Here is a 57671-nt window from a genome sequence, read left to right as displayed (position 1 = left end):
CTAGCCGGACGGTTTTATTATCGGAGAAATTAAGTTTCCCTCGACTTTTATCTCAATGTTGTTAGTGAAGCTCCACCAAAGTAATTGTTAGCGGTTGGTTGGGTGAAAAGGCTTCCTGATTTCGACGGTCTGCGATTTCTACTGTGTCTTGGAATTGCAGCGTTTCATTATTCTTTTCGCATCCCTGTGAAAAACGCCCCGCTGCAAGACATTATATTACCATTTGCTTATTTTACTGATGTCTTTTTTATTGTGTCAGGTCTGTTTCTAGCGAGAAAGCAGAATTACGTCTGGAACAGACGGCAATATCTTGGTTTTGTTGGCAAGCGCCTGGCGCGGATTTATCCGCTGCACGCCATAACCTTTGCCTGCTTTGCCCTTTTGTCAGTCTTGACGGCAGCCGGTGTTCTTCACCCTTCCGCCGAGCCCAATATGAGCCTGTCAGACGGGCTCACACAATTGCTGCTCATTCATGATTGGGGGCTTGGAAAAACGCTCTCTTATAATTACGTCAGCTGGTCTCTGAGCGCACTTTTCCTGATGTATCTCTGCTTTCCCTTGTTTGATATTCTTTGCCGCAGGCTGGGGAGTTTTGTTCTCGTTATTGTTATCCTTGTTGTAGCGGTTGGAGAGTATCTGGCGCAGAAGCTGGGCGCCCCCTCCTTGACACGCATTCAAATGGCCGATGTGGGTGTGCTGCGGGCGCTGCCTTCTTTCCTTTTCGGCATGTGGCTTGCGCGCCGTGCGCATCCGATAATGCCAGTGCTCGCGATTAAGCTGGCGCTTGCCGTTTGTGTGGCGATTTTTCTATTTTATCATCCGCCAGCTGTGGCGGAAGAACCCAACACGCTTGAAGGGCCGTTGCGGCTGGCTTTCCTTTATTGTGGAGTTTATGTGCTCTACATCGCCTCTACCCAGGATGTTTACACCCCCCTGCGACTGCCTGTTCTGGTGCGGCTTTCTCCCTACAGCTTTGGTATTTTCATTCTGCATCCATTGGTCGGATTGATTTTCTTCAACGCTCTTCCGCAACATTGGGGAGACACCACAATCGGTGCTGTGATGCTGATTGCGGGTGGTGTTACAGCCAGCGTTGTTGCGGCTTTTATAGCCTGGCATATTTTTGAAAATCCAATCAATCGCTGGCTCGTTAATCGGATAAACCGATGGCTAAACCGCGAAAGCGATACGGAAAACCTTCTGGGTTCAGGGCAATCAGCGCATTAGAGCGCATCCCGAAAAGTGTGAAACGGTTTTCGGAAAAAGATGCGCGATAAAACAAAAAGTTTAAGAGCCGATCTCATTCAGTCAGATCGAAACGCGCTCTAGCATCTGGAAAAATATGGACGGATGGGTAGGTCTCTTTTAGACATTTGTTTTGGAGCTGATCGTCGGAGTGATTTCAGCTCGGCGTGATTCTGGGAGGAATGATGACTATTGCGGCCGTTTCCGTTGATAAACAGCCCCTGTGGCAACCTGATGCAAACCGTATTGCGACAAGCCCGCTCGAGCACTTTCGCGTGCAGGCCGAGGGGAGGGCGGGACGGAAACTTGCCACTTACACCGATTTGCACCGCTGGTCGGTTGAAGACCGTGCCGCTTTCTGGAGTCTAATCTGGGATTTTTGCAATGTCATTGGTGAGCGCGGGCAAACGGCGCTGGTCGACAATGGTCATATGCGTGAGGCGAAATTCTTTCCCGATGCCAAACTTAATTTTGCAGAAAATCTCCTGCGTCATAACGGTGCGGGAGAGGCGATCATCTTTCGCGGCGAAGACAAGGTTGAGCGCCGCCTGACATGGGACGACCTTCATGCACTGGTCTCAAAGCTTCAGCAGTTGATGCTTGCAGAAGGAGTAAAGCCCGGTGATCGCGTTGCAGGCATGATGCCGAACATGCCTGAGGCTGTCGCTCTAATGCTGGCAGCGTCGTCTATCGGGGCAGTCTGGTCTTCGTGCTCGCCGGATTTTGGCGCGCAGGGTGTGCTGGATCGCTTTGGCCAGATCGAGCCGAAACTGTTTTTTGCCTGCGATGGTTACTGGTATAACGGCAAACGCATTGATGTGAGTGACAAGATCGCCGAAGTGACAGCCAGGCTGCCCAGCAGCAAACGCTCGGTCATCGTTCCCTATTTGGGCGAAGCGGAAGCGGTGGCCAGCAAGGCCCGGAACGGCATTGCGCTTGACGCAGCCCTTGACCCTTTTTCAGCAAAAGCAGTCGAGTTCATGCGGCTGCCATTTGACCACCCGATCTACATTCTCTTTTCGTCGGGTACGACCGGCATTCCAAAATGCATCGTGCATCGTGCTGGCGGCGTGCTGTTGCAGCATCTTAAGGAACACCGTCTTCACGCGGATATTCGCGAAGGCGACCGCTTCTTCTATTTCACCACCTGCGGCTGGATGATGTGGAACTGGCTGGCGTCCGGCATCGCGTCCGGTGCAACGCTGCTGCTTTATGATGGCTCGCCATTTTATCCCGATGGCAATGTTCTGTTCGATTATGCGGCGTCCGAAGACATGACCTATCTCGGCACGTCGGCAAAATTCATTGATGCGGTGCTGAAAGCCGGTCTGCGACCCGGTGAAACCCATGATCTGTCCGCTCTGCGTACCATTTCCTCGACCGGTTCGCCGCTGTCACCTGAAGGTTTTGCTTTTGTCTATGAGGCAATCAAAAAGGATGTGCATCTGGCATCCATCTCAGGCGGAACGGACATCGTTTCCTGTTTCGTGCTGGGCGTGCCGACCGAACCCGTCTGGCAGGGCGAAATTCAGGGCGCTGGCCTTGGCATGGCTGTTGATGTCTGGGACGATAATGGCAAGCCGGTGCGCGGCGAGAAGGGCGAACTGGTTTGCACCAAGGCCTTTCCTTGTATGCCGCTGCAATTCTGGAACGATCCGGAAGGCGCGAAATATCAGGCAGCCTATTTCGAGCGTTTCGACAATATCTGGTGCCATGGCGATTTTGCTGAATGGACCGAGCATGATGGCATTGTCATTCATGGCCGTTCGGATGCCACGCTTAATCCGGGTGGTGTGCGTATCGGGACAGCAGAGATTTACAATCAGGTCGAGCAGATGCCGGAAGTGACGGAAGCACTTTGCATCGGGCAGGATTGGGACAACGATGTGCGCGTGGTGCTCTTTGTGCGGCTTGCTGAAGGCGTTTCGCTTGATGACGCTCTCAAAGCGCGGATCAAAGCCAAAATCCGTACCGGCGCTACACCGCGCCATGTACCTGCAAAGGTCATCGCTGTCAGTGATATTCCGCGTACCAAATCCGGCAAGATTGTCGAACTTGCCGTGCGCGACATCGTGCATGGCCGCGAGGTGAAGAACCGTGAAGCACTGGCAAACCCGCAAGCACTGGAGCTTTATCGCGATATTGCCGAGCTTCAGGAGACTTGATGCGGAATGGTGCGCGAAAGAAAATTTCGTTATAGGGTAATAAATAGCCACAGAACGCCGCGCAAAGCCATTGCCTAATCGGTCTCCACACGACACTCTGAACGGAACATAGCTGTTTTCAAAAACAGCAGCCGGGCAGAACTTGTGGAGGACGAGTATGTTTGCTTCGGGCCAGAATTTGGGGGGCATGAATTTCGGTCTTGGCGAAGAGATCGAAGCCCTTCGTGATACGGTTCGCCGTTTTGCGGAAAGCCGCATTGCGCCGCTTGCCGCCGATATTGATCGCAAGAACGCATTTCCCATGCATCTGTGGCGCGAACTGGGTGATCTCGGCGTGCTGGGCATCACGGCACCAGAAGATTACGGTGGCGCAGGCATGGGCTATCTTGCGCATTGTGTGGCAATGGAAGAAATCAGCCGTGCATCGGCCTCGGTTGGCCTGAGCTATGGCGCGCATTCCAATCTCTGCGTCAATCAGATCAAGCGCAATGGTTCGCCCGAACAACACGCGAAATATCTACCCAAACTTATCTCCGGCGAGCATGTCGGTGCGCTTGCGATGTCCGAACCGGGAGCCGGTTCTGACGTTGTGTCGATGAGGCTGACAGCCGAAAGGCGCGGGGACAGTTATATTCTCAACGGCAACAAGATGTGGATCACCAACGGCCCCGATGCGCATGTGCTTGTTGTCTATGCCAAGACCGATCCGGCAGCGGGTCCGCGTGGTATCAGTGCCTTCATCATTGAGAAAACCTTCAAAGGCTTCTCAACCGCGCAAAAGCTCGACAAGCTCGGTATGCGCGGCTCCAACACCTGCGAACTGGTGTTTGAGGATTGTGAAGTGCCCGCCGAAAACCTGCTGGGGGAAGAAGGCAAGGGCGTCAATGTGCTGATGTCCGGCCTTGATTATGAGCGGGTCGTGCTGGCCGGTGGGCCGCTTGGCATCATGGCGGCCTGTCTCGATGTCGTTGTGCCTTATGTGCATGAGCGCAAGCAGTTCGACCAGCCGATTGGTGAGTTTCAGCTGATGCAGGGTAAGCTTGCCGATATGTATGTGAGCTTCAACGCTTCGCGCGCCTATGTTTATGCGGTGGCAGCGAGCTGTGATCGTGGCGAGACGACGCGCAAGGATGCGGCTGGCTGCATTCTTTATGCAGCGGAAAACGCCACACAAATGGCTTTGCAGGCCATACAGGCGCTGGGCGGTAACGGCTATATCAATGATTATCCGACCGGGCGTCTTTTACGTGACGCAAAGCTTTATGAAATCGGTGCAGGCACGTCGGAAATCCGCCGTATGCTGATCGGACGGGAACTCTTTCAGGAGACCCGCTGATGCCGGTTCTGAAATCTGAAATTTTGACACGCAGCCCCGTCTTTGAAGCCAATCGCAAGGCTATGCTGGCAGCGCTTGATGTGGTGGCAGAGGCATCACGCATGGCCATGGATGGCGGTGGCGAAAAAGCGCGGCAGCGTCATATCGCGCGCGGAAAACTCTTGCCGCGTGATCGTGTTGCGCAGCTCATCGATCCGGGATCACCCTTTTTGGAAGTGGGGCTGACGGCGGCGCATGACATGTATGACAATGCGGCCCCTTCCGCGGGCATGATCACCGGCATTGGCCGGGTATCTGGCCGTGAATGCATGATTGTCTGCAATGATGCAACGGTGAAGGGCGGCACCTATTATCCGATCACGGTGAAAAAGCATCTGCGCGCGCAAGAGATCGCAGGCGAAAACCGCTTGCCTTGCATTTATCTGGTCGATTCCGGTGGCGCGAACCTTCCCAATCAGGATGAGGTTTTTCCCGATCGCGATCATTTCGGGCGTATTTTCTATAATCAGGCGCAGATGTCGGCAGCGGGCATTCCGCAGATTGCAGTCGTCATGGGATCGTGCACGGCAGGCGGCGCTTATGTGCCTGCCATGAGCGATGAGACGGTGATTGTGCGCAATCAGGGCACGATTTTTCTGGCTGGTCCGCCGTTGGTCAAAGCTGCAACCGGCGAAGTGGTAAGCGCTGAAGATCTGGGCGGGGGTGACACGCATACCCGGCTCTCCGGCGTGGCCGATCATCTCGCCCATGACGATGCTCATGCGCTGCAAATCGCTCGCGCCATCGCCGCTAATCTCAACAGTGAAAAACGTGCCTTCATACCAAGAGGCGAGGGTGCTGCCCCGCGTTATGACGCGGAAGAGATTCTCGGAATTGTCTCGGCTGACACCCGCATTCCCTATGATGTGCGCGAGCTGATTGCGCGGTTGGTCGATGGTTCCGAGTTTGATGAGTTCAAGGCACGATTTGGCCCGACGCTGGTCTGCGGTTTTGCCAGTCTTTATGGAATGCCGGTTGGCATTATCGCCAATAATGGCGTTTTGTTTTCCGAAGCTGCTTTAAAGGGGGCGCATTTCATAGAGTTGTGCTGCCAGCGCAATATTCCGCTGATCTTCCTGCAAAATATCACCGGCTTCATGGTTGGTCGCAAATATGAGGCCGAAGGCATCGCCAAGCATGGGGCCAAGCTGGTGACGGCGGTCGCCACCGCCAATGTGCCGAAGATAACCATGCTGATTGGTGCATCTTATGGGGCGGGAAACTATGGCATGGCCGGGCGGGCCTATTCTCCGCGCTTTTTGTGGACGTGGCCGAATAGCCGTATTGCGGTGATGGGCGGCGAACAGGCGGCAGGCGTTCTGGCCACCGTCAAGCGTGACGGGATCGAGCGCAACGGCGGCACATGGTCGGCGCAAGAGGAAGCGGAGTTCAAGCGTCCCACCCTGGACATGTTCGAGCGTCAGAGCCACCCGCTTTATGCATCGGCACGGCTTTGGGATGACGGCATTGTCGATCCGCGCAAGAGCCGCGAAGTGCTCGGTCTATCGCTTTCTGCAACGTTGAATGCGCCGGTCGAGCCGACGCGCTTCGGCATCTTTAGAATGTAAAGAGGGCGGTCAGATGTTTCAAAAAATACTGATTGCCAATCGCGGAGAAATCGCCTGCCGCATTATCCGAACGGCGAACAAATTGGGCATTGCCACTGTCGCGATTTATTCGGATGCAGATGCCAATGCGCTTCATGTCGAAATGGCTGACGAGGCGGTGCGCGTCGGTCCGGCACAATCTGCGCAAAGCTATCTCAATATTGATGCGATCATCAAGGCGGCACTGGATACGGGCGCGGAAGCCATTCATCCGGGCTATGGTTTTCTCTCTGAAAATGCCGACTTTGTGGATGCGGTCGAGGCAGCAGGGCTCACCTTCATTGGCCCTTCGGCCAAAGCCATCCGCGCGATGGGGCTGAAAGATGCCGCCAAGCGCTTGATGGAAAAAGCCCGAGTGCCCGTCGTGCCCGGCTATCATGGCGACAATCAGGACGCCGCCTTTCTCAAAGGCGAGGCGGATCGCATAGGCTATCCTGTGCTGATTAAAGCGCGTGCGGGCGGCGGCGGCAAGGGTATGCGTCGTGTCGACAATCCCACCGATTTTTTAACTGCATTGGACAGTGCGCGACGCGAGGCAGAAGCATCGTTTGGCGATCACGCCGTGCTGATTGAAAAATACATGACCAAGCCGCGCCATATCGAGGTGCAGGTTTTTGGTGATAATTATGGTCATGCGGTGCATTTGTTTGAGCGCGATTGCTCGCTGCAACGCCGCCATCAAAAAGTGATTGAGGAAGCACCCGCCCCCGGCATGACGCCTCAAATGCGCGCTGCCATGGGCGAGGCGGCAGTCAAGGCTGCCCAAGCCATCGGCTATTCCGGCGCAGGCACGGTGGAATTTATCGCCGATGTGTCGGAAGGGCTGCACCCTGACCGCTTCTTTTTCATGGAAATGAACACGCGGCTACAGGTTGAGCATCCGGTGACGGAAGCGATAACCGGCCTTGATCTGGTTGAGTGGCAATTGCGTGTGGCGTCCGGCGAAGCCTTGCCGAAGCAGCAGATTGAGCTTTCCATCAATGGCTGGTCTTTTGAGGCGCGGCTTTATGCCGAGGACCCTGCGCGTGATTTTCTGCCCGCGACCGGCAGGCTTGCGCTGTTTGCAGCGCCTCAAAATGCGCGCGTGGATTCCGGCGTGCGCTCTGGCGATACCATCACGCCGTTTTATGATCCGATGATTGCCAAGATCATCACCCATGGCGCAACGCGCGATGAGGCGTTGACCCGGCTCGAAGGCGCTTTGAACAAGACGCGTATTGCAGGACTTGTCACCAATCGGCAGTTTTTGTCCCAACTTTGCAAGCTTGAAGCCTTTCGTTCTGGCGATGTTGATACAGGGCTGATTGCGCGTGAGGCGTCCACACTTTTCAGAATAGAACAGCCTTCGGATATTGCTTTTGCGCTGGCAGCACTCGGTGCGCTTGATTTGCTGGATGCGCCGCTTAACAATGATCCATGGAGCAGTCTGCGCGGTTTCCGCCTATGGGATGATGCAGCGCGCTCCGTCCTGCTTGATCATCATGGTGAACGCCAGACAATTCATTTTACGATCAAAAGCGGCAGGCTTTTTGGCTTTAGCTTTGGCGATCTGGAAATCCGCTCTCATGAAAATGGTCTGGTGCGCTTTTCAATTCATGGTCACCTTGAACAGGCATCCGTCATGCGCATCGGCGTTGACGTGAGCGTTCAGCTCCATGGACGCGACGCCTTGTTTCATCATGTTGAGATTGTCGGTGCGGAGGAGGAGGTTTCGGGCGAAAGCCGCATTCTCTCGCCGATGCCAGGACTTGTGCGGCTGGTGTGCGTTGCGGAAGGCGAAAGTGTCGCCAAAGGCGACCGGCTTGTGACGATGGAGGCGATGAAGATGGAGCTTTCACTGACTGCGCCGCGAGATGGCAAGGTCGCAACTGTGAACGTCGCGGCTGGCGATCAGGTCGATGAAGGCGCGCTGTTAGTCCAACTGGAGGAAGAGCATGATCCCGAAAAGTGGGAACCGGTTTTCGGACAAGATCATGCTCAAACAAAAAGAGGAGAAGAACATGGCTGAACACGTGGAAATCGTCGAAATGGCAGCGCGTGACGGCCTGCAAAATGAGAAGCGTTTTGTTCCGACAGCCGACAAGATTGCGCTGATTGATCGCCTGTCCGCTTGTGGCTATTCCCGTATCGAAGCAACCAGTTTTGTCAGCCCCAGATGGGTGCCTCAATTGGCCGATGCGCAAGAGGTGATGCGCGGTATCCACCGTGCGGGCAGCGTCCGCTATTCGGTTCTGGTGCCGAATATGAAGGGCTATGCGCTTGCGGTGAGCGCCAATGTTGATGAAATTGCCGTCTTCATCTCTGCCTCCGAGGGCTTTTCCAAAGCCAATATCAATTGCACGATTGCAGAGAGCATTGAGCGGCTGGCACCAGTGATTGGTGCAGCCATCAATGATGGTCTGGCCATTCGCGGTTATGTCAGCTGCGTTGTCGAATGTCCTTATGATGGGCCAACTGCGCCGCAGGCGGTTGCAGAAGTCACCGAGCAACTCTTTTCGCTTGGCTGCCACGAGGTGAGCCTTGGTGACACAATCGGGCGCGGCACGCCTGAAACAGTGAGCGCCATGCTCGATGCCGTGTTGAATATCGCGCCTGCGCACAGTCTTGCCGGTCACTATCACGACACCAATGGCCGTGCGCTTGATAATATCCGGGCCAGTCTGGAAAAGGGGCTTCGGGTGTTTGATGCATCGGTGGGCGGACTGGGGGGATGTCCGTTTGCACCGGGTGCCAAGGGCAATGTCGATACGCTGGCAGTCGCGGACATGCTGCATCGGCTTGGCTTTGAAACCGGCCTTGATATTGAAAAGCTGAGATCGGCAGCGTTGTTTGCGCAAGCGTTCACGCAGGATAAGGCTGCATGAGCGCGTTCGAAACCTTGCAAATTGCGCTTGATGAGCGCGGTGTCGCGACACTGACGTTCAATCGCCCCGAGCAGCACAATGCGCTTTCCGGTCTTATGATCGATGAGCTTTTCAACGCGACGCTGCAACTGGCAGATGATGACGCGGTGCGTCTCGTTATTCTGACCGGCAGCGGCAAAAGCTTTTGCGCAGGTGGCGATCTTGGCTGGATGCAGGAGCAGGTGAACGCGAACCGCTCTCAACGAATAGAAGCGGCGCGCAAACTGGCACTGATGCTCAAAGCCTTGCGCGATCTGCCGAAGCCTCTGATCGGGCGGATCAATGGACAGGTTTTTGGCGGTGGTGTCGGGCTTATCAGCGTTTGCGATGCAGTGATCGGTGTCTGTGATGCGCGTTTCGGGTTGACGGAAACCAAGCTTGGCCTGATCCCGGCAACCATCAGTCCCTATGTGGTTGCGCGGATCGGACAGGCCCATGCACTGAGAACGTTTACCTCGGCACGATTGTTTGATGCAATGGAAGCAAAGCACATTGGATTGCTGCATCACGTGGTCGAAGCAGAGCAACTTGATGCTGCAATAGAGCGGGAAATCAAACCCTATTTTTCGACTGCACCCAATGCGGTCGCAGCGTCCAAACGGCTGGTGCACGCGCTCAGTGCACCGATCGACGAAGCGGTGATCGAAATGACACTCACCCGTCTCGCCGACACATGGGAAACGCCAGAGGCTGCGGAAGGAATCGCGGCCTTTTTTGCAAAGCAAACACCACCATGGAAGAGAGGAGGATAAGCATTTTTTGGGAGGCAGTTTTCGTTGTAGTTGCGGGTACTTGGCCCCTTGCAATCGGAAGCTGGAAATGCATTCTTATTACATCATGAAAGCGTGCTGCCGTTCTGGAGCATGTTTCCGAAAGCGCAGATGCAATTTCGGATAATATTATGGCTCTGGTACCCCAAAAGGGTGATGGTGCGGCGCGTTTTTGGATTGACCCTTTAAGATCGTATGATTGAAATAAAAGGGAGGGCCCGGCAAAGCTGCAGCGCATATGCGCTACGATTTGACCGGCATGGGTTGTCTGGGGCCATCGGGAAAAACGGGGCCTCACCAAAGGAGAAAAAGAATGAACCTCAAGCTTCTTTCCAGCGTAGCCTTTGCCGCTACTCTCGGTTTTGCCAGCGCTGCTTATGCAGATATTACGATTGGCGTTGTCGCACCACTCACAGGTCCGGTTGCCGCCTATGGCGACCAGGTCAAGAAGGGTGCGGAAACCGCTGTTGAAGTCATCAACAAGAATGGTGGTATCAAAGGCGAAAAGATCGTTCTGAAGTTTGCCGACGATGCCGGTGAGCCAAAACAGGGCGTTTCTGCGGCAAACCAGCTTGTTGGTGATGGCATCAAGTTCGTCGTCGGCCCGGTCACGACCGGCGTCGCGATCCCTGTTTCCGACGTTTTTGCGGAAAACGGCGTTCTTATGGTTACGCCAACTGCAACCGGTCCTGATCTGACGTCGCGCGGCTTGGAAAACGTGTTCCGCACCTGCGGTCGCGATGATCAGCAGGCCGATGTCATGGCCGCCTACTTCCTGAAAAACTTCAAGGACAAGAAGGTCGCCATCGTTCACGACAAGGGCGCATATGGTAAGGGTCTCGCAGATTCCTTCAAGGCTGCAATCAACAAGGATGGCATCACCGAAGTTCAATACGATTCCGTCACCCCCGGCGATAAAGATTTCAGTGCTCTGGTATCCAAGCTGAAAGCCGCTGGTACGGAGATCGTTTATTTCGGCGGTTATCATGGTGAAGGCGGCCTTCTGGCCCGTCAGATGCATGATGCAGGTTTGAATGCCCTGATTCTTGGCGGTGAAGGTCTGTCCAACACCGAGTTCTGGGCGATTGGTCAGAAGAATGCTGAAGGCACACTCTTCACCAATGCTGTTGATGCAACGAAGAATCCAGCTTCCAAGGAAGCCGTTGATGCGCTGACAGCCAAGAACATTCCGGTTGAAGCATTCACCATGAACGCTTTTGCCGCTGTTCAGGTGCTTGCAGACGGTATTGAACGCGCTGGTACGACGGAAGATACCGCAGCTGTTGCCGCAGCACTTCGCGATGGCAAGCCAATCGAAACGGTTATTGGTAAGCTGACCTATGGCGAAACGGGTGATCTTTCATCGCCAAGTTTTGACGTTTTCAAATGGGAAGACGGCAAGATCGTTGGTCTTGATTGATCAGCCATTTGCAATTGACGAAAACGCCGGGGATCAAACCCCGGCGTTTTTGTTTTGCGAATAACAGTTGAGGCTTTTTATGAGCTGGGAAAACCAAGCTCTGCTTCGATGGCTTCAAAAGTGTCATCCATGGCGCGGGTCGGGCTGAACGGAAGTGCGAAGTGACCGTAGGCGATCGACATCTGTCCTTCGGCTTTGCGCTCGCCGCCTTTGGCAACCGCAGCAATGTAAAGGGCAGCGGCAAGCCCGGTTCTGTCCGATCCTGCTTTGCAATGAAGAAGCACTGGCTTTTCCGCTTGCTGCATCAAAGCAATGAGCGCGCGTGTTTGCTCTTTGCTGAGTTGTTTGCGCGATGACATCGCATAATCTGCGTGTTGAATTCCAAGCGCCGTAGACGCTGCAACTTCGTCATCGTACCATTTCGAACCCGGCTCTGCGCCACGCAGATTGATAATCGTTTTGATGCCATAAAGCGTCTTCAGCTGTGCAATACGCGATGGATCAGGCTGATTGGAGCGATAGGCTTGCCCTGCGATGATGGTGTGGACATTGCCTTTATACTGAATTGTTACCAAATAGCCACCAAGAAAACTCCCGCCAATCAACATGCTCAGAACAAGTATCCTGACAAAACCAAGCGAAAAAAGCGCATGTTTTTTGAGGGGGTGCATAATTGTTCCTTAGTAGAGGTTTCTAATGTGATATAAATTTACTTTTTTTTACTTGAATTCCCTCTCTTATATAGTACGATTGCGACATAATGTTGAAAAGTGTAATTTTATATTTCGTTGCGTAGTGTTTTCCAAGATTGACACGACTGAGCTTGCCGGAAGAGTGAGAGCGTCCTCCCGGACTGCAATTTCATCTCGAACGGCTGATAATGGTAAGCTTCGGTTAACCATAGTGGTTTAGTTTATTTGTATCAAAATGGGGCATTTAGCGGAGCAGGTTTGATGCAGCGCTATAGATTTGACGACAAAAAAGTTTTGATCGAAGCCATAGTCGAACTTCTTAACAGAGGTGTCGAGCCGGATGAACTTGATCTGGTACTCAGCCGGATTGGTCCGGTGGATCTCGATCTGATGCGGCAGTGTTTGATTGAGGTCTGGAACTATAATCATCCGGAACCTGTACAAACACCGATGGCAGCTTGATCAAAGCGCATCCCGAAAAGGGAGAATGCGTTTTCGGACAGAACACGCGTGAGCGCGCGTTGGGTTTTCGCGTGTTGTGATCGCAAGGAGCTCTGGCAAAGGTTAACACGTGGCCTATGGGCGACCGACGGGCCTATATGCTGGGCATTGCGCTTTCAGGTTATTCTTTTCGGGCTTTTGATGGATTTCTGAAGACTGTCACAATCCTGAAATGCAACAATGCTAAATCTAAATTCGTATCGGGAATTCATTCGGTGATGCGACCACGGATGTAATGGCGCAAACCGAATGAAAGCGGAAGGTCGGGTTCATCCCGGCCTTTTTCGTTTTGCAGCCCGAAGGAAACACTTCACAGCTGCCGGATCTGGAACTAGTCTTGCGCAGCGTTTCGTGAGGAGGCAATCAATGATACGCCATATCGTTCTTATTCGGTTCAGATCGGATGTCGAACCCGCGCAGATAAAAGCCGCTCTTGATCAGGTGGTCGCTTTGCGGGGCAAAATCGACGGCATCGTTGCGATTACAGCGGGTAAAAATAACAGTCCCGAAGCGCTCGAAAAGGGATTTAAGCACGGCTTTGTTGTCGATTTTACCGATGCAGCGGCGCGCGATGCCTATCTTCCTCATCCTGATCACGTGGTCGTTGGCGGAAAGCTTGTCGAACTGGCCGAAAATGGTCTCGATGGTATTCTTGTGTTTGACTATCATTGTTAAAACAGAAGTCCTCCGACCCCCATTTTTCCCAGATCGTCTGAATCAAGCCTCACACCCGCCATCAAGCGATCCAGTATCCAGTCGAGGCTGTTTTCGCGCGCACTGCGTGCGGATCCGGGCGCGACAATAATATATTTCTCCCCAAGCTTTGCCAGAACCAGAAGATTGCCCGGATCAACCGGCATACCAATACGCAAAATCTCGCCACCCGAAGCGAGAATTGCGCGCGCGACAATGTCCGCTTCATCTGCGATGGAAGAGGCGCTGACTATGAGGATGAGATCGCACGCATGCCGGAGTTCACTGATTGCCCGCATGAGCGCATCTTGCGCATGAACCACGCGGTGTTCAGCCCCCACTGATCCGTGATTATGCTCAATGCGCATGGAAATGAGCTTGCGTGTTTTGTCGAGGACTGAATCGCGTATGGACGGCAATTGAGACTGGATAATCCCGACCGTCATGGCCTGGAACGGCCTCACATCCAGAATATTTTGCGGGGCTGCTGGCCAGCGCAGGTTTTCAATCAGCTTTGCTGGTATCGCAAAGGGAATGATTTTAACGCTCGCAACCATCTGGCCACGCTGAACGCGGCAGTCATTGCGCAATGTTGCAACGGAAATACGCGGATCAAGCAGGTTTATGGTGTCAATGGCAGTTGCTTGCGCGTGAAACAGACCGTCATGACGGGCAAACAGATTGATACGCCCTGTAACGGGCTTTCCCGCTTCTATATTCTCTGAAATGAGCAAATTTCCGACGGCAAGCGCTGCTTCATCTTCCCTGATGTCGTCGTCTTCGAGGCGTGCTGCAAAGACATGCGTGATGCCTTGTTTTTGCAAAATATCGAGATGGTCGCGGGTTAAAACGGTGCCTTTACGAAAGCTGTGTGCACCTGACGTGATTGCATAGGCAAGCATTGCCCCTTCAGTTTGTTCAATCGGCCAGTTCCCAAATATCATGTGTTTTCCGTCAAAGCATTTCCAGCAAAAGTGCGCAGCGGTTTTGCGTAGGATAATGCGTAGCGCAAAAGATCATTTCCAGCAAAAGTGCGCAGCGGTTTTGCGTGGGATAATGCGTGAGTAAAAGATCATTTCCAGCAAAAGTGCGCAGCGGTTTTGCGTAGGATAATGCGTAGCGCAAAAGATCATTTCCAGCAAAACTGCGCAGCGTGCAGGCCGTAAAGTGCGACCAGAGGATCCTTTGTGATCCCGCTATGATGCTTTGGCTCCTGTGTAAAACAAAAAGAATGCGCGCTCTGGCGATGATAATGGTCGGGGATACTTCCAGATCATGGGCCTGCAAGTTGAATTGGTATTATTAAAAGCGATTCGCGAATCGATTTGCGTTGAGTGAATGGCAAAATTTATGGAGTTATTTTAAAATTTGTGTTATTGACAATATTGTCAACTGTTAAATGTTGTTATAATTAAGTTGCATTATATAAAATAATCTACATTAGTATTGTTTAATCTTCATGAATTCTTTTGTGTGGTATCTTTGTTTAAGGTTCAGTTACGGTCAGTTTAACGCTGGGTATCGTCTTGAATTTTTTGATTTTAACTTGTAGAGAGCCGCCGACGGGAATTGGGTTTGTCCAGTTTGATTCCGGATGGGTCGATTATGACTCACAAAGCATATGCAGCCGCGACATTTCGATCCAGTACATTTTCAGTCTGGCGCGTGACAAACAGCTTTATTCGTTATAACGGTACCTTTGAAATTTTCAGAACTTACCGAAATCTAGGAAATGACGAATGCACCAGAGCTGAAGTTCTGTGTGCAGGATGGAAAGACAAATGAAACACGGCACCCCCCGGACGATCATTTCGTTCGCCGTCTTGGCCCTCACGGCGTTCCTCGCCGGCTGCGAGAACCAGGTTCTGCTCTCTCCGAAAGGAGAGATCGGTTTGGCGGAACGCGATCTCATCTATTTTGCGACTGGCCTTATGCTGCTGGTCGTGCTTCCGGTCATTGGCATGACGCTCTATTTCGCCTGGAAGTACCGCTCCACCAACGAAAAGGCAGAGTATCTGCCGGACTGGCATCATTCCAACAAGATTGAAGCGGCTGTCTGGCTTATTCCTGTCGTTATTATCGTTTTGCTTGGCACTGTGACATGGATCTCAACGCATAAGCTTGACCCTTACCGTCCGCTTGTCTCAGACGTGAAGCCGGTCAATGTTGAAGTTGTCGCGCTGGACTGGAAATGGCTGTTCATTTACCCGGATCTGGGTGTTGCATCGGTCAATGAAATGGCGATGCCGGTTGATGTTCCTGTGAACTTCAAGCTGACATCCAGCAGCATTATGAATTCCTTCTTTATTCCGCAGCTTGGCAGCCAGGTTTACACCATGCCGAGCATGCAGACGCAGCTGCACCTGATTGCAAATCATGAGGGCGTGTTTGACGGCATTTCTGCTAATTATAGCGGTCAGGGCTTTGCCCAGATGCGCTTTAAGGCGCACTCGCTTGATCAGGCCGGTTTTGACAAGTGGGTTGCCGATGCCAAGGCGTCCGGTCAGGAACTGACGCGTGAGCGTTATGCTTCGCTGGTTCAGCCAAGCGAGAAGGCTCCGGTTCAGTTCTTTGCCTATAATGACAAAGCGCTGTTTCATAATATTGTGAACCGCTGCTGGGATGGCAAATCGGTTTGTCTTGATGATCTGATGCATCAGGAACAGATGGTGCGTGAAGCCCGTGCAGATTTGCGCAAGTCTTCGCCCGTCGATTTCAGCCAGTGGGCAAATGACATTCTTTGTCTGACTCAGCCGCAGCGTATGACGCAGCTTGAAAACTGATTTGCCGATGTAGCTGGCCCCGGGCATTTCATCCGGGGCTTGAGCTGCTGATCGCACTCCAATCGAAGTAAGAATAGAAATGTTCGGAAAACTTACGCTCGAAGCGATTCCCTATCACGAGCCTATCATCATGGTCACACTGACCGCGATAGCTGGTGGGGCGCTCGCTATTCTCGCAGCCATTACCTACTATAAGAAGTGGGGCGTTCTGTGGAGCGACTGGCTGACCTCTGTCGATCACAAACGTATCGGCATTATGTACATTATTCTGGCTTTCGTGATGCTGTTCCGCGGCTTCTCGGACGCTGTTATGATGCGCGCGCAGCAGGCAATCGCCTCCGGCGCCAATGAAGGCTTCCTGCCGCCGCACCACTATGATCAGATCTTCACCGCGCATGGCGTGATCATGATCTTCTTCGTCGCGATGCCTTTCATTGTTGGCCTGATGAACTTTGCCGTACCGCTTCAGATCGGTGCGCGCGACGTGGCTTTCCCATACCTCAACTCGTTGAGCTTCTGGCTCACGGTTGCCGGTGCCATCCTCGTTAACATTTCGCTTGGTATCGGCGAATTCGCAAAGACCGGCTGGCTGGCTTATCCGCCGCTTTCAGGTCTTGAGTTCAGCCCGGATGTCGGGGTGGATTATTATATCTGGGCCTTGCAGATTTCCGGTATGGGGACGCTGCTTTCGGGCGTGAACCTCATCACCACCATCATCAAGATGCGTGCGCCGGGCATGGGTATGATGCAGGTTCCGGTTTTCACCTGGACCGCACTCTGCTCCAACGTTCTGATCGTGGCTGCGTTCCCGATCCTGACTGTGACGCTGGCACTGCTGTCGCTTGACCGTTATCTGGATTTCCACTTCTTCACCAATGATGCTGGTGGCAATCCGATGATGTATGTGAACCTGATTTGGATCTGGGGTCACCCGGAAGTCTATATTCTGGTTCTGCCGTGCTTCGGCGTTTTCTCCGAAATCATTGCCACTTTCTCCGGCAAGCGCCTGTTTGGCTATGCGTCGATGGTTTATGCGACCGTTGCCATTACCATTCTGTCGTTCCTCGTCTGGGTGCATCACTTCTTCACCATGGGTGGCGGTGCAAGCGTCAATGCCTTCTTCGGCGTTGCGACCATGATCATCTCGATCCCGACAGGTGCAAAAGTCTTCAACTGGCTTTTCACCATGTATAAGGGGCGTCTGCGCATCGAAACGCCGGTCATGTGGACGCTCGGTTTCATGTGTACCTTTGTTGTTGGTGGTATGACGGGCGTTCTGCTTGCTGTTCCGCCTGCAGATTTCGTGCTGCACAACTCCGTGTTCCTGATCGCCCACTTCCATAACGTGATTATCTCGGGCGTTCTGTTTGGCTGCTTTGCCGGTCTCATCTACTGGTGGCCAAAGGCGTTTGGCTTCAAGCTGCATGAAGGTCTCGGCAAGAAGGCGTTCTGGTGCTGGCTGGTTGGCTTCATCATGGCCTTTATGCCGCTCTACGTGCTCGGCCTGATGGGCATGACACGCCGTCTGAACCATACGGAAAACCCAGCCTGGCATATCTATCTGATCATTGCAGCAGTTGGCGTTGCGATTATTCTTTGCGGTATTGTCTTCCAGGTTCTCCAGATCATGATCTCCATTCGTGATCGTGAAAAGCTGCGCGTCGTCAATGGCGATTCATGGGGCAACGGACGTACGCTCGAATGGTCGATTTCGTCACCTCCACCATTCTACAACTTTGCTGAAGTTGCGCATGTGCGTGATCACGACAGCTGGTGGGATATGAAGCAGAACGGTTATGTGCGCCGCACTGAAAACTTCGCCCGCATTCATATGCCGAAAAACACAGGCACGGGCTTCATCATTGGTATGCTCTGCATTCCTCTGGGCTTTGCGCTGGTGTGGCACATCTGGTGGCTCGCAATTGCTGCAGCTGTTGGTGTTCTGGCTGTCGCCATTGCCCACTCTTTCAACAATGACAGGGACTATTATGTCTCGGCCGATGAAGTACAGCGCGTCGAAGACGCCTATACGCGGCAACTGAATGCTCAGGAGGTCTGATCCATGAGCGCTACCGTTCATACGGCTGCACCATTTACGGGCGGCAACGAGCATCCGGCTCACGAAGATCATCATGATGCAGGGTCGACCACACTGGTCGGCTTCTGGATCTACCTGATGAGTGACTGCGTTCTCTTCTCGGGCCTTTTTGCAACCTACGCCGTTCTGGCGCATCAGTTCGCGGGCGGCCCGACTGGCCGTGAACTGTTCGATCTGCAGTTTGTTCTGACAGAAACGATGATCCTGCTGGCGTCTTCGCTGACTTATGGTCTGGCGACGCTCTCCATGTTCAGGAACAATCGTGCAGGCGTGCTCTTCTGGCTGGGCGTGACTTTTCTGCTCGGCTTCGCGTTTCTTGCGATGGAAATCTATGAATTCCATCACCTGATCGTTGAAGGTGCAGGTCCAAGCCGCAGCGCATTCCTTTCGGCCTTCTTTGCGCTGGTTGGAACCCACGGTCTGCATATTACCTCGGGCCTCATCTGGATTCTGGTGCTTTCCGCCCAGCTTCTGCGCGATGGCCTGACTGAAAAGAACCGGACGCGCGTGATGTGCTTGAGCCTCTTCTGGCACTTCCTGGACATCATCTGGATTGGCGTCTTTACCCTTGTCTATCTGCTGGGTGTATTGTGATGAGCTCTGGACACGAAACACACGATCAAGCCGCGCATGGCAGCCTGAAGTCGTACCTGATTGGTCTGACACTGGCGATCATCCTCACCATCGTTCCGTTTATGCTGGCAATGAATGGCTACTTCACGCCGGCAACGACCGCAGCGATTGTTATCGGAATGGCCGCCGTTCAGATCGTGGTGCATCTGGTTTACTTCCTGCACCTTGATCCGAAGTCAGAAAATGGCTGGAACATTCTGGCGCTCATTTTCACGGCCATCATTCTGGCGATTGTGCTGGCTGGCTCCATCTGGGTCATGCATCACCTCGATACCAATATGATGCCGATGTATATGACGCCGGGCGATGTGCGTAATCTGCCGTAAGTGAATTTCAGGAGGCTGGCTCGTGCTGGCCTTCTGTCTCCTCTTAACCAGGTCTGACGGCCCGGTTTTGCGGCTTTTTTCCTCCCTCTCCCCCTTAAAAAGCCGCATGGCGCCCCGGTCTTTGCCGGGGCGCTTTTGGTTTGTTTGAGGCAGTTCCCGAAAAAGGGAAGCTGGCTTTCGCAACAGCACGGATGCGAAGGTGAAGACAGAGCATTTCCAGCAAAAGTGCGCAGCGGTTTTGCGGGGGATAATGCGTGACGGAAAACAGACAGGACGTTTCTAACGGATGGCCTTAAAAGGAAATGGGCGCGATGTGCCCTTTAAAGCAAATAATGAATGTATAAAATTTTAGTAAACTTATTATTATACTGTAATATTCATCGTTCTTTGCATTCAAATAGACGTTATAGTTTGCTAAATATTGGTCACTATTGCTTTTGTCCATAATTTGGGCTATATGATACACAATGGTTTTCTTTGTATTGCATTTCTACAGTTGCATATTTGGAGAATTATCGATGTTTCTATTTAAGAAACGACTTAATAAAAAGCTTGTTCGCGCATTCATTTTTTCGTCTGTACTCTTTGTTCCTGCCGTGGCTTTTGCTGTGCCTGCGACCGTGACTGCGACTGTAAATGTCCGCAGTGGGCCGGGCGTCAATTACGGGCGGCTTGCCGCATTACCGGTTGGCCTCCGGGTGGATGCGGGCCCATGTCGAGGACGCTGGTGTCAGGTAAACAGCGGTGGTTATCGTGGCTGGGTTTCAGCGCGTTTCATAAGCTTTGGCGGCTATGTGAGGGGGCCAGTCTATCCGAACCGGGCCTATCTTAACCCTGTCGATCCTTATAGCGCCTATCCATCGGGATATTATCCTTCCGGTTCAAGCACCACTGTCATCATTGGCGGTGGCGGCTGGGGACCGGGTTACGGCTGGGATCGCGGTTGGACCTCGGGATGGCCTCCCTATTGGGGATGGCGCGGAGGTCACGGCGCATATCCGGGTTGGCGTCATGGCTGGGGACCGAGATACGATCCTTATGCCGGCTCTCACCGGGGATGGAATCCCGCCTGGGGTGTTGGTCCTGCCAGAGGTCCGCACTGGTCAGGGCGAACTGCCCCTTACCGGATTGGGACAGGTGTTCGCCCTCAATTCGGCAATATGCGCCCATATCACTCCGGGCGCTGAACCGGCATAACTTATTTCATATCAGGTCATTCTCCTCCTCCCCTGACCATGACCTGAGACGCGGCCTGCCGGATTCCCTCCCTCCGGCGGGCCGCATTCATTTTATAATGTTAAAACGCGCCATTAACTCTCCATTGACTCAATCTATTCACAATAGGGGATAAATGACTTCGGGCTTTGCAAGGAGGTTTGTGATTCTCGTCTGAGCCCGAAATGTCATACCGCATCTGGGTTGAAGCTTGGTCTTCCCACCACTCTATGCTAATCCCTGAATCGTCCTGGGATTGTGGGGGAGGACGAAGCGCTACCGAGGCGGTCGTCAAGGAGCGCGCATCCCGAAAAGTGTAAAACAGTTTTCGGATAATATGCGCATGAAACGAATGTTTAGAGTGTTGATCTGATACAATCAGATTGAAATACGCTCTGGAACCCGGACAGTAACGTGTATGACTAGGCGTAACAGGACGATACAGGGAAGAAGTCTCATTGTACTCGCATTGGCGGTGCAATTTGCTTCAATGACCGTTTCGCCCGCTTTGGCATTCGAAATCTTTGGTATACGCCTCTGGGGTAAGGACAAGAGCGTCGACCCTGATATTATTGATCCCAAAAGCTATTCGGTTGAGGTCAACGCTGTTGGTAATCGCAAGAATGCCGATGGCAGCGATGCTGATCTTAAATCCGTTATAGAAGGGGCCTCCGGCCTTGTTTCCGACGAACAGACGCCTGCATCGGGTTCTGCGGGCCTTCTGGCGAAAGCACGGGGCGATTATCGCCGTATTCTGGCAGCACTCTATGGTGAAGGTCGTTACGGCGGCACGATTTCCATCAAGGTTGATGGCCGTGAAGCCAATGATATTCCAGTCGATACCGATATTCCAAACAATGCGAAGATCGATATTTCGGTTGATCCGGGTCCGCAGTTTTTGTTCTCGCGCACGGCCATATCCAATATCGCACCGCCGCCTGCAGACAAAAGGGAACAGGTGGAATCGGTCGAAAAGGCCGGTTTTGCTCCTGGTCAGGTCGCCCGTTCAGGCACCATCCTGAAAGCCGAGCGGCTGGCGGTCGAGGCATGGCGTCAGCAGGGCTATGCCAAAGCCAGGATCACCAAAGAAGACATTGTTGCCGATCATGATGGCAATAGGGTTGCTGCCGATATCGGGCTTGATCCGGGCAGAAAGGCTTATTACGGCCCCGTCAGCGTGGTTGGTACTGCGCGCATGTACCCGCAATTTGTCGCCTGGATGACCGGATTGAAGCCGGGTGAGCAATACAGCCCCAAAGACATCGAAGATGCAAAAAAGCGCCTTGGTCGCATGGAAGTCTTCCGCTCGATGAATTTTGAAGAAGCCGAAAAGATTGGGCCGGATGGCAGCCTGCCAATGACGCTCAATGTTCAGGAGCGCAAGCCACGCCGCTTTGGTTTTGGTGCCGAGTTTTCCACGCTCGACGGCTTTGGTGTCACCGGTTACTGGATGCACCGCAACCTGTTCGGGCGCGGCGAGCGCTTGCGTTTCGATGCCAAGGTCAGTGGTGTCGGCGGTTCACAGGACAATTCCTTCGATCCGTCCAATTACACCTATACGCTTGGAACGAGCTTCGCAAAGCCCGGCGTTTACACGCCTGACACGGATTTCGTTGCCGCCCTTGATGCCAAGCGCGAAGTGCTTGATGCCTATACGGAAACGTCGATCAATGCGAAGACCGGCTTCACGCAGATTTTCAGTGATGAGCTTTCCGGCGCGCTTTATGCCAAGGCAAGCCATGGGCGCTTCGATGACGATTATTTCGGAAAACGCGAATTTACGACAGGTGGTCTTGAAGGCAATCTTCTTTACGATGGCCGGAACAACAAGCCCGATCCAAGCTCGGGTGTTTATCTGGAAGGCAACATTCAGCCCTTCTATGAGTTCCAGCGTGGCAATTTTGCGACCCGCTTCACGGCGGAAGGACGCGCTTATTACGGCTTTGGTGCCACAGACCGCGTTATTCTCGCTGGCCGCGTGAAACTTGGCTCTGTCGTTGGCGCCGGTATTGCGGATATCCCACCCAATCAGTTGTTCCTTGCAGGTGGTGGCGGCTCAGTCCGCGGCTATTCCTATCGCAGTATCGGTGTTCAAACAGCGACTGGCGACACGATTGGCGGGCGCTCGCTGGTTGAGGCATCGGGTGAAGTGCGTACGCGTGTCACCGATTCAATTGGTGTCGTGGGCTTTGTCGATGCAGGCTATGTCGGCGAACAGTCCTATCCGGATTTTTCAGAACAAATGCGCATAGGCACGGGCCTTGGCCTGCGTTACCTGACAGGGCTTGGGCCGATCCGTCTCGATGTTGCTCTTCCGCTTAACCGCCGCTCGGGCGATCCGAGCTATGCATTTTATGTGGGCATAGGACAGGCGTTTTGACCAGATTTCTAGCACTCTTGGCCTTCATTCTCTTCGCCATTCCAGCGCTCGCACAGCAGCCGCAGCAGGAAGAGGAGAAGTCTTATTTCATTTCTTTTGTGGAGAGCAAACTTTCCGCGCCCAACCGTCGTATCCAGTTTTCGGGTCTGAGCGGACTTTTGTCGTCTGAGGCAAGTGTCGGGCAGATCACGATTGCTGACCGCGAAGGCGTTTGGCTGCGCATTGAAAATGCAAAGCTCAACTGGAGCCGCACGGCGCTTTTTACCGGCCGTTTGAGCATTCAGTCGCTGGTGGCTGAACGCATTGATTTCATTCGCAAGCCGTTGCCGGACAACAGTCTTCCATCGCCGGAATCATCGACTTTCAGCCTGCCGGAACTGCCGCTGTCGATCAATATTGATAGTCTTGATGTCGCTCATCTGTATTTTGGTCAGGAGATTTTCGGGCTGCAATCGGAAGTGTCGCTGAATGGAAGTCTGTCGCTGGCGGATGGCTCGCTGAATTCCACGTTCGATATCAAGCGTTTGGATGGTCCGGGTGGCAATTTTGCCTTGCGCGCAGCCTATGCCAATGCCGATCAGAAACTTGATCTTGATCTGAAAGTGAGCGAGCCTGCCAATGGTATCGTTGCCAATCTGCTCAATATTGAGGGATATCCGCCTGTCGATCTGACGCTGACGGGCAATGGTACGCTTGATGATCTCAAGATTGATCTGGCCCTTGATACCAATGGCAGCCGCACGCTGACGGGTGGCTTTACACTGGTGCGCCGCGCTGATGGACGTGTCTTTGCCACACAGATCAATGGCCCGATTTCTGTTCTTGTCCCGCCTGCTTTCCGTGATTTCTTTGGTGCCGATACGGCATTGACTGCAAATGGGCTTCTGAAAGATGGCGGCGGGTTCCGTCTTGATGATCTTGCACTCAATACGGCTGCGATGAAGATCAAGGCTTCTGCTGAATCCGACACGAGCGGCTTTTTGAACAAGCTGCGTGTGGATGCAGATATTCGCGATGACAGCAAAGGTGAAGTTTTGCTGCCGGTCAAAGGTGCGCAAACCACGATCAACAATGCGACGCTGCAAATCGCCTACGGTGATCGTCCGACCAATGATTGGACGGGTAAGCTTGCGGTTTCCGGGTTTAAAAATGCCTCTGTTTCGGCTTCCAGCATCGCCCTTGATATGGGGGGGGGGGCTGAAAATCTGAATGATGCAACGAACCGCCATATCACATTTAACGTTGATGGCGGTGTAAGCGGCATCAACGCGCCCGATCGGAAAATCGCCGAAGCTTTGGGTGATAAAATTGATGTCCTGATCAATGGTGGCTGGCGTTCCGGTTCCCCGGTACAACTTGAAAAGGCTGGTATTGAGGGCAATGGCCTGAGCCTTGAGCTAAACGGCAACATCGATGATTTCATCTTCAACGGCGATATTCTTGCAAAAATTGCAAGCCTCGCTCCTTATGCGGAACTGGCCGGGCGCGATCTTGCGGGCAGCATCGATGTGAAGGCCTCCGGTAAGGTTAGCCCCATCAGTGGTGCTTTTGATCTCAATCTCGATGGCACGGCGCAAAATATGCGCACCGGTACGCAAGCTGTCGATAATATTCTTGATGGCGAAGTCCGCATGAGCGGCGGAATTGCCCGCAGTGCGGCAGGCTTTGCTGCACGCGATTTCCGCATTGGAAATGCGCTAAGCGAAATCACCGCCAACGGCTCTTTTGCATCTGATAAGGCAGATTTCGATTTCGGTGTCATGCTGTCCGATATGAAGCTTCTGTCTGACAAAGCCTCAGGCCGCATGACGATCAAAGGCAGCGCGCGCGGCGATGACAAGCTGATCGCACTGGCGCTGCGCGCCGACGCACCACAGGGAACACTTGCTGATCGCAAGCTCGCCGACGGCGCGCTCGATTTCAATGCGTTGCTGGATGGCAATGCCACAACAGGCGCATCGCTTTCAGGCAAGCTTGCAGGCAGCGCACTTCTCAATGGCCAGAAGATCGATCTTGGCACGCTCATCGATATCGTCAATGACGAGAAGCGCCTGACCAATCTCGTGTTCAATGCAGGCGGCACACATGTTTCCGGTGACGTGACGCAGAATGCCAAAGGTTTGCTTGCGGGCCAACTCATGGTTGATGCGCCTGATATTTCAACCGCAGCTGCACTTTTCCTTGCTGATGCGACGGGTTCCGCCAATGCCGACATCACGCTTGATGCCAATGGTGAACGCCAGAATGCAACTGTCAACGCCAAGGCCAATGGTCTGAAAATCAACGGAAATCATATCGCATCTGCAGATATTGCCGCAAGCGCGCAGGATCTGTTCGGCGTGCCGGTTGTCGATGGAACGGCCAGCGCACGCGATATTCTGGTTGGCACTTTTGGAATCGACAGTTTTGATGCCAAGGCCAATGCAACAGGGACAAAGACTGATTTTACCGCGAGCACCAAGCTCAAGATTGGCACTTTGGCCAATGCATCCGGTTCGCTTGAGCCAAAAGATGGCGGTTTTGAACTGGGGCTTGCTTCAGCTGACGTGAAACAGGGTTCGCTTTCAGCCGTGCTTGCTGCACCCGCAACCATTGCCATGAAAGGCAGCGATATTTCTTTCGGCGATATCATCGTCAATACCGGCGATGGACAGGTCAAGGTGAATGGTGCGATTGGAGAAAGCCTTGATCTTTCGGTTGCACTGAAAAATCTGCCGCTGGCGCTGGCCAATACTTTCAAACCCGAACTTGGTCTTGGCGGTATCGTTAACGGTACGGCGCGCGTTACCGGTACGCGCGAGAATCCGAATGCCACTTTTGATATTTCTGCGCGTGGTGTGAGCGCAGCGCAGCTTAAAGATCAGGGTATTGCGCCGCTTGATGCGGATGCAAAGGGCAGTTCTGACAGCAATCGTTTGAATGTCGATGCGCATGTAAGCGGCGGCGGCGGTATTGATGTCACCGCTAAGGGCGGCGTCCCGCTTGGCAAAGGCGAGCTTGCAGTTGATGTCAACCTGACCAATCTTCCTTTGGCAGCACTCAACGGCGCGGTAAAAGGACAGGACCTTGCAGGCAATGTCACCGGCACGGCACGGCTCACAGGACCGCTGACCAATCCGGCAGCCCAGTTTAATCTGCGTGGTACAGGCCTGGCTGCAAAGCCGTTGCGTGACAACGGACTTGCGCCGTTAAGCTTGCAGGCTGCGGGTAATTACGCGGCCATGGCGGTTGATATTTCTTCTTTGAACGTGGATGGTCCGCAGGGTCTCAACATCACAGCCAAAGGCAAGGTGCCGTTTTCGGGGCAGGGGCTTGGCGTAGATGTTTCGGGCAATGTTCCGCTGGCGCTCGCCAACCGTTTCCTTGCTGATCGCGGTTCGCAGGTGAGTGGTACACTTTCGCTGACAGCCAATGTTTCAGGTGGCTTTGACAGACCGCAACTGCGCGGTATGTTCTCGACATCGGGTGCGCAGTTTATCGATCCAGAAACCAATGTCCGATTGAACGCCATCAATGTGATGGGGGCGATGGAGGGTGAGACAATCACGCTCCGTCAGGTCAATGCGACCTTTGGCAGTGGAGGTAAGATTTCCGCAAGCGGTACGATTTCGACAAATGCGAGCGCAAATTTCCCGGCCGATATCGACATCAAGCTTGATCGTGCGCGGTATGCTGACGGCAAGCTCGTCGTTGCCACTGTGAGTGGTGGCATTTCGATCACCGGGCCATTGATGCGTGATCCACTGATTGCTGGCCGTATCGATGTTGAACGTGCAGAAATAACTGTGCCAGAAAATCTGGGCGGTGGCGCGGCCTATGTCCCTGTACGCCATATCAACACACCGGCAAATGTTCTTAAAACGCTGGAGCGTGCCAAGGTTGAGACACGTCGTGGCAGCGTGCCGACACCAACGTCCCGTCCGACGGTTCCGCGTCTTGATGTGCTTGTCAACGCACCCAACCAGATATTTGTCCGGGGCCGGGGTTTGGATACGGAACTTGGCGGTCGCGTTCGTTTGACCGGTCCAGTGACAAACATCCAGCCTGTTGGCTCGTTTGATCTTATTCGTGGCCGCATCGGAATTCTCGGCCAGCGCATTACCTTTGATGAAGGTCATGTCACGCTGGTCGGTGATCTTAATCCTCAGCTCAATTTCGTTGCCCGCAGTGAAGGGGATGACATTACGGCAATTGTGACGGTGACGGGTACGGTTGATAATCTGAACATCGCATTCTCCTCCTCGCCGGAATTGCCGCAGGATGAAGTGCTGGCGCATCTGATATTCAAGCGTTCGATTGGTGAGTTGTCAGCCTTCCAGATCGCCCAGCTTGCGGCTGCGGCTGCCGAGCTTGCGGGTGGTTCGAATAATTCGCTCATGAGCAAGCTGCGTCAGGGCACGGGGCTTGATGACATTGATGTTGTCACCGACAGCAAGGGGCAGACTGCGGTCCGTGCAGGTCGTTATATTCGCGATAATATTTATCTGGGTGTCGAAGCGGGTTCTGCTGGCACGACCAAAGGAACGGTTAATCTGGACATCTCCCGCAATCTCAAGGTCAAGGGTGCTTTGGGATCGGAGGGTGACTCCAGCGCCGGTATTTTCTACGAAAAAGATTATTGATCGAAAATGCGATCAAAGGCCGGGCATATCCCCCGGCCTTTTTTCTACCCACTGTTGCGCCCCCGGTTTTTTCTTAACGTTTGCGCGAGGTGTTTAACGCTTCCTCAACCATAAAGACGCAAATTGTTCCCAGCGTAAGAAGGTATTTTGCCGTATTTTGAGTTGGGCGAATTGTATGTCGAAACTGACTGAAAGATTAAGCCGCCGTCATTTTCTGATGGGCACTGGTGCTGCGATGCTGGGCGGTGTTGCAGGCTGTTCGCAAAGCATGGATATGTCTGCATTCCAGATGAATGTCGATCCAATGTCGACGGGTGGCATCACGCCGATGCGTCCGCAGATCAGCATTGATAAGAATATTACCACGCCGGATGTGATGTATGCTTCGGTGCAGGAAGGGCCTTATGCGCTTCCGGCAATTCCCTATCAGAAAGTACCGAAAGAGTTCCGCCGGCAGATCGTACCCGATCCGACAGGCGAAGCGCCGGGAACGATCGTTGTCGTTACCAAAGATCACTTTCTTTACTATGTCTTGCCCGGTGGCGAAGCGCTGCGATATGGCGTTGGCATCGGCAAGGCAGGCTTTGAATGGCAGGGCCGCGCCAATGTTCAGTATAAGAAGCAATGGCCGCGCTGGACGCCGCCGCCTGAAATGATTCAGCGCCGACCGGACCTTGAGAAATACCGCAATGGTCAGGAGCCGGGTCCACAAAACCCGCTTGGGGCGCGTGCGCTTTATATCTTCCAGAATGGTCGTGATACGGGTTACCGCATCCATGGCTCGCCGGAATGGTGGTCTATTGGCCAGTCTATGTCCTCAGGCTGCATCCGCCTGATGAACCAGGACATTATTGATCTTTATAACCGTGTTCAGGGAAAAGCGCCGATCATCGTGAGCTGATCGCAATAGGTTTGAAGCAAAAAACAGAGCGCGTGCATATCAACAATGCACGCGCTCTCATGTTCGACCGGACGGACTGGAGGCGTTTCGCCCGGTTGATCGGTCTTCTGTTTACTCGTAATGAACAGGCTTAGACGCACTGTCGGCAAAGGCGACAAGGCGGGAAAGTTCAAACTTCATGCTATCCACCGATGCATGGCGTTTTGCAGGCGCAGTGATATCCTGTGCCATCTGTGTCGATACCGCTGGCACCGCAAAGGCTGCTGTGGTGAGCGCAATGGCTGCAACAAAGCCGAGGCGTCGTTCGGTTCTGGCTTGCATGTTGGGTCTCCTCGTGCCGCTTTGCGCGGCCTAAATCAAAAAAATCCTACGCAGCGTTTTTCACATCAGTGAAAGGTCGCGCGCCGGGTTATGCTCAAAGCACTGTCGATGGCATGGATGGGTATTGGCAGCAAAGTCTGTCCGAAATCCGCCAATGTGTCGGCAAAATTGCGCGCGGCGTCTGCCACATCATTGCACCGTCGTTTGCAGGCAATGGCCTCAAGACAGGTATCGAGCAACAAGCCATCCTGATTTTGAATGCCGGAGATAAGACCGAGTGTCAGGCACTCTTCCCGGCAAACATGGTGCGAATCGAATGGAAAGGCGCGCAGTGGGCAGCTGGCGCAATGGCGCAACACGCGGATAAACTGCGAAAGTTCGCCCACAGCCCGTTTTGCTTCTGACGCGCCAAGCACTTCCGCATAAAGACCCCAGGTCATTTCCCATGGAATGATTGAGCCGGTTTCAAACCCCGCAGTCCAGCGGCGGTAGCCCTCAAGCACCAGCTTTTCCGGCAGGCGGTCATAATAGCCCACGCTGTTGGTGCCATTGAGTTCGGAGATACGCATATTCATTTGCGCCTCCGTTCAGAGGTATAAACAGCCAAACCGTCTCGCTGCTTATGATTTGCGAGGCGTTCTGTTTCCCCTCGCACATTGCAGTATCCGGTCGGCAAAAGATGAAGTTGCCACGGCAATCCATCTACATTTGCGAACCGGCATTCACTGACACCGATCATCGGGTCCTCCAATCGAACGGGTTCAAGGCCCAAACATCAAAGGCTGCACAAAATAACTCAACTGCATAAAAGCTGTAAATTGATCTGGAGTCAATTACTCATCTTTTATAAAAGTGAATTATTTCAATAGTGTAGAATTATTCTAGACTATTGAACTCATGTTTATAGCAATAGCCGAAGAACGCAATCGCTACAATTGGGTAGCGGTTGCGGCAAACGGGCGCATAAGTCGTCTATGTACCCGTCTTTTCTATTCAGAGCGTGTCGCGCTTAATCCTGCCCGATACGCACGCTCTATCTTCTTGTTTTGACGCATGTCGTTCTCTGATCGTAGCGGGAATGGAAATCAGTCCGGTAGACTGATTTCCCCGCAAAGGCGGTTCCCACTTTTTCGCGACATGCTTTAGTGGTTTGAATGGTCGTCAGACTTACCGCTTTGCGCAGTTACCGGAAACTCCACATCGACCTTCCCGGCTTTTGCGAATTCAAGCGTCGCGGAAACCTTGTCGCCTTCCTTGTAAGGATGCTCGGGCTGAATGAACATCAGGTGATAGCCGCCCGATTTCAGCGCAACGCTCTCGCCTGCGGGAATATCCAACCCGTTCTTGAGCGGGCGCATTTTCATGACCTGATTCTCCATGGTCATTTCATGGATTTCAACGCGCTTGACGCCGGTCGTTGTAACGCCGACCAGCGTGTCAGCCTCTTTGCCGTCATTTTTGATGGTGAGGAAACCACCGGCAACTTTCGCGCCGGGAACCATGGCACGGATAGAAGGTCCACTGATGCTGATATCACCCACCTTGATTGCAGCCATGGCATGATCGCCATGATCTGCATGTGTGCTGCTGCTCGCATTGCCGTGCATATCATGTCCGGCATGTTCGTCGGCACTTGCTGCGGCCAACACGCGAAGCTGTGGCGCTGGATGCTTGAGATCATGCGGGTTCTGACCATCCTTAGCAATGTCTGTCCAGGCCACGGAATCATCCGTTCCGCAGAATTGCGTCACAGGGAAGGAAAGCGTTGTATCCTTGTCGAATTTGGCAAGCTGGCCGACAACCACGAATTCGTCATAGAAGTCGCTTGGCAGTTCGCCTTCGCTCCATGTCACCTGTTTAAGGCCTGAGGTCACATCCTTGCCATGGACCTTGTAGCTTTGGGCATAGTCGCCTTTGGCTGTTTCGATCTTCCAGCCAGCCTTCGGCTGTGGCTGTGCGGAAACAAATCCTTCGGGAAGCTCCACTTTGACAGCAGTGGTCGCTTTGCCATCACAACCATGCGGGATGCGGATAATCGCCTTGTAGCGGCTGCCAGCCATCGCTTCGCTCTGATCAAGCGAGGAATGGGCATTGACGATTCCCGCGGAAGCGCAAAGGGCAAAAAGCGAAATGGCGGATGTAAAAAGACGAGTGTTTTTCATTGTTTCAAACCTGAATAATCATATGTCGGGATGCAGCGCATTGAAACGCTTGCAAGCGAAGATGAATCTCAGGCGAAGGGTGGCGCTTGTGGTGGCGCGGACGGTGGATAGATGGTCTGCTTTAAAATGGGTTCTGATGGAAGAATAACTTCTGCCGCTGCAATGTTGGGTGCGGCCCCGGTCGATGCAGCAGGCAAGGGGCAAAGGAGTGCTGACGAAATGCGGCAGGCATCACAAATATTGCTGTTGTGCAGATGCTGGTCCTGATCATGACTTTCTTGATCGACTGCATGGTCGGTGATGCAAAGCACCGGATAGCTGCCATCGGGCAGAACATATTGCGCAAGCAGCAATGGTTCGGGCGCAGCGAATATCACCGGCTTGTGTCCGAAAGCGACGAGCAACAACGCCAATACGCTCAAAATGCGTATTGCCAATGTTGCCCGGAACTGGACTGCGCGCATGTTCAACCCAAAATTCTCCCTCAGGATCGACTTTATCTATTCCGAAGCGGCTGTCTTTGCCAAGCGTCAAATAGAAGCTTGTTGATTAGGATGCACTCAGGTGAGCGGTCAGTTTATGCGCTCTACGCGCCGCATTGTCCTTATTGATACCGTCCACCGCGTTGAATGACTTCAATCTTATAGCCATCCGGATCTTCAACAAAGAAGAAGCGCGCAACCGGCACATCACCGTTCTTGAAATCGACCAGCTTGCCGACCTTGAAGCCGAGTTCTGCGAAACGGACATGTTCCGCATCAAGATCATCGACCACGAAAGCGACATGGCCATAGCCATCGCCGAGATTATAGGCTTCAGTGCGCCCCTTATTAACGGTCAGCTCAACTTCGAAATCGGCTTCGCCATTGCGCAGATAGACCAGTGTGAAGCTTTCGAAATCGATGCGCTCGGCGATTTTCAGGCCAAAGGCCTGATCGTAGAAGGAAACTGAGCGCGCTTCATCAAGAACGCGTATCATTGTGTGGATGGCTTTGGCCATTATGTCACCTGCCTGGCTTAAAACTCTTTGTTCACATCTATTGGCCTTTTGGCTGAAACTGGATTATCTCAAGATATGCAAAGCGAGCAAGCGGAGAGCTTGCCGCAGACGAGGTTGGAAGAATGTCAGGCGTAACGCGTGAACAGGTTCTGGAGCGGCTGAAGGCTGTGACAGGGCCAGATTTCGAAAGCGATGTGGTGTCGCTTGGTCTGGTGTCGGATATTTTTATTGCCGACGGCAAAGTCTTTTTCTCGATAACGGTTCCGGCGGATCGCGCAAATGCGCTTGAGCCGATGCGGCTGGCTGCGGAAAAGACAGTCAAGGAAATTCCAGGTGTGTCCGGTGCGCTGGTCACGCTGACGGCTGAAAAGAAGGGCGGGCGTACGAGTGATGATGCACCGCCGCAGCCCAAACCGCAGGCTCGCTCTGCACCAGTTCAGAATCGTCAGCCGCCGCAACCGCGTCCGGCTACAAAGCCCGGTATTCCCGGAGTTGGTGCCATCATTGCCGTCGCATCCGGCAAGGGTGGGGTGGGCAAATCCACCACGGCTGTCAATCTGGCGCTCGGCATGGCCGCAAATGGCTTGAAAGTCGGCATTCTCGATGCCGATATTTACGGCCCATCCATGCCGCGCCTGCTTGGCCTTTCCGGTCGCCCGGAAACAATCGAAGGCCGGACGCTCAAGCCGATGGAAAACTACGGCATCAAAGTGATGTCGATGGGCTTCATGGTGGATGAAGAAACCCCGATGATCTGGCGCGGCCCTATGGTCATGTCGGCGCTGACACAGATGCTGCGCGAAGTGGCATGGGGCAATCTTGACGTTCTGGTCGTCGATATGCCCCCGGGTACGGGTGATGCGCAGCTCACCATGGCGCAACAGGTGCCGCTGGCGGGTGCCGTTGTTGTTTCAACGCCGCAGGATCTGGCGCTGATCGATGCGCGCAAGGGGCTTGCCATGTTCCGCAAGGTGGATGTGCCACTTTTGGGTATTGTCGAGAACATGAGCTATTTCATCGCGCCCGATACCGGCAAACGCTACGACATTTTCGGTCACGGCGGCGCACGCAAGGAAGCCGAACGTCTTAATGTGCCGTTCCTTGGTGAAGTGCCGCTGCACATGGATGTGCGCGCGCATTCGGATAACGGCACACCGATTACGGTGGTGGAACCTGACAGCGAGCACGCGAAAATTTATCGCGATATAGCAGCCAAGGTTTGGGCGAATATGAAAACCGGTGAGGGCGCTGGCAAGTCCGCTCCGGCAATTGTTTTTGAATAAAACGAAAGGGCCGCGCAACGCGGCCCTTTTATTATTTACGTAATCACCGAAGGCTCAGTCCGTCCGCTGCGCCTTTTCACCTCAGCGATCTGTTCTGCTGCATCGATCAGTGTCGCGAGCGTCTCCTGCGTATCGAGATTATGCTTGGCTGCATCTGCTTCATAGCGTTCGATATAGACGCGGATTGTGGCGCCCGATGTGCCGGTGCCTGAAAGACGCAGCACCACGCGCGCGCCGCCTTCAAAATAAATGCGGATGCCCTGATGCTCGCTTACCGAATGATCGATCGGATCGTGATAGGCAAAATCATCGGCCTTTTCGATCTTAAGGCCATTGACGCTTGTGCCCGGCAGGCTTGCAAGCTTGCCACGCAAATCAGCAACCAGCTTCTTTGCAATGTCGGAATCCACCGCTTCATAATCGTGACGGGTGTAATAGTTGCGGCCAAAACGCGCCCAATGTTCCTCCACAATGGCTTTCACACTTTCCTTGCGCACGGCAAGAATGTTGAGCCAGAGCAGAACCGCCCAAAGCCCGTCTTTTTCGCGCACATGGTCTGAGCCGGTGCCGGAGCTTTCCTCACCACAGATCGTGACCTTGCCATGATCGAGCAGATTGCCGAAGAATTTCCAGCCCGTCGGGGTTTCATACATGCCAATGCCAAGCTTCTCCGCAACGCGATCAGCGGCAGCACTCGTTGGCATGGAGCGGGCAATGCCCTTGATGCCGTTTTTATAGCCGGGTGCCAGATGCGCATTGGCTGCAAGCATGGCAAGCGAATCGGATGGGGTCACAAAAATACCGCGCCCGATGATGAGATTGCGGTCGCCGTCGCCGTCTGATGCGGCACCGAAATCGGGTGCATTGTCTGACATCAGAAGATCGTAGAGCTCTTTGGCATAAACGAGATTAGGGTCCGGGTGATGGCCGCCAAAATCTGGCAGCGGCACGAAATTCATCACGCTGCCTTCCGGCGCACCGAGACGATGTTCAAAGATCTCCTTGGCGTAAGGGCCGGTAACGGCATGCATCGCGTCGAACTTCAGCGCAAAGCCGCCTTTGATCATCGTGCGGATCGCGTCAAAGTCGAACAGGCTTTCCATCAGTTCGGCGTAATCAGCGACGGGGTCAAAGACCACGATCTCTGTTTCGCCAACCTTAAAGGCTCCAATCGTGTTGAGATCGATATCGGCTGCATCGGTGATCTTGTATTGATCGATCACTTTTGAGCGCGCAAAGATCGCTTCAGTGATCTTTTCCGGTGCCGGGCCGCCATTGCCGATATTGTATTTGATGCCAAAATCTTCGGTCGGACCACCGGGATTGTGGCTTGCAGAAAGAATGAGGCCACCAAAAGCCTTGTATTTGCGGATCATGTTGGAAGCGGCAGGCGTCGAAAGAATGCCACCCTGCCCAACCATGATACGGCCAAAGCCATTGGCGGCTGCGATCTTGATAACTTTCTGGATCACTTCGCGATTATAAAAGCGTCCATCGCCGCCGACCACGAGGGTCTTGCCCGTAAACCCTTCCAGCACATCGAAAACCGACTGGATGAAGTTTTCGGCATAATTGGGCTGCTGGAAAACCGGCACTTTCTTGCGCAGGCCCGATGTGCCGGGCTGCTGATCCTGAAAGGGCGTGGTGGCAATTGTCTTGACGGTCATATTTTTCCCGTTCGATTAAAATAGTCTTGGTGGGTGCAAGTGATCAGTCTTTGCGGTCATAGCAAGACAAGATAGATCAAACTTATTGTTTGAAAATAACAAACTGTGTGTTTCTTCTCTAAACACACGCTCATTTTTCAATTCAGGTGCCTCATATGAAGCCTTGCCCAGCCGAAAGCCTGCCTGCGCAAATTCTCTCGAAGCTTTCCGAAACAGATGGCCGCCTGATTGTTGCAATTGCTGGACCTCCGGGAGCTGGCAAGTCGACGCTCTCCGGCTATCTGCGCGATGCGATCAATAAAGGTGAGGCGGGGCCGGCTGTCGTTGTGCCAATGGATGGCTTTCATCTGGACAATGCTATCCTGGATGAACGCGGGCTTCGCAAGCGGAAAGGCGCACCGCAGACTTTCGATTGTGCAGGCTTTGCAGCACTTTTGGCGCGACTGAAAAACGCGCAGGAAGACGTTGTTATCCCGGTTTTCGACCGCACGCTTGATCTTGCCCGCGCTGGCGGAGCAATTGTGCATGCCGATCACCGGATTCTGCTGGTTGAGGGCAATTATCTGCTGCTTGATCAACAACCATGGACGCGTCTTGCATCGTTCTTCGATATGTCGATCTTTCTGGATGTGCCTTTTGCCGCGCTGGAACGCCGCCTTATTCAGCGCTGGCTTGATTATGGGCATAGCCACGATGCAGCACGCGAACGCGCACTTTCCAACGATATTCCCAATGCAGAACTTGTGATCTCATCCTCACGCAATGCAAATTATGTTGTTACAACGGCATAAGACATGACGGAAAATTGCATGCGAAAGCCTTGCGGCAAATGCCTGCTGGCTGCATGATATTCAACATCAGTCATATTCTCACGGGATAAGCCTTTTATGATAAATTATGTGTTCGCCCCCGCACCACAGCCATTTGTGCCTGTGAAGGGAACAGAAGCACGCTTTCCCGTGCACCGCATCTATTGTGTTGGTCAGAACTATGCCGATCACGCCATTGAAATGGGCGGCGATCCTACACGCAATCCGCCTTTTTTCTTCCAGAAGAACCCGGATAATCTGGTTATCAATGGCGGTGATTTCCCCTATCCGCCAAAGACTGAAGACGTGCATCACGAGATTGAACTCGTTGTCGCGCTCAAGACGGGCGGCAAGGATATTGCTGTCGAAACGGCGCTCGACCATGTCTATGGCTATGCAGTCGGTATCGACATGACGCGGCGTGATTTACAGGCTGTCGCCAAGAAGGCGGGCCGTCCGTGGGAAGTGGCAAAGGCGTTTGAACATTCGGCCCCTTGCTCGGCTATCGTGCCCGTGTCGGAAGTCGGTCACCTGGATTCGGCCGCAATTACGCTGAAAATCAATGGCGAAACGCGCCAGTCCGGTGATCTTAACCAGATGATCTGGAAGGTGCCGGAAACCATTGCCTATCTGTCATCGCTTTTCGTGCTGCAATCGGGTGATCTGATTTATACCGGCACGCCCGCAGGTGTTGGCGCTGTAAAGCGCGGAGACATACTGCAAGGAACCGTGAGCGGCATCGGTTCGCTTGCCGTAACAGTTGTCTGATCAAGGAGGAACGATGAGCACCTATCTCCCCATGGACGTGCATGACGCGCTTGAACGTTTCATCAATGAGACGCATCCGGGTATCAATCAGAGTGAGGCTATCATTCTCATTTTGAGGAACGCACTTGTGCAGCAGGGCTATCTTGCCGCGGCGTCAGAACATGGTACACCACCGGAAGAATTGAACGCCACGAACGACGATTGAATATGAACAAGAACCCACCCGAGGGAGCTGGCTCCAATGTCGCTCTCGGTCGCCGCCTTCTGCTTCTGACGATTCTCGCGATTTTGCTGACATGCGGACTCATATGGATGAGTATTTATCTGTTTGATCCACATGGTGGCCTCGGCTTGGATGATCTTGGGATTTTGGCGCGTGATTTCAATGCGATAGATACAATGCTGCCACGTATTCTTTGAGGTTCGAAATCGCTGTGTTACGCGTTGAAATATTCATTTTGGCGTTGTTGCAACTTTGAGGGCTTCCGTTCTGTGTCTTTTGCGTGATACATGACGGTTATCGATTGAAAGAATATTGTCTGAACCGGGCCGCAAAACGGACCCGCTCAAGCCAAGAGGGTCTTATGGCATTCGAGGACATCAAAGCGGAAATCGCCCTGCTGTTTGAGCAGATGGTCAACCAGCCGCAGGACGTTCATGAGATTCGGGAAACTGTTCGCGAGAAGCTCAACGCGTTGAAAGCGACTGGTATGCCTTTGCCGGAAGATCTTGTTGAACTCGAAAAACGCATTGAACAAGATTTCGATTCATAGGATCGGTCAATCATGCATTTTCAGGCTTTCTCCAAACCATTTTCGTCTACGGTCCTTAAAGGGGTTCTTCTCCTTGGTTGCGCTGCCGCTTTGAGCGCATGCAACACAACGAGCGATGGCAAGTCTGGAAAAACGGCGCTGGTCTCACCGGCAGAAAATTCGGCCAAAGTTGCTGCCGCGCCTGCTCAGGGTGCTGTCACTGTCGCCGATGCCAATGCGACACCCGGCACGCAGACTGTCGCATCGCTTGAAAATCCGGTGCTCCCATCTGTTGTGCCAATTCCCGGTATTCGCGGGCAGTCAGAGCCGATGATGGCCTTTGCTGGCGCGCAGGCAGCAGCCTCGCCTGCATCTCTTGCCACCAATATGGCATTTGAAACGCCGGACCATGCACCCGAAGGCCTCGACGATCTGATCACCAAATATTCGGTTGCCTATGATGTGCCGGAGCGTCTGGTGCGTCGTGTGGTGCATCGCGAAAGCCGCTTTAACCCCGGAGCGCGCAATGGCCCTTACTGGGGCTTGATGCAGATCAGCCATCCAACGGCGCGGGGCATGGGCTACAAGGGCAACCCCAAGGGGCTTCTTGATGCCGAAACGAACCTGAAATATGCCGTCCGTTATCTCTCCGGCGCTTATAAGGTTGCAGGCGGTGATGAAAGTCAGGCTGTGCGCTATTATGCACGTGGCTATTATTATGATGCCAAGCGCAAGGGATTGTTGCAGGAAACAGGTCTCGACGGCAGTTGGAAGCGTGGTGGTCCAACGCGCGAAGCAGCAATCGTCTCTGCTGAAACAGAAACGCTGCCAGACGGCGCTTCAGCGCCGCTTCCCGGCGTCGCACCAGTTCAGGCGTCTTATACCCCTTCTGTGCAATAACCGCATTCTGCAACTGTCATCTTGATGCTGCAATGCGATGGCAGTTTGCTGTCTTGAGCGCGCACTCCGAAAACTGTTTCACACTTTTTGGGCAAATGTGCGTCTCACATGAAAAGACATGAGTGCGTGTGATGAATGTAAAGCTGCCTTATCCAATCAACTGGAAATATGACCGGGCCGAGTTGTGGGTCGATGGTATCATTCATGTGCTGGGCGTCGCACTGGCGCTTGCCGGCGCCATTGCCATGTTGCTCTATTTTCTGCCCAACATGTCAGCAGCCACTTCCATTTCTTCAGGTGTCTATCTGGCAAGCCTTCTGGCAGCGCTTGGTATTTCGGCAGTCTATAATATCTGGCCGGCCTCGCCGACAAAATGGTTTTTGCGCCGTTTCGATCATTCGGCGATTTATCTGCTGATTGCCGGAACTTACACGCCTTTCGCGATCCATATGGGCGATCGTGCTTGGCCTTTGCTTCTCTTTGTCTGGGGCGTGGCTTTCATTGGCATCATGCTCAAACTCTTTATGCCCGGACGCTTTGATCGCCTGTCGATCCTGCTTTATCTCGCGCTCGGCTGGAGTGGTGTCATGGTCTATGACACCATGGTGCAGTCATTGCCACCAGCTGTCTTCTGGCTGATCGCAGCGGGTGGCATGGTTTATTCACTGGGTGTGATCTTTCACGTCTGGGAGCGTTTGCGCTTTCAAAATGCCATCTGGCACGCTTTTGTCGTGGTCGGCGCTGCACTGCATTATTGTGCGGTTTTTGTTGTTGGAACCTGAAACTGACGAAATGCACGGCATCAGATTGAGTTTATGGCGTGCCGAAAATGGTGTTTTGCGAGAACCGGAGCGGAGTGTACTTTAAGGTACATGCGCACCGGAAGCGCAGCAAGGCGCCATTTGCAGACCGCCAGAAGCTCAATCTTAGTGAAAGTCGCGTGAGTTCGGCATCACCTTCACATTGCGCGGATGACGCGCTGTGGTTTCTGAAGGTGTCATGAGCCTTTGTGATTCCCGTCCACTCATTTCAATCAGTGTGGCAGAGCGATCTTCCAGCTTTGATGCAACCAGATGCACCACACCTTCCGGGCTGCGCTGAACCTGCCCGTCAATCAGAATAAGCCGAGCGCCCATCACTTCGCGACGAAACGCCTTCATGATCTTCGGCCAGATGACGATATTGGCAATGCCCGTTTCATCCTCAATCGTCAGGAACACCACGCCCTTGGCACTGCCGGGGCGCTGGCGCACAGTGACAACACCGGCCACTTTCATGCGTCCCCCCTGTTTGCCTTCCTGTATGGCGCGGCAGGTGGACACGCCTTGAGCTGCAAGCCCTTCACGCAGATATTGCACGGGATGCCCTTTAAGCGAGAGCCGGGTCGTTTCATAATCGGCAATCACATGCTCGGAAGCGGCCATCTCGGGGAGTTTTGTGCGCGGTTCTTCTGCGAGTTCGCTTGTTTCAGCGGCACGAAACAGCGGCAGCGTTTCATCATTGGGCAGGCGGCGCACGGCCCAAAGCGCGGCACGACGATCAATGTTAAGTGAGCCAAAAGCATCGGCATCGGCCAGAAGCGTGAAACTGCGCCGGTCAAGCCGCAGGCGGCGATGCATATCCTCAATACTGCGATAAGGCTCGTGCTGACCTGCATGAAGAAGGTCGGCATTGCGTTCGGAAAACCCGTCGATCTGGCGAAAGCCGAGCCGCAGCGCTGGTTGTTTGCCGGGCCGGTTTTCCAGAATATTATCCCACTGGCTGAAATTCACATCGATTGGCAACACAATCACGCCATGCTCGCGCGCATCGCGCACGATCTGCGCGGGGGCGTAAAAGCCCATGGGTTGCGAATTGAGAAGTGCTGCTGCGAATACGTCTGGATGGTGGCATTTGATCCATGCGGAAATATAGACCAGATGCGCGAAGCTTGCCGCATGGCTTTCCGGAAAACCATATTCGCCAAAGCCCTTGATCTGGTTGAAACAATTTTCGGCAAATGTGCGATCGTAGCCACGGTTGACCATGCCATCGATCATTTTTTCCTGCATGGTGTGGATGGTCCCAACCTTGCGGAAAGTCGCCATGGCGCGGCGCAGAAGATTGGCCTCATCGGGCGTGAATTTAGCGGCCTCAATGGCAATCCGCATGGCCTGCTCCTGAAACAGCGGCACGCCTTTGGTCTTCTCCAGAATTTTTCTGAGTTCGTCTGGCTCACCATGTTCGGGGGAGGGCGAGGGGTAAGTGACGTTCTCCTGCCCGCTTCGCCGTCTCAAATAAGGATGCACCATGTCGCCTTGAATGGGGCCGGGGCGCACAATGGCGACCTGAATGACAAGGTCATAGAATATACGTGGTTTCAGGCGCGGCAGCATGTTCATCTGCGCGCGGCTTTCCACCTGAAACACGCCAAGCGAATCGCCCTTGCAGAGCATGTCATAGACGATTTTATCCTCGCGTTCCAAATTGGCGAGCGTCAGCTTTTCGCCGCCATAAAGATGCGGCTTATGGGTGTGAATGAGGTCGAAAGCTTTGCGGATGCAGGTGAGCATACCGAGCGACAGCACGTCCACCTTCATCAATCCCACTTCATCAATATCGTCTTTGTCCCATTCGATAAAATAGCGCTTGTCCATCGCTGCCGGGCCAATGGGCACCGTTTCGTCAAGCCGGTCGCGCGTCAGGACAAAACCGCCGACATGTTGCGAAAGGTGGCGTGGAAAGCCGATCAGTTCCAGTGCCAGTTCGACCGCACGCCGGATGATGGGATTGTCAGGATCAAGCCCCGCCTGGCGGATATGCTGCTTGTCGATGCCGCCACCTGATATGCCCCAGACTGTGTTGGCAAGTGCTGCCGTCACGTCTTCCGTCAGGCCCAGTGCCTTGCCGACATCGCGGATCGCACTGCGCGAGCGATAGCTGATGACGGTCGCGACAATCGCCGCACGATCGGTGGTGTAGCGATTGTAGATATACTGCATCACTTCTTCGCGCCGCTCGTGCTCGAAATCGACGTCGATATCCGGGGGCTCCTTGCGTTCGACCGAAAGGAAGCGTTCGAACAGGAGATCCACTTGCGTTGGATCAACGCCGGTCACACCAAGGCAAAAACAGACAGCCGAATTGGCTGCCGAACCGCGTCCCTGACATAGGATATTCTTCGATTTGGCAAACTGCACAATGTCATAGACGGTGAGAAAGTAAGCCGCATATTGCAGCTGTTCAATCAGCGCCAGCTCCTTGTTGATTAGCGTCTGAACTTTGGCTGGAATCGTATCTGCACCATAATGCCCGGCAGCACCCGCCCATGTGAGATCATGCAGATGCTGCTGCGGTGTCTTGCCGGGCGGTACTGGCTCATCAGGATAATCATATTTCAATTCATCAAGCCTGAATGTGATGGGAGCCACAAAATCGACTGTCGCTTTGATTGCTGTTGCGTAATTGCGGAACAGACGCAGCATTTCATGCGATGGTTTGAGGTGGCGCTCGGCATTTTTTTCAAGCAGCCGCCCGGCTGCAAAAACCGTTGTGTGATGCCGCGTTGCTGTCAGCACATCCTGCAACGCGCGGCGATCAGGGTGGTGATAAAGCACGTCATTGGTGGCAAGCAGCGGCACATTTGCTGCCGCTGCAAAACCTGCGATGCGTTCGGCACGGCGCCCGTCATGGCCTTGATGGGGCATGGTCAGCGCCAGCCAGACAGAGCCGGGAGCCGCCTGTGCGATCTCCGTCAGACGCGCGGCAAAATCCGGCTCGTCTTCGTCGGGCGCAAAGACGGCAATCTGAAACTGCCGCGCGCGGAACAGCAGATCGCCCCATTCGAGATGACATTCGCCCTTGGTGGAAGCGCGATGTTTTCCTGTTGTCAGCAGGCGGCACAATTGCCCATAGGCCGCGCGATCACGCGGATAGACAACCATATCGGGTGTGCCATCAGTAAAGGAAAGGCGACAGCCGATGAACAGGCGGAAGTCGCATGTGTCGCGAATCTCTTTCCACGCCGCGTGGGCGCGAACCACACCGGCCAGCGTGTTGCGGTCGGCAATGCCGATGCCGGACAGCCCAAGCGCGTGAGCCTCCATCACCAGTTCCTGCGGATGCGATGCACCACTCAAGAAAGAAAAGTTGCTGGCGACTGCCATTTCAAAATAGCGGGGCATCACGCAAACAACCCATGCAAAAACCAGCGGGGATGGTTGGAGCCATCATAAAGCCCCTCGCGAAAAATCCAGAAACGCTGGCCGTTATCATCCTCCACGCGGTAGTAGTCGCGCAGCTGCGGCACATCATGGCCGATTGCGAGCCACCATTCCGGCTCGATTCGTTCTGGTCCTTCGGCAAGCCGCACATGATGACGCACGCGCCGCCACAGGAAAAACGAGGGTGGGCTGTCGGGCACTTCCGCAATACTCTCGATTGGCTGCGGCGGATGAAACAGTTTTATTGGTCGCGCTGGCGGATCATCGGGAAGTGTCGGACCAATGTCATAATCGGCCTCGCTTTTGCGGTTTTGCAGGGCAGAACGCAGGCCAAAAGCACGTTCGGGAATATGCGTATTGCGCGAAAAGGAAACCAGCACGCGCTCCTGCCCCAGCCGTGCCGAAAGCCGGTCGATCAACTGGCTGAAACCTGCTTCATCTTCTTCATGCTGATCAAGCCCTGTCTGGCGTTGGGCAATGGCTCCGCTGCGAAGTGCTGCGAGACGGATCATGTCGAAGCCAAAACCGGCATCAAGCGGATCGGTCAGCGCATTGAGCCGCTCCCGTGCGAGCCTGAGAAATACCCGATCTTCACGCAAAGGCTGGCCGGTTTCGATACGGATATGGCGCACCTCGCCATCGACCCGAAAGAAGGAAGCTTCGATCAGAAGCGCCCCTTTGCCTTCGGTTTCAAGCAGCGCAAACAGCTCCTGCGCCAATTCCTGCAAGAGGCGTTCGACCAGTTCCATGGCGCTCACCGGTTCAGGCAGGCGGCGTTCGGCCATGTTGAGCGGTACGATGCGCAAGGGCGAAATTGGTGCGCGCTCCTGTCGAGCCAGCCGGTCAAGCTTGGTGGCAAGGTCGGCTCCAAAACGCGCGGTGAGTGCTGCGCGGGGCAGTGCCATGACATCGCCGATACGCTTTAGCCCGGCCCGTTTGAGACCTGTTTCCGCAGCCTCCGTGAGTTCAAGAGACGAGAGCGGCAGGCGCGGCAATAGCTTGTCGGCATCAGATTTGCTGAAAACACCGCCTTTTGTTCCGCGTGCAAGCAACCGTGCGGCAAAGCTGTTATCGGCAACGGCTGCCTGTATGTTCAGGCCCGTCCGTTCAATCCGCATGACAGCGTCCTCACGCATGGCGGCAAGCCCGCCAAAGAGATGCGCACAGCCGGTGATGTCGAGCATCAGACCATGCGGCGCATCAAAAGCTATAAGCGGTGTGTAACGCTCGCACCAATGGGCAAGACGCTTAAGCAGTGCGCAATCACGCTCCGGTGCGGCTGTTGCCACTTCCAGCCCTTCCACCCGCGCCCGTGCATCGGTCAGCGCCATGCCAGGGAAAAGGCCGAGCGTGGCTGCTTTGGCGTCCACCGCCATCAGGCGCAAGGCATTGGCCATGCGCTCGCTCACAACAAGCGGCCGTTGCTGTTTGCCATCATGCAGAGCGGCGCGGCGCAGCCGGTCGGTCGGCAGGAACGGAAACCACAGGGCGAGGAAAACGCGTTCTGTCATCCCTTTCGCTTGCTCCAAATTCAAGGTTTTCATTGTTCCATTCCATGATCCACTGTCCGCAGGAGCCGTGCCGGTTGCGCTCAAGCACGGCGGAAAAGACAGGCATACCGGGTGCATTCGCGCCGCTGGAGCGAGATGGCGCAGGTGCCACCCGCCAGCGGCTGACAGCAGCACTTTGCACGCCTGTGCGGTGGCTTCTGAGCAGGATGACCGGCAGATGCGCGGTTTCTGTTGCCAGAAGCAGGCGACGTGAAGCAGTCAGATCGAGACATTTCGGTTGCCCCGTCACCGCGGCGACGACGCCGGAGATGAGGTTTGAAGCCTTGCCGCTTGCCTCTTCAAGCGCATCATTGGTTGCTTTCAAAACATCCTGTGCGCTGGGGCAGCGCACGATCAGAAGCCGGGACGGATCGATGCCGAATGCATGAAGGCCCGGTGGATAAAGTCCACCATATTCGCTTGATGCCCTTTCTTCCTCAATCCAGATAATTGCCCGTTTTGAACGGGAGGCACGCAAAGCCAGCGCCAGCGCAAAGCCGGTTGCGGCCATATGTGCACCGGGATTTTCAGCAAAAACCTCATGCAGTGCATCGCCTCTCAGACCATGCGGAAAGGCGGCATCGGCCCCGGCAAGGCCGAGCGTAAAAGTGCCTGCACGCCCACTGCCTGCTCCTGTTTCTTGTGCAAAATTTCCTTGCGGATTGTTGCCTTCGATGGCCGTAACCATGCGCCGCAACGCCGCGATGTCGATGCCGCTCACGTCAAAAACCCCATCAATTGTTCATGTTATGTTCTAGTATTGAATCGTCAAAGCCAAGAGTCAAGCGCAAGAAACAGTTGCCCTCTGCGATTTAAAAGTTGTATATGAATCGTATATGTTTCGTATATCGCTTTTCATCCCGGAACACATGAAATGGTTTCGGGTAAGACGTACGCTAAAACAACAGCTTGGAGCGCTGATCTGATAAAATCAGATCAGAATGGCTCTAACAGAGGACGCCATGGGTATCGTAAAAATCGGGGATGAACTGCATGAAGAGCTGCGTAAGGCAAGCGATGTCATGTGCCGTTCGATCAATGCGCAGGCCGAATACTGGATGAAAATCGGTATGCTCGCACAGGCAAATCCGGAAATGTCGTTTAATGAAATTGTACAGATGCAGTTGCGCGCCGCCCGGGTTGAGCTTCCTGTTCTGTCGGTGCAGCTGTCATGATCAAGACAGCTGCTGAACTGGAAAAAATGGCGGCTTCGGGTGCGCTGCTGGCTTCCGTTTTTACCCTTCTGGATCGCACGGCGCTTGCCGGTATGACCACGATGCAGGTCAATGATCTGGTTGAGGATTATATTACGCGCGCGCTCAAGGCGCGACCGGCCAGCAAGGGCCAATATGATTTTCCTTATGTGCTCAATGCCTCGAAAAATGAGGTTGTTTGCCACGGCATGCCTTCGGAGAGCGAAATCATCGAAAATGGCGAAATTATCAATTTCGACATTACGCTGGAGAAGGACGGCTATATCGCTGATTCCAGCAAAACCTATATGGTTGGTGACGTCGCTCCGTTCGCTTCGCGTCTGGTGCGCGTGAGCTATGAGGCACTGTGGAAGGGCATCGCCGCCGTGCGCCCCGGCGCCACGCTGGGCGATATCGGTTATGCGATTGAGCGGCATGCCAAGCGCCATAATTACAGCGTGGTGCGTGACTATTGTGGCCATGGCATTGGTCGCGAAATGCATGAGGAGCCGCAGGTTCTGCATTTCGGCAAGCCCGGAACAGGCCTGCGTCTGCGCGAAGGCATGGTGTTCACCATTGAACCAATGCTCAATCAGGGCACAGCCAAGGTAAAGACCGAAAAAGACGGCTGGACGGTCGTGACGCGGGATGGAAAATTATCGGCACAGTTCGAGCATACGGTGGCGGTCACGCCGAATGGCGTGCGGGTACTGACCTTACGTCCGGACGAAGACAAGATGCTGTTAAAGCATGTCTCGCAAAAGCCGGTGACGATTTTGGGATAAGACGCATGTAAAATGCGTATTCTGAATAAAAAACGCCCTCCGGTTGAGAGGGCGTTTTTTGTCTTTAGGATTGGGCTTAGCGACGATCGCGGGCAGCGAGCGTACGCAGACGAAGCGCGTTGAGCTTGATGAAGCCAGCTGCGTCTTTCTGGTCATACGCGCCCTGATCGTCTTCAAATGTCACGAGCTTGTCGGAATAGAGCGACTTTTCGCTTTCACGACCAGTTACGATCACATTGCCCTTATAGAGCTTGAGTGTGACTTCACCTTCGACATGACGCTGGCTGAGGTCGATAGCGGCCTGCAACATTTCGCGTTCCGGCGAGAACCAGAAGCCATAATAAATGAGTTCTGCATAGCGTGGCATCAGCTCATCCTTGAGGTGCGCTGCACCACGGTCGAGCGTGATCGATTCGATGGCGCGGTGTGCAGCCAAAAGGATCGTGCCGCCCGGCGTTTCATAAACGCCGCGGGACTTCATGCCGACGAAGCGGTTTTCAACGAGGTCAAGGCGACCAATGCCGTTGTCGCGGCCATAATCATTAAGCTTGGCAAGCAACGTCGCAGGCGACAGACGTTCGCCATTGATCGAAACCGCATCACCCTTTTCAAAGCCAATCTTGATGATGGTTGGCGTATCCGGGGCGGTTTCGGGCGAAATCGTCCGCATATGCACATATTCAGGTGCTTCAATCGCCGGGTCTTCCAGAACCTTACCTTCGGATGAGGAATGCAGCAGGTTTGCGTCAACGGAGAATGGCGCTTCGCCCATCTTGTCCTTGGCAACAGGAATCTGGTGCTGTTCGGCAAATTCGAGCAGATGCGTGCGGCTCTTGAACGACCAGTCGCGCCATGGGGCGATGATCTTGATGTCCGGGTTCAGCGCATAAGCGGAAAGCTCAAAACGAACCTGATCGTTGCCCTTGCCGGTTGCACCGTGTGCAATGGCGTCTGCGCCGGTTTTCTTGGCAATATCAATGAGGTGCTTGGAGATCAACGGACGGGCTATCGAGGTGCCGAGCAGATAGACGCCTTCATAGACGGCATTGGCGCGGAACATCGGGAAGACAAAATCGCGCACGAACTCTTCACGCACGTCCTCAACGAAGATTTCCTTGATGCCCAGCATTTCCGCCTTTTTGCGTGCTGGTTCAAGTTCTTCGCCCTGGCCGAGATCGGCGGTAAAGGTGACGACTTCTGCATTAAGCTCAGTCTGCAACCATTTCAGGATGATCGAGGTGTCGAGGCCGCCCGAATAGGCGAGAACGACTTTTTTAACGTCTTTCAGCTTGCTCATAGTTCACTTCCGTCTGATGCGATGAAGGCTTGTTGCAAGTCTTTTATCAGTTGCTAAGCCGCGTGCAACCCGGATGACATTTTCTTATAAAAAAGCATCAAAAATTCCGATGGCGTGATGGCCATATTCGCGTTAGCTTGCCGCGAATTCCCGGAGTCTCTGCTCATGTCTTTCCTGACAAATCTGACCTTCATTCCCGAATGGACCATCTTCGTCCAATTTGTGATCGCCACCGCAATTTTATCCATCACGCCCGGCCCGGACATGACGCTTTTTGTTGGTCGAGCTCTGTCAGAGGGAAAAGCTGCAGGCTTTGCCTGTCTGGCGGGTGCCAGCACAGGCATTATCATTCATACAAGCATGGTGGCTCTGGGCCTGTCGGCGCTGATCATAGCATCGCCCGCCGCCTTCACTGTGTTGAAAGCCGTTGGTGCGCTCTATCTGGTGTGGCTGGCTGTTCAGGCAATCCGCAAGGGGTCGGCATTTTCACCGGAAAAGAATGGCGGCAAGAAGCACACATTGTTTCAGAACTGGGCAACGGGACTGGGCATCAATCTGCTCAATCCGAAGATCATTCTCTTCAACATGACCTTTCTGCCGCAGTTTGTTTCCGCGCATGACCCGCACGCCATGGGAAAACTGTTTTTTCTTGGCCTGTCGTTTATTCCGCTGGCGCTGCCTTTCACCATTCCGATGATTGTGGCAGCTGATAAATTCTCCGGTCTTCTCAAGAAGAATCCAACGGTTACGCGGATTGTAGACTGGCTTTTTGCGGGTGTTTTTTCGGCCTTTGCGCTCAAAATTCTGACAGCGCAGGCCAAGTAGGATTACTTCGCCGGGCGGGCTAAAAATCGTCCGGCATTACGACCGGCAATCAGCCAGTAGACAAAACCACCGACGACGCCTGAACAAGCGAAAGCGCCTGTCAGAAGCGCGATACTTGCGGCAATCTGCTGATCCGTGATTGCGAAAAGCGAACCTGTTCCCATCGCCAGCAACCCGATCACAAGGCCGCCGATACAATAAGGCAGCGATGATTTCCACCCGCGCGCTTCGGCTATCACAATCAGCACCAGTGCCGGGAAAAAGCTGAAGCCGCCTGCCATGAATGCCAGAACAGGTCCGCCGACGAGAACGGCTGCATAAAAGCCCGTCATATCCCAGCTGTCACGAATTTCCGTAAAAATATCCTGAAAAAACGGGTCTGACATGGCATAGCCGAGTACATCGACCTGGCTATAAAGAATGGCCGCCAGAAAAAATCCTGCGGCCAGAACAGCGACACAATAGCCGAAAACAATGACAACAAACCGTGTGATGTAATCGAAAGTGTCGGTCAAACGCGTTGATCTCCGTTAATTACTCACCGTGTCCGGCGATCATCATGGCTTCAAGCGCCAGCCGTTCGGTTTTGCGCATACGCTCTGATTCCGACTTCAGCTGACCACAGGCCGCCAGAATATCGCGACCGCGTGGTGTTCGGATCGGCGACGCGTAGCCCGCCGCATTCACATAATCGGCGAAGCGTTCGATATGTTCCCAATCCGAGCACTGGTAGTTGGTGCCGGGCCATGGGTTAAACGGGATCAGATTGATCTTGGCCGGAATGCCCTTGAGAAGCTTAACCAGCAGCTTGGCATCTTCCATGCTGTCATTGATGTCTTTGAGCATCACATATTCAAATGTAATGCGTTTTGCATTCGACAGGCCCGGATATTCGCGGCAAGCCTTGAGCAACTGCTCCAGCGGATATTTCTTGTTGATCGGCACCAGCAGGTCGCGCAACTCGTCGCGCACGGCATGGAGCGAAATTGCCAGCATCACGCCGATTTCTTCGCCGGTACGATAGATTTCCGGCACAACGCCGGAGGTCGAAAGCGTGATACGACGCTTGGAAAGGGCAAGGCCATCGCCATCTGACGCAATCAGCAGAGCCTTTTTCACTTCTTCAAAATTATAAAGCGGCTCGCCCATGCCCATCATGACGATATTGGTAACCTTGCGGCCTTCCGCAGGCACGATGGCACCATCGGGTGTGTCGGTCTCCGGGAAATCACCCAAACGATCACGCGCGGTCAGAAGCTGCGCCAGAATTTCTTCTGATGTCAGATTGCGCACCAGCTTCTGCGTGCCGGTATGGCAGAAGGAACAGGTTAGCGTGCACCCAACCTGTGAAGAAATGCAAAGCGTGCCGCGGCCTTCTTCCGGGATATAAACACATTCGATTTCGACAGGACGCCCGGCACCGCGTGGCGGAAAACGGAACAGCCACTTGCGCGTTCCGTCCTGCGAGATTTGCTCTTCAACCACTTCCGGGCGCGCAATGGTGAAATGCTGCGCCAGCAGCGCGCGCAGATCCTTGGAAATATTGCGCATATCGGCAAAGTCGGAAACGCCGCGCACGTAAAGCCAGTGCCAAAGCTGCGCAATGCGCATCTTCACCTGCTTTGGCAACACGCCAATCTTGATCAGTGCATCAGCCATTTCCTCACGCGACATGCCAATGAGCGAAGGCTTCTGTTCCATATTTGCGCGCACATGGCGGGCAAGCTGGTCGCGCGTATCATCAATGGTCAGGTCGAACGAAATGGACATATGTTTTCAACTGTTGAGGACGCCGCATAAAGCGCGCCGGTAAACACGATCTGTTGCATGGATATATGGGCTCGTTCATCTGAAATGCGAGCCTGTTGCGCGCGCTCATAGCACACAATATTCGATCCGTCATCCCGCAGTGTTTCGTGGGAGATATGCAGCGACGCGATATCGGATGATAAAAAGAAAAGCCGGAGCTTCGGCCCCGGCTTTTAAATCTGCTTGGACTGATTGGCTTATTTGCACTTCTGAATGGCTGCGAGTGCTGCCGAAATGCCTTTGAGCGAATAAGTATAACTGGTTTTGGTGCCGCGCTTGGACTGCGCCTGAACCTTCATGTCAGAACCGCCGCGCATGGCTGCGACCAGCTGTGGCTCTTCCGCGGCATTTTCCATCCAGCCGGATTTGCCGTTGACGAACATGTTGAAGCTGCGATTGCCGACAGTAACCACAACCTTGGCGTTGGTATTGAGATCATAACCGGCCATGAACTGAGGTTCAAAGCTGATGTTCTGGCCCGGTTTCTGGCTCACGAGAAAGAAATTATCACCGTGATCGACATTGGCTGGGGCCTTTTGTGTCGGCACGGACAGGACATAGCAAACCTTGCCATTGCCCGACTGGTAGCTATATGCGCCCCAGGCGTCGAACTGTTTAATCTGGGTCGGTGTCTGGGCCAGCGCTGCGCCAGCCATTGCAATCGTGAACACCGAAGCCGCGACGATCGATTTTCCAAGCATGGTTTTTTACCGGTTCTCTTTCGTTTGCTTCCAAGTCGAATATCGGGATGTCGTCGTTCAACACGCCGCCCCGCTTAGTGACCCTTAATGTGCCTTAATCTGGGTTACCAAACGGTGAAGTTTTGAAAGAAAACTTGAACGAGTGCACCAGGCTTTGAACCTTAGTCCCCACGATCCCGCTGCTCACTTCATCCAAAAGAAAGCGGCAAGAGTTTGTCGGCAGCAATCTATCCCATTGTATGGATGTGTAAATCCGTAACAAAGCTGTGAATGAGATCGGTCAGCTTCCGGTGATATCAGCTTCGTCGCGCATGGCTTCGCGCGCTGCAATACGGTGCGCAGGCGTTATATGCGTGCGCACGGCTGTGAGTGCTGCCATCAGCACCGCAACGTCATCGGTAAAGCCAATGCCAACCAGCATATCGGGAATAATATCGAAAGGCAGTACGAAATAGGCAAGAGCGGCCATCAACGTCATGCGCACACGCGTTGGCGTTTTTTCATCAAGCGCGCAATAATAAGCCGCCACGACTTCATCCATAAAAGGAACCATGCGACCGGCACGGCGTGCGGTTTTCCAGAAACCTTTTTTCACCCGTTCGCTGCGCCTTTGGTTCTGGCGATCATCACCGGGTTCAAGGATTTCATCGATCCTGGTGCTATCCATAGTCAATCAAACTCCTGTCATCCGCATCAGCCTGTGACTCCAACAAAATGGGGGTGCTGGGACGTCTTTTCAAGTTTTCGTGGTCTTCAGCCTGCAAGAACCGTCAGCTACACCAAACCTCCCAAATCACCAGAATATAGAGTCCTTCCCGTTGAGGGGCGTCCTACGATCTGGCTGAATGGAGATTTTTATGCACTTTACCGGCTATGGCGAAAATTTTGTACGTAGTGACCGGTCAACCCAGTTTTACCGTGGACATCAACTGGCTTTGGCGCAGGACATTGGCGATCAGATCACTGTCGATGTGAAAGACGGCGTTTGCTATGACATGACTGCCTATATGCGTTTTCTTCTGGGCGCCGGGATATCGCAGCATACATTGCGCGGCACATCCGGTCAGAACTGGATTCCTTTACTGAATTTCAAAGCGGGCGAATTGTGGAACGGTTATTCAGCGCTTCCCTATGGCCGGGCAATTGGATTTTACGACGTGAAAGCCGGCCACATTTTTCATTCCGCCATTTCTGTGGGGGATACCTTCATTCGAAGTATCAATGGCGGAGCGCTCGGTCAGGACTGGAGTGATCGTGTCGATCTGACGAAGGCTCTGCCTTATAATTTGAGAAACCGAGACGGAAGCTTCAATTATCAGAAAAAGATAATTATCGTTTATATTTCAAAGATTTGATAGGATTAAGCGATTGCATTCATCATGCGTGCTAACTGGGTGTCCAACTCTGTGATGCCGTTTTCGCTATGCGTTGAAAGCGTGACATCGACACGATTATAGACATTGAACCATTCGGGGTGATGGTCAAGCTTTTCAGCATAAAGTGCTGCCCGGCTCATAAAGCCGAACGCTGCGTTAAAATCCTTGAATTGAAAACTTTTGCTGATCGCTTCACGGTCATCGACCTTCTGCCAGCCCTCAAGCTTGGCAAGTTCCTGTTTCAGTTCATCTTCATTGAGCCGGTTGCGTGTCATTGCCTTTTGCCTATGTTGTTGGCTATTCAGCTCTAACTTATCATAGCCGTGAGAGTTCCGTGACCCAATCAGCCCCAACCAGTATTTTGTTTGTCTGCGCAGGCAATATCTGCCGTTCGCCGCTTGCGGAAGGTGTGATGCGCGAAGTTCTGGCTGAGCGCCGCATTGATCATGTGTTGATCGATTCCGCAGGAACCAATGGCTACCATACTGGCGAAGAGCCGGATGATCGCTCGATCCGTGTTGCAGCCGGTTATGGCCTCGATATTTCTGAGCAGCGCTGCCGTCAGCTCATTGCAAGCGACTTTACGCGGTTCGATCTCATTCTGGGTATGGATCGCTACAATATGCGCATGATCGCACAGCGAAAGCCTGTAAGCGCAAGCGCTCGTATCGGGTTGTTCACCGAAATTGCGCAAGGAAAAGCAGTTGAAATCCCCGACCCTTATTATGGCAATATCGGGGATTTCGAACATGTTTACCGGATGGTTCTGGCCTCATCAAAGGCGCTGGCTGACCAGTTCTGGCGCGATGCGGGTACCAAAGGCCAGGCTTCCTCGACAACATAAGGTCCACCGCCGACAGAATCACGTGACGACATCAGCACGAAGCGCCCCACCTTGAACGGCATTGTCGAGAAGTTGCCGCGCGATGAGAGGTAATGCACGACATCCTCAATGCGCGGGTTTCTCAACCGTGCCAAAGTCACATGCGGTGTGAATTTTCGCGGATCAGCAGGAATGCGAAGCCGTTGGCAGATGCGTTCGATTTCGCCCTGAAGTGCGTTGAGTTCAGGCGAGGGAGATACGCCGGCATAGATGCTGTGCGGCTTCTTGGAGCCGAAAGCATCGACACCTGACAGGCTGAGCATGAATTCAGGGCGCCGCACGCGATCGAGTGCATTGGCAACCTCATCGGCCACATGGCCTTCCACATCTCCAATAAAACGCAGGGTTATGTGGTAGTTTTCGACATCAATCCAGCGTGCGCCGGGGAGGCCGCCTCGTAATAACGAGAGCGAAAGCGCGGCGTCGCGCGGGATTTCGAGGGCAGTAAAGAGACGCGGCATAAAGCATCCTCCTCGAACCGTTCTGCACCAGAGCGTCGTGTGGCAAAAACCACGGAAGGACGCTCTGCGTTTAGAGTGCCTATGCATCAATCATCAGGAAAACGAATCTTCTTTACGAACCGATGCAACTTGCAGCGAATCATTCTTCGCCGTTTTGAGCAAGCTGTTTATGCTTCCGGTCTGTGTCAGCCGCCCGATGTCCCCGTCTTTTGTTTGGCTTTGAGGGTTTTCTCGATCACTGGCATGAAATGGCTGACCATTGTTTCAACGCCCTTTTCATTTGGGTGCATGCCATCTTCGAGCAGCAGATCCTTCTGGGTAGTGACACCATCAAGGAAGAACGGATAAAGTGGTACGCCATATTTCTGCGCGAGCTTTGGATAGATCGGGTTGAATTTGTCGGCATAATCCTTGCCCATATTGGGCGGAGCCATCATGCCCGCGAGAATGACTGAAATACCGCGTGCCTTCAGACGCGAAAGCATTTCATCAAGATTTTTCTCTGTAATGTCCGGCGAAATACCGCGCAGCGCATCATTGGCACCCAGTTCCAGAATAACCAGATCGGTGCCATCGGGAATCGACCAGTCGATGCGCGCAAGCCCACCGGTTGTGGTGTCGCCCGAAACGCCTGCATTCTCGATACTGACTTCATAGCCCTTGTCGTCGAGTGCTTTTTCAAGCTGCTGCGGGAAGGCCGCATTGGACGGCAAAAGGTAGCCAGCCATCAAACTGTCGCCAAAACCGACAATCTTGACCTGTTCAAGCTGTTCGGTTGGCAATGCGTCTTCGAGGCCAGTTGGCTCTTCCTGAGCGCGTGCTCCTGTCGCAAGAAAAGATGCGGTCAGAGCAAAAATCGATAACCAAACCGTGATCGAGTGTTTGAAACGCATTGTTAGCGACCCATATCTAGCAAAGTGGGCAATCCGCCCGGATGATTCCTTCTCGCGCAAAACAAGTTCAATTTTGTGACGCGCTTTGACCCTGAATATGCATATAGGAAGAAAAACGCGTGACGGAACAGGTAGCATCTTCAATTTCTGGCCCGATTATTGAACTTGAGAACGTTCATTTGACCCTCGGGCACGCTGCCTCGTCTGTGCATGTCCTCAAAGGCGTCTCGCTTTCCATTATGCAGGGCCGCTCTGTCGGTATTGTTGGGCCATCGGGTTCGGGCAAATCAACCCTGCTGATGGTGCTGGCGGGGCTCGAGCATGTCGATCAGGGCAGCGTGAAAATCGCAGGCGAGACGATTAGTCAGATGTCCGAAGATCAGGCCGCGGCTTTTCGCGGTGCCAATATCGGTATTGTCTTCCAGTCGTTCCATCTGATTCCCAATATGACGGCGCTTGAAAATGTCGCTGTTCCTCTTGAACTTGCCGGACGTAAAGATGCGTTTGAGGTTGCCGAACGCGAGCTTCGCGCTGTGGGGCTTGGCGAGCGCCTGACACATTATCCGTCGGAACTGTCGGGTGGTGAGCAGCAGCGCGTCGCCATTGCGCGTGCGCTTGCGCCAAGCCCGAAAATCCTCATTGCCGATGAACCAACCGGCAATCTCGACACGGCTACTGGTCGCCAGATTACCGATCTTCTGTTTTCAAAGCAGCGTGAAAACGGCCTGACCATGGTGCTGGTAACACATGATCCATCGCTTGCTGCGCGCTGTGATCAGGAGATCCCGGTGCGTTCAGGCCGTATCGAAGAGCCTGCCCGAAAAGAGCCTGCGCTTGAAGAAGCGGTGGCAGGCGCATGAGTTTTTTAAAATCGTTTTCTCTCGCTCTGCGCTTCGCTTTGCGTGAAATGCGTGGTGGGTTATCCGGCTTCTATATCTTTCTCGCCTGTATCGCTTTGGGTGTTGCAGCCATTGGTGGCGTAAACTCAGTTGCGCGCTCGGTCAGTACCGGTATTGCAGCCGAAGGCCAGACTATACTTGGCGGCGATGTCAGTTTTGCGCTCAATCAGCGTGAGGCCAGCCCCGATGAACGTGCCTTTATCGAGCAGCAGGGACGCTTTGCCGAAAGCGCCACCATGCGCTCCATGGCGCGTTTGCCCGATGGGTCGGATCAGTCGCTCGTGGAAGTGAAGGCCGTGGACGCTGCTTATCCGCTCTATGGTGAGTTGAAAACACAGCCGCAGCTTTCGCTTAACGATATGACCAAAGAGCAGGACGGCGTTTACGGCGCGGCTGTCAGTCAGGATTTTCTCAATCGCATGGGCGTGTCGCTCGGCACGAAGGTGCTGCTCGGGTCTGAAACTTTTGAGCTGCGTGCGCTGATTGAAACCGAACCTGATCTTCTGTCATCGGGTTTTAATTTCGCGCCGCGTTTTCTCGTCTCGATAGACGGCTTACGTGCATCTGGCTTGATACAACCCGGAAGTCTTGTCGATCATATCTATAAGGTCGCATTGCCGGGTAGTGCATCTGATTCAGCAATCACGCAGTTGCGTGAACGCGCAACGAAGGACTTCCCCGATGCTGGCTGGAATATCCGCTCACGCAACAACGCAGCCCCCGCACTGACTGCCAATATTGAGCGCTTTTCGCAATTCCTCACGCTGGTCGGCCTGACGGCGCTGATTGTTGGCGGTGTTGGTGTTGCCAATGCCGTTCGCGCTTATCTCGACGGCAAGCGCGGGGTGATTGCGACTTTCAAATCATTGGGCGCGCCTGCACGCTTTGCGGTGCTGGTCTATCTTGTACAGATCATGGTGATCGGCCTGATTGGCATTGCCTTTGGACTGCTGCTGGCGGCCATTATGCCGTTTGCGGCTGCCGCAGCCCTTGCCAATTATCTGCCCGTTGCGGGTGGTGGCGGCTTTTTCCCTGATGCTTTGGCACTGGCGGCAGTGTTTGGCCTTATCACAACGCTGGCCTTTGCGATCATTCCGCTGGGGCGTGCACGCAACATCCCCGCCACTGCATTGTTTCGCGAGCAGGGTTTTGAGCAGCGCGGACTTCCGCCATTGCTTTATCTGGCTCTGGCTGTCCTGCTGATTGCGGCACTGGCCGGACTTGCGCTTTATGTGGCCTATGATCGGCGGATCGCAGGCGTTTTCATTGTTGCGGCGATTGCGGCTTTTGGTGTGCTGCGGCTTGTGGCAGACGGCATCCGCTGGCTGGCGCGCCGTGCGCCGCGTGTGCGTTCAACAGCTGTGCGTCTGGCAATTGGCAATATCTACCGCCCCGGCGCGCTGACGCCTTCGGTGGTTTTGTCGCTCGGTCTTGGCCTGACGCTGATGGTGGCTATTGCGCTTATTGATGGCAATCTGCGGCGTCAGATAACGGAGAATATTCCCGCACAAGCGCCGGACTTCTTCTTCGTTGATATTCAGAACAATGACATCGGTGATTTCACCAAACTTGTCAGCGGCATCGTGCCGGATGGCAAGCTCACTGCCGGGCCGATGCTGCGTGGTCGTATCGTTGCTTTCAACGGCACCAATGTGCGCGACATGACCATTCCGCCTGAGGCCGCATGGGTGTTGCGTGGAGACCGTGGCATTACTTTTGCGGACAAAGTTCCCGAAAATTCGACGCTGAGCGAAGGCGAGTGGTGGCCTGCTGACTATAAGGGCGAGCCTCTGGTCTCGTTTGCAGAGCGCGAGGGCAAAGAGCTGGGGCTCAAGATCGGCGATGTGGTCACCGTTAATGTGCTTGGCCGCAATATCAATGCCAAGATTGCAAGCTTCCGGCAGTTGCAATGGGAAACGCTGGCGATGAATTTCGTCATGGTTTTCTCGCCCAACACGTTTGCCGGTGCGCCTGCAACGTGGCTTGCAACGCTGACGATCCCAGAGAATCAGAAGAACTTGGCGCCGGATGTTTTGCGACAGGTCACAAAGACATGGCCGGCGGTAACAACCGTCAGCGTCACCGATGCGCTTGATGTGGCAAATGACCTGATCAGTCAGCTTGCAACGGCGATCCGAGCGGCAGCCTCTATTGCGCTTGCGGCATCGGTTTTGGTGCTGGGCGGCGCTTTGGCTGCTGGCAACCGTGCCCGTGTTCACGATGCGGTGGTGCTAAAAACGCTGGGTGCCACACGCGGCACGCTGATTACGGCTTATATCGTTGAATATATGCTGCTTGGTCTTGCAACCGCCGTGTTTGCGCTGGTCGCGGGCAGCGTTGCGGGTTGGTACGTCGTGGTTGAAGTTATGAAGCTTAAAGCGCAGTTCCTGCCGGATGTGGCTTTGATGACGATTGCCATCGCTCTTGTGCTGACTGTCGGATTCGGACTTGCCGGAACATGGCGTGTTCTGGGTCAGAAGCCTGCGAACGTGCTCCGAAACTTATGAAGCATTTGTAATGTTGTTGCATAAAATCGCGTAAGGTCTTGGATCTTATTGAAAATGCGGTCCATTTTAAAATGCTCTTATTATGATTTTTTACAGGGAGTACTTGTAGGATAGCTGCAAAATCCCCATAATAAGCGAAGGCATGCTGGGGTCCCGCCAGCGGCGCCTTGTGGCATCTTAAGCTTGAAGTATGCCCTGACACCGGACGGGACAAGGCAAGAGGAATTAAGTCATGGCTGACTATCGCAATATTCAGGCGCAGAGGCCCGTCGGCGGCGCACGCGTCGGTGCTGACATCG

Annotated in this window: 53 protein-coding genes and 1 pseudogene (1 of these 54 only partly in view); 34 read left to right on the top strand and 20 right to left on the bottom strand. The window is 53.8% G+C overall.

Annotation, left to right across the window (positions count from 1 at the left end):
• Positions 1–102 precede the first annotated feature (102 nt).
• The 8 genes and pseudogenes from VBH83_RS00775 (at position 103) to VBH83_RS00740 (ending at position 11485) form a co-directional block, all read left to right on the top strand.
• Entirely contained in the window at positions 103–1227 is a 1125-nt protein-coding gene (locus VBH83_RS00775; RefSeq protein ID WP_265982620.1) for an acyltransferase, read from the top strand.
• A 203-nt stretch (positions 1228–1430) separates the two neighbouring features.
• Positions 1431–3410 carry an acetoacetate--CoA ligase gene (locus tag VBH83_RS00770; RefSeq protein WP_396996098.1) on the top strand — a complete coding sequence of 660 codons (1980 nt, stop codon included), beginning with the start codon at positions 1431–1433 and terminating at the stop codon, positions 3408–3410.
• Positions 3411–3567: 157 nt separating this feature from the next.
• Entirely contained in the window at positions 3568–4746 is a 1179-nt protein-coding gene (locus VBH83_RS00765; protein WP_265982622.1) for an isovaleryl-CoA dehydrogenase, read from the top strand.
• On the top strand, positions 4746–6353 hold the full coding sequence (locus tag VBH83_RS00760) for a carboxyl transferase domain-containing protein (protein ID WP_265982623.1): 1608 nt from the start codon (positions 4746–4748) through the stop codon (positions 6351–6353). Before VBH83_RS00765 ends, VBH83_RS00760 begins: the two co-directional genes overlap by 1 nt.
• Positions 6310–8328: pseudogene (locus tag VBH83_RS00755) on the top strand (acetyl/propionyl/methylcrotonyl-CoA carboxylase subunit alpha); the annotation flags it as partial. The gene VBH83_RS00760 and the pseudogene VBH83_RS00755, both read left to right, overlap by 44 nt.
• Positions 8329–8392: 64 nt before the next feature.
• Positions 8393–9256 carry a hydroxymethylglutaryl-CoA lyase gene (locus VBH83_RS00750; RefSeq protein ID WP_265982624.1) on the top strand — a complete coding sequence of 288 codons (864 nt, stop codon included), beginning with the start codon at positions 8393–8395 and terminating at the stop codon, positions 9254–9256.
• Positions 9253–10047 (top strand): crotonase/enoyl-CoA hydratase family protein, encoded by a 795-nt coding sequence (locus VBH83_RS00745; protein ID WP_396995946.1) that lies wholly within the window; start codon positions 9253–9255, stop codon positions 10045–10047. Before VBH83_RS00750 ends, VBH83_RS00745 begins: the two co-directional genes overlap by 4 nt.
• 331 nt (positions 10048–10378) lie before the next feature.
• The gene (locus VBH83_RS00740) at positions 10379–11485 is read left to right on the top strand and encodes a branched-chain amino acid ABC transporter substrate-binding protein (RefSeq protein WP_265982626.1); all 1107 of its coding nucleotides are present in this window, start codon (positions 10379–10381) and stop codon (positions 11483–11485) included.
• A 77-nt stretch (positions 11486–11562) separates the two neighbouring features.
• Here the strand turns inward: VBH83_RS00740 and VBH83_RS00735 are convergent, their stop codons facing one another.
• Positions 11563–12093, bottom strand: coding sequence for a tyrosine-protein phosphatase (locus VBH83_RS00735; protein WP_396996096.1), 531 nt, complete (start codon positions 12091–12093; stop codon positions 11563–11565).
• Positions 12094–12438: 345 nt separating this feature from the next.
• On the opposite strand from VBH83_RS00735, the gene VBH83_RS00730 reads away from it, so the two are divergent.
• Positions 12439–12639 (top strand): hypothetical protein, encoded by a 201-nt coding sequence (locus VBH83_RS00730; RefSeq protein ID WP_265982628.1) that lies wholly within the window; start codon positions 12439–12441, stop codon positions 12637–12639.
• Positions 12640–13044: 405 nt separating this feature from the next.
• Entirely contained in the window at positions 13045–13353 is a 309-nt protein-coding gene (locus VBH83_RS00725) for a Dabb family protein (protein ID WP_265982629.1), read from the top strand.
• Here VBH83_RS00725 and VBH83_RS00720 read toward each other — a convergent pair.
• Entirely contained in the window at positions 13350–14315 is a 966-nt protein-coding gene (locus tag VBH83_RS00720; protein WP_265982630.1) for a molybdopterin-binding protein, read from the bottom strand. The genes VBH83_RS00725 and VBH83_RS00720 overlap by 4 nt on opposite strands.
• A gap of 10 nt (positions 14316–14325) precedes the next feature.
• Positions 14326–14658, bottom strand: coding sequence for a hypothetical protein (locus VBH83_RS00715; RefSeq protein WP_396995943.1), 333 nt, complete (start codon positions 14656–14658; stop codon positions 14326–14328).
• Positions 14659–15152: 494 nt separating this feature from the next.
• Here VBH83_RS00715 and cyoA point away from each other — a divergent pair, with 494 nt between their 5' ends.
• The 8 genes from cyoA (at position 15153) to VBH83_RS00675 (ending at position 28329) form a co-directional block, all read left to right on the top strand.
• On the top strand, positions 15153–16154 hold the full coding sequence (gene cyoA, locus VBH83_RS00710) for a ubiquinol oxidase subunit II (RefSeq protein WP_265982631.1): 1002 nt from the start codon (positions 15153–15155) through the stop codon (positions 16152–16154).
• A gap of 79 nt (positions 16155–16233) precedes the next feature.
• On the top strand, positions 16234–18213 hold the full coding sequence (gene cyoB, locus VBH83_RS00705; protein WP_265982632.1) for a cytochrome o ubiquinol oxidase subunit I: 1980 nt from the start codon (positions 16234–16236) through the stop codon (positions 18211–18213).
• Positions 18214–18216: 3 nt separating this feature from the next.
• Entirely contained in the window at positions 18217–18846 is a 630-nt protein-coding gene (cyoC, locus tag VBH83_RS00700; protein WP_265982633.1) for a cytochrome o ubiquinol oxidase subunit III, read from the top strand.
• Positions 18846–19211, top strand: a complete 366-nt coding sequence (cyoD, locus tag VBH83_RS00695) for a cytochrome o ubiquinol oxidase subunit IV (RefSeq protein WP_265982634.1) — start codon at positions 18846–18848, stop codon at positions 19209–19211. Before cyoC ends, cyoD begins: the two co-directional genes overlap by 1 nt.
• Before the next feature lie 518 nt (positions 19212–19729).
• Entirely contained in the window at positions 19730–20398 is a 669-nt protein-coding gene (locus VBH83_RS00690; RefSeq protein ID WP_265982635.1) for an SH3 domain-containing protein, read from the top strand.
• Positions 20399–20844: 446 nt separating this feature from the next.
• A complete protein-coding gene (locus VBH83_RS00685) occupies positions 20845–22806 on the top strand; it encodes an autotransporter assembly complex family protein (protein WP_396995939.1) in 1962 nt (653 codons plus the stop codon).
• The gene (locus VBH83_RS00680) at positions 22803–27428 is read left to right on the top strand and encodes a translocation/assembly module TamB domain-containing protein (RefSeq protein ID WP_396995937.1); all 4626 of its coding nucleotides are present in this window, start codon (positions 22803–22805) and stop codon (positions 27426–27428) included. Before VBH83_RS00685 ends, VBH83_RS00680 begins: the two co-directional genes overlap by 4 nt.
• A 175-nt stretch (positions 27429–27603) precedes the next feature.
• A complete protein-coding gene (locus VBH83_RS00675; RefSeq protein WP_265982638.1) occupies positions 27604–28329 on the top strand; it encodes a L,D-transpeptidase in 726 nt (241 codons plus the stop codon).
• Positions 28330–28440: 111 nt separating this feature from the next.
• On the opposite strand, the gene VBH83_RS00670 is transcribed toward VBH83_RS00675, so the two are convergent.
• From VBH83_RS00670 to VBH83_RS00650, 5 genes are all read right to left on the bottom strand, one after another.
• Positions 28441–28650, bottom strand: a complete 210-nt coding sequence (locus VBH83_RS00670; RefSeq protein WP_265983893.1) for a hypothetical protein — start codon at positions 28648–28650, stop codon at positions 28441–28443.
• Between the two features lie 65 nt (positions 28651–28715).
• Positions 28716–29225 carry a hypothetical protein gene (locus VBH83_RS00665; protein WP_265982639.1) on the bottom strand — a complete coding sequence of 170 codons (510 nt, stop codon included), beginning with the start codon at positions 29223–29225 and terminating at the stop codon, positions 28716–28718.
• A 567-nt stretch (positions 29226–29792) separates the two neighbouring features.
• Complete coding sequence (locus VBH83_RS00660; protein ID WP_396995934.1) at positions 29793–30812, bottom strand: DUF1775 domain-containing protein; 1020 nt, start codon at positions 30810–30812, stop codon at positions 29793–29795.
• A 68-nt stretch (positions 30813–30880) separates the two neighbouring features.
• Positions 30881–31282, bottom strand: coding sequence for a hypothetical protein (locus VBH83_RS00655; RefSeq protein WP_396995932.1), 402 nt, complete (start codon positions 31280–31282; stop codon positions 30881–30883).
• A 134-nt stretch (positions 31283–31416) separates the two neighbouring features.
• The gene (locus tag VBH83_RS00650; RefSeq protein ID WP_265982641.1) at positions 31417–31812 is read right to left on the bottom strand and encodes a VOC family protein; all 396 of its coding nucleotides are present in this window, start codon (positions 31810–31812) and stop codon (positions 31417–31419) included.
• A 122-nt stretch (positions 31813–31934) separates the two neighbouring features.
• Between VBH83_RS00650 and apbC the strand changes: the two genes are divergently transcribed.
• The gene (apbC, locus tag VBH83_RS00645; RefSeq protein WP_265982642.1) at positions 31935–33095 is read left to right on the top strand and encodes an iron-sulfur cluster carrier protein ApbC; all 1161 of its coding nucleotides are present in this window, start codon (positions 31935–31937) and stop codon (positions 33093–33095) included.
• A gap of 35 nt (positions 33096–33130) precedes the next feature.
• Here the strand turns inward: apbC and VBH83_RS00640 are convergent, their stop codons facing one another.
• Positions 33131–34762 (bottom strand): alpha-D-glucose phosphate-specific phosphoglucomutase, encoded by a 1632-nt coding sequence (locus tag VBH83_RS00640; RefSeq protein WP_265982643.1) that lies wholly within the window; start codon positions 34760–34762, stop codon positions 33131–33133.
• Positions 34763–34917: 155 nt separating this feature from the next.
• Between VBH83_RS00640 and VBH83_RS00635 the strand changes: the two genes are divergently transcribed.
• From VBH83_RS00635 to VBH83_RS00605, 7 genes are all read left to right on the top strand, one after another.
• The gene (locus tag VBH83_RS00635; protein WP_265982644.1) at positions 34918–35553 is read left to right on the top strand and encodes a nucleoside/nucleotide kinase family protein; all 636 of its coding nucleotides are present in this window, start codon (positions 34918–34920) and stop codon (positions 35551–35553) included.
• Positions 35554–35649: 96 nt separating this feature from the next.
• Positions 35650–36339, top strand: coding sequence for a fumarylacetoacetate hydrolase family protein (locus VBH83_RS00630; protein WP_265982645.1), 690 nt, complete (start codon positions 35650–35652; stop codon positions 36337–36339).
• Between the two features lie 13 nt (positions 36340–36352).
• A complete protein-coding gene (locus VBH83_RS00625) occupies positions 36353–36544 on the top strand; it encodes a hypothetical protein (RefSeq protein WP_396995928.1) in 192 nt (63 codons plus the stop codon).
• A gap of 2 nt (positions 36545–36546) precedes the next feature.
• Positions 36547–36759, top strand: a complete 213-nt coding sequence (locus VBH83_RS00620) for a hypothetical protein (RefSeq protein ID WP_265982647.1) — start codon at positions 36547–36549, stop codon at positions 36757–36759.
• Between the two features lie 164 nt (positions 36760–36923).
• A complete protein-coding gene (locus tag VBH83_RS00615; protein WP_094578679.1) occupies positions 36924–37112 on the top strand; it encodes a hypothetical protein in 189 nt (62 codons plus the stop codon).
• Positions 37113–37124: 12 nt separating this feature from the next.
• Entirely contained in the window at positions 37125–37991 is an 867-nt protein-coding gene (locus VBH83_RS00610; RefSeq protein ID WP_265982648.1) for a lytic transglycosylase domain-containing protein, read from the top strand.
• Positions 37992–38122: 131 nt separating this feature from the next.
• Positions 38123–38773 (top strand): hemolysin III family protein, encoded by a 651-nt coding sequence (locus VBH83_RS00605; RefSeq protein WP_265982649.1) that lies wholly within the window; start codon positions 38123–38125, stop codon positions 38771–38773.
• A 144-nt stretch (positions 38774–38917) separates the two neighbouring features.
• Here the strand turns inward: VBH83_RS00605 and VBH83_RS00600 are convergent, their stop codons facing one another.
• The 3 genes from VBH83_RS00600 to VBH83_RS00590 are packed head-to-tail and all read right to left on the bottom strand — an operon-like array spanning position 38918 to position 44464.
• Entirely contained in the window at positions 38918–42154 is a 3237-nt protein-coding gene (locus tag VBH83_RS00600; RefSeq protein WP_265982650.1) for an error-prone DNA polymerase, read from the bottom strand.
• Positions 42154–43737, bottom strand: a complete 1584-nt coding sequence (locus VBH83_RS00595; protein WP_323054525.1) for a DNA polymerase Y family protein — start codon at positions 43735–43737, stop codon at positions 42154–42156. Before VBH83_RS00595 ends, VBH83_RS00600 begins: the two co-directional genes overlap by 1 nt.
• Complete coding sequence (locus VBH83_RS00590) at positions 43628–44464, bottom strand: ImuA family protein (protein ID WP_265982651.1); 837 nt, start codon at positions 44462–44464, stop codon at positions 43628–43630. Before VBH83_RS00590 ends, VBH83_RS00595 begins: the two co-directional genes overlap by 110 nt.
• 241 nt (positions 44465–44705) lie before the next feature.
• Here VBH83_RS00590 and VBH83_RS00585 point away from each other — a divergent pair, with 241 nt between their 5' ends.
• Together VBH83_RS00585 and map are read left to right on the top strand one after the other, a co-directional pair.
• Complete coding sequence (locus tag VBH83_RS00585; RefSeq protein ID WP_265983815.1) at positions 44706–44918, top strand: ParD-like family protein; 213 nt, start codon at positions 44706–44708, stop codon at positions 44916–44918.
• On the top strand, positions 44915–45721 hold the full coding sequence (gene map / locus VBH83_RS00580; protein WP_396995924.1) for a type I methionyl aminopeptidase: 807 nt from the start codon (positions 44915–44917) through the stop codon (positions 45719–45721). Before VBH83_RS00585 ends, map begins: the two co-directional genes overlap by 4 nt.
• Positions 45722–45797: 76 nt before the next feature.
• Here map and VBH83_RS00575 read toward each other — a convergent pair whose 3' ends face one another.
• On the bottom strand, positions 45798–47018 hold the full coding sequence (locus VBH83_RS00575) for an argininosuccinate synthase (protein WP_265982653.1): 1221 nt from the start codon (positions 47016–47018) through the stop codon (positions 45798–45800).
• Positions 47019–47183: 165 nt separating this feature from the next.
• On the opposite strand from VBH83_RS00575, the gene VBH83_RS00570 reads away from it, so the two are divergent.
• A complete protein-coding gene (locus VBH83_RS00570; protein WP_265982654.1) occupies positions 47184–47843 on the top strand; it encodes a LysE family translocator in 660 nt (219 codons plus the stop codon).
• Between the two features lie 2 nt (positions 47844–47845).
• Here VBH83_RS00570 and VBH83_RS00565 read toward each other — a convergent pair whose 3' ends face one another.
• The 4 genes from VBH83_RS00565 to VBH83_RS00550 all read right to left on the bottom strand — a co-directional run bounded on the left by VBH83_RS00565 (position 47846) and on the right by VBH83_RS00550 (position 51020).
• Positions 47846–48358 (bottom strand): hypothetical protein, encoded by a 513-nt coding sequence (locus VBH83_RS00565; protein ID WP_265982655.1) that lies wholly within the window; start codon positions 48356–48358, stop codon positions 47846–47848.
• Positions 48359–48377: 19 nt separating this feature from the next.
• A complete protein-coding gene (rlmN, locus tag VBH83_RS00560) occupies positions 48378–49613 on the bottom strand; it encodes a 23S rRNA (adenine(2503)-C(2))-methyltransferase RlmN (protein ID WP_265982656.1) in 1236 nt (411 codons plus the stop codon).
• A gap of 236 nt (positions 49614–49849) precedes the next feature.
• Positions 49850–50353: an invasion associated locus B family protein gene (locus tag VBH83_RS00555; protein ID WP_265982657.1), complete on the bottom strand. Its 504-nt coding sequence runs from the start codon at positions 50351–50353 to the stop codon at positions 49850–49852.
• Positions 50354–50633: 280 nt separating this feature from the next.
• Positions 50634–51020, bottom strand: coding sequence for a YkvA family protein (locus VBH83_RS00550; protein WP_265982658.1), 387 nt, complete (start codon positions 51018–51020; stop codon positions 50634–50636).
• Positions 51021–51210: 190 nt separating this feature from the next.
• On the opposite strand from VBH83_RS00550, the gene VBH83_RS00545 reads away from it, so the two are divergent.
• Positions 51211–51708: a hypothetical protein gene (locus tag VBH83_RS00545; RefSeq protein WP_265982659.1), complete on the top strand. Its 498-nt coding sequence runs from the start codon at positions 51211–51213 to the stop codon at positions 51706–51708.
• Positions 51709–51713: 5 nt separating this feature from the next.
• Here the strand turns inward: VBH83_RS00545 and VBH83_RS00540 are convergent, their stop codons facing one another.
• Positions 51714–52004 carry a 4a-hydroxytetrahydrobiopterin dehydratase gene (locus VBH83_RS00540; protein WP_265982660.1) on the bottom strand — a complete coding sequence of 97 codons (291 nt, stop codon included), beginning with the start codon at positions 52002–52004 and terminating at the stop codon, positions 51714–51716.
• A 59-nt stretch (positions 52005–52063) separates the two neighbouring features.
• Here VBH83_RS00540 and VBH83_RS00535 point away from each other — a divergent pair, with 59 nt between their 5' ends.
• Positions 52064–52573, top strand: coding sequence for a low molecular weight protein-tyrosine-phosphatase (locus VBH83_RS00535; RefSeq protein WP_265982661.1), 510 nt, complete (start codon positions 52064–52066; stop codon positions 52571–52573).
• Here VBH83_RS00535 and thpR read toward each other — a convergent pair.
• Together thpR and VBH83_RS00525 are read right to left on the bottom strand one after the other, a co-directional pair.
• Positions 52483–53073, bottom strand: a complete 591-nt coding sequence (thpR, locus tag VBH83_RS00530; protein ID WP_265982662.1) for an RNA 2',3'-cyclic phosphodiesterase — start codon at positions 53071–53073, stop codon at positions 52483–52485. The two genes, VBH83_RS00535 and thpR, sit on opposite strands and share 91 nt — an antisense overlap.
• A 185-nt stretch (positions 53074–53258) precedes the next feature.
• A complete protein-coding gene (locus VBH83_RS00525) occupies positions 53259–53966 on the bottom strand; it encodes an arylesterase (protein WP_265982663.1) in 708 nt (235 codons plus the stop codon).
• Between the two features lie 119 nt (positions 53967–54085).
• On the opposite strand from VBH83_RS00525, the gene VBH83_RS00520 reads away from it, so the two are divergent.
• The 3 genes from VBH83_RS00520 to VBH83_RS00510 all read left to right on the top strand — a co-directional run.
• Positions 54086–54826, top strand: coding sequence for an ABC transporter ATP-binding protein (locus VBH83_RS00520; protein ID WP_265982664.1), 741 nt, complete (start codon positions 54086–54088; stop codon positions 54824–54826).
• A complete protein-coding gene (locus tag VBH83_RS00515) occupies positions 54823–57372 on the top strand; it encodes an ABC transporter permease (RefSeq protein ID WP_265982665.1) in 2550 nt (849 codons plus the stop codon). Before VBH83_RS00520 ends, VBH83_RS00515 begins: the two co-directional genes overlap by 4 nt.
• A gap of 232 nt (positions 57373–57604) precedes the next feature.
• Positions 57605–57671 carry the 5' portion of a Bax inhibitor-1/YccA family protein gene (locus VBH83_RS00510; protein WP_265982666.1) on the top strand. The gene runs 713 nt beyond the window's last position, so 67 of the gene's 780 nt are visible here — the first part of the coding sequence; the start codon lies at positions 57605–57607; its stop codon lies beyond the right edge, outside the window.

Origin of the sequence: Ochrobactrum sp. S1502_03 (genome assembly GCF_044435015.1) — a bacterium.
Taxonomy (GTDB): domain Bacteria; phylum Pseudomonadota; class Alphaproteobacteria; order Rhizobiales; family Rhizobiaceae; genus Brucella; species Brucella chromiisoli.
This window is presented reverse-complemented; position numbering and strand designations above follow the sequence as displayed.

Coding starts and splice junctions, on each gene's coding strand:
- VBH83_RS00770 (WP_396996098.1), top strand. CDS start 1,431: ATGACTATTGCGGCCGTTTCCGTTGATAAACAGCCCCTGTGGCAACCT.
- VBH83_RS00675 (WP_265982638.1), top strand. CDS start 27,604: ATGTCGAAACTGACTGAAAGATTAAGCCGCCGTCATTTTCTGATGGGC.
- VBH83_RS00595 (WP_323054525.1), bottom strand. CDS start 43,737: ATGAAAACCTTGAATTTGGAGCAAGCGAAAGGGATGACAGAACGCGTT.
- VBH83_RS00665 (WP_265982639.1), bottom strand. CDS start 29,225: ATGAATATGCGTATCTCCGAACTCAATGGCACCAACAGCGTGGGCTAT.
- VBH83_RS00525 (WP_265982663.1), bottom strand. CDS start 53,966: ATGCGTTTCAAACACTCGATCACGGTTTGGTTATCGATTTTTGCTCTG.
- cyoD (WP_265982634.1), top strand. CDS start 18,846: ATGAGCTCTGGACACGAAACACACGATCAAGCCGCGCATGGCAGCCTG.
- VBH83_RS00730 (WP_265982628.1), top strand. CDS start 12,439: ATGCAGCGCTATAGATTTGACGACAAAAAAGTTTTGATCGAAGCCATA.
- VBH83_RS00620 (WP_265982647.1), top strand. CDS start 36,547: ATGAACAAGAACCCACCCGAGGGAGCTGGCTCCAATGTCGCTCTCGGT.
- VBH83_RS00745 (WP_396995946.1), top strand. CDS start 9,253: ATGAGCGCGTTCGAAACCTTGCAAATTGCGCTTGATGAGCGCGGTGTC.
- VBH83_RS00630 (WP_265982645.1), top strand. CDS start 35,650: ATGATAAATTATGTGTTCGCCCCCGCACCACAGCCATTTGTGCCTGTG.
- VBH83_RS00740 (WP_265982626.1), top strand. CDS start 10,379: ATGAACCTCAAGCTTCTTTCCAGCGTAGCCTTTGCCGCTACTCTCGGT.
- VBH83_RS00685 (WP_396995939.1), top strand. CDS start 20,845: ATGACTAGGCGTAACAGGACGATACAGGGAAGAAGTCTCATTGTACTC.
- VBH83_RS00610 (WP_265982648.1), top strand. CDS start 37,125: ATGCATTTTCAGGCTTTCTCCAAACCATTTTCGTCTACGGTCCTTAAA.
- VBH83_RS00545 (WP_265982659.1), top strand. CDS start 51,211: ATGCACTTTACCGGCTATGGCGAAAATTTTGTACGTAGTGACCGGTCA.
- VBH83_RS00555 (WP_265982657.1), bottom strand. CDS start 50,353: ATGCTTGGAAAATCGATCGTCGCGGCTTCGGTGTTCACGATTGCAATG.
- VBH83_RS00570 (WP_265982654.1), top strand. CDS start 47,184: ATGTCTTTCCTGACAAATCTGACCTTCATTCCCGAATGGACCATCTTC.
- map (WP_396995924.1), top strand. CDS start 44,915: ATGATCAAGACAGCTGCTGAACTGGAAAAAATGGCGGCTTCGGGTGCG.
- cyoC (WP_265982633.1), top strand. CDS start 18,217: ATGAGCGCTACCGTTCATACGGCTGCACCATTTACGGGCGGCAACGAG.
- VBH83_RS00750 (WP_265982624.1), top strand. CDS start 8,393: ATGGCTGAACACGTGGAAATCGTCGAAATGGCAGCGCGTGACGGCCTG.
- VBH83_RS00720 (WP_265982630.1), bottom strand. CDS start 14,315: ATGATATTTGGGAACTGGCCGATTGAACAAACTGAAGGGGCAATGCTT.
- VBH83_RS00540 (WP_265982660.1), bottom strand. CDS start 52,004: ATGACACGCAACCGGCTCAATGAAGATGAACTGAAACAGGAACTTGCC.
- cyoB (WP_265982632.1), top strand. CDS start 16,234: ATGTTCGGAAAACTTACGCTCGAAGCGATTCCCTATCACGAGCCTATC.
- VBH83_RS00550 (WP_265982658.1), bottom strand. CDS start 51,020: ATGGATAGCACCAGGATCGATGAAATCCTTGAACCCGGTGATGATCGC.
- VBH83_RS00670 (WP_265983893.1), bottom strand. CDS start 28,650: ATGCAAGCCAGAACCGAACGACGCCTCGGCTTTGTTGCAGCCATTGCG.
- VBH83_RS00640 (WP_265982643.1), bottom strand. CDS start 34,762: ATGACCGTCAAGACAATTGCCACCACGCCCTTTCAGGATCAGCAGCCC.
- VBH83_RS00760 (WP_265982623.1), top strand. CDS start 4,746: ATGCCGGTTCTGAAATCTGAAATTTTGACACGCAGCCCCGTCTTTGAA.
- rlmN (WP_265982656.1), bottom strand. CDS start 49,613: ATGTCCATTTCGTTCGACCTGACCATTGATGATACGCGCGACCAGCTT.
- VBH83_RS00600 (WP_265982650.1), bottom strand. CDS start 42,154: ATGCCCCGCTATTTTGAAATGGCAGTCGCCAGCAACTTTTCTTTCTTG.
- VBH83_RS00625 (WP_396995928.1), top strand. CDS start 36,353: ATGAGCACCTATCTCCCCATGGACGTGCATGACGCGCTTGAACGTTTC.
- VBH83_RS00515 (WP_265982665.1), top strand. CDS start 54,823: ATGAGTTTTTTAAAATCGTTTTCTCTCGCTCTGCGCTTCGCTTTGCGT.
- VBH83_RS00635 (WP_265982644.1), top strand. CDS start 34,918: ATGAAGCCTTGCCCAGCCGAAAGCCTGCCTGCGCAAATTCTCTCGAAG.
- VBH83_RS00650 (WP_265982641.1), bottom strand. CDS start 31,812: ATGGCCAAAGCCATCCACACAATGATACGCGTTCTTGATGAAGCGCGC.
- thpR (WP_265982662.1), bottom strand. CDS start 53,073: ATGCCGCGTCTCTTTACTGCCCTCGAAATCCCGCGCGACGCCGCGCTT.
- VBH83_RS00575 (WP_265982653.1), bottom strand. CDS start 47,018: ATGAGCAAGCTGAAAGACGTTAAAAAAGTCGTTCTCGCCTATTCGGGC.
- VBH83_RS00765 (WP_265982622.1), top strand. CDS start 3,568: ATGTTTGCTTCGGGCCAGAATTTGGGGGGCATGAATTTCGGTCTTGGC.
- VBH83_RS00725 (WP_265982629.1), top strand. CDS start 13,045: ATGATACGCCATATCGTTCTTATTCGGTTCAGATCGGATGTCGAACCC.
- VBH83_RS00735 (WP_396996096.1), bottom strand. CDS start 12,093: ATGTTGATTGGCGGGAGTTTTCTTGGTGGCTATTTGGTAACAATTCAG.
- VBH83_RS00585 (WP_265983815.1), top strand. CDS start 44,706: ATGGGTATCGTAAAAATCGGGGATGAACTGCATGAAGAGCTGCGTAAG.
- apbC (WP_265982642.1), top strand. CDS start 31,935: ATGTCAGGCGTAACGCGTGAACAGGTTCTGGAGCGGCTGAAGGCTGTG.
- VBH83_RS00660 (WP_396995934.1), bottom strand. CDS start 30,812: ATGAAAAACACTCGTCTTTTTACATCCGCCATTTCGCTTTTTGCCCTT.
- VBH83_RS00605 (WP_265982649.1), top strand. CDS start 38,123: ATGAATGTAAAGCTGCCTTATCCAATCAACTGGAAATATGACCGGGCC.
- VBH83_RS00615 (WP_094578679.1), top strand. CDS start 36,924: ATGGCATTCGAGGACATCAAAGCGGAAATCGCCCTGCTGTTTGAGCAG.
- cyoA (WP_265982631.1), top strand. CDS start 15,153: ATGAAACACGGCACCCCCCGGACGATCATTTCGTTCGCCGTCTTGGCC.
- VBH83_RS00690 (WP_265982635.1), top strand. CDS start 19,730: ATGTTTCTATTTAAGAAACGACTTAATAAAAAGCTTGTTCGCGCATTC.